Genomic DNA, 57,671 nt, shown 5'->3' on the forward strand with positions numbered 1-57,671 from the left:
AAACTCAATTTTAAAGGTTCTTTTTCTTTTTGTCCTTTTTCTGAAATCAAAAAGCGATCGCTCTTTTGAGCTACCGCCAATTATTTTACACTTATATTTATATGAATACTTTCGAAAATTTTTCCTTTATTCTCACTTTCTACTTTCCGTACACTTATTAAGTTTCACTGAAACAAAAAATCTCATAACTGAGACTTATTAAAATTTATATAACTTAATGACATAGACCTCTAAGCTTTTCCCGTTGAACCAAGTATTACTAACTTCTTTTTCACAAGCTCTTTTACAGCCTGTTTAGCCTTACCATTGTATTTTTTCGGATCAATAACTCCTGGGTCTTCATCAATATACGCTTTTATAGCTTTTGTAAAAACCTGACGTAGCTCTGTTGCATAATTCACTTTTGCAATTCCCATTGAGACTGCTCTTGAAACATCTTCATCTGGAATACCAGATGTACCGTGCAATACTAAAGGTACATCCCCAGTTTTTTCTTTTACTGCTTGAAGTATATCAAATCGTAGCTTTGGATCCGCCTTATAGACACCATGAACATTACCTATTCCAATTGCTAAAAAATCAACACCTGTTTGCTTGACAAAATTTTCTGCCTCATAAGGATCTGTAAAAGCTTCTTTTTCTGCAACATTTCCATCCTCCTTACCACCAACAATGCCCAATTCTGCTTCGACCGGAACACCAACTGCTTTAGCCATACGAATTACATCATTTGTGATTTTAACATTTTCATAAAAATCCTTCTTAGAGGCATCAATCATAATGGAGGTATATCCCGCCCGTAGACATTGAGCTACCCGTTCAAATGAATCACCATGATCTAGATGCATGACAACTGGAACTTTCACTTTATCAGCAACAGATTTTACCATTGCGCAAAATCGCTCAGGTGGTGTTATGTTTAAGGTGCCTGAAGTAGTTTGCACAATAATTGGAGAATTAGATTCTTCAGCAGCCTCAATAATCGCTTCAACCATTTCCATATTCTCTGCGTTGAATGCCCCAATAGCATAGCCAGATTGAACTGCTTTTTGAATGATTTCCTTACTTTTTACTAAAACCATTTGAATATCTCCCCACACACCTATATAACGGATGAATCTTAACTCCTTTAACAACTCGGTTAACAGTTCCACTCACCGATGGAGTGTCTGGTGTATTACCAACATTAAGTGAAGCCGTTAAGGCAATAACATGCGCAAACGCAATAGCTGGAAATACTTGATACGCCGGGTGAATATTTTCAGATGGAAGATAATTAAACCCCTCAACGTTTTGACCTATTAAAACTACTTTTGCTGCAATCTCATCCCCTAATACCTCTTTATAGAGATCCACATCATAATTGCGAGTATAATCGTTATTTGAAGCAAAGATAAATACTGATGTTTTATCATTAATAAATGATTTTGGACCGTGTCTTAACCCCATAGAAGAGTCAAAAATTGTAGAAATTTGTCCAGCGGTTAATTCCAAAATTTTTAATTGTGCTTCACGGGTTAAGCCGGCTAATGGACCTGATCCCACGTAAACTACTCGCTTAACATCTAAAGGCAGGTAGTTTGAAATCTCATCCTCTCGACTAAAAATGTCTTCAGCTAATCGGGCAGCAATTTCAACCTGTCTCGATTTATCTTCATCAAGTTCTAATGAAAATATTAAAGTAGCAAGAAGAGTCATTGTTGAGAATGAACTCGTCATCGCAAAACCTTGGTCCAAAGTTTCTGATGGTAAAACATAATTGTATGCATTTGGAACCATATCTAATTTTTTAGATAGGTCCCCATCAATTGCACATGTAATAGAAAGTTGGTAGGAATCCCTCACATACTGTTCAACTATTTCAACTGCTGCAACAGATTCAGGAGAATTTCCAGACCGAGCAAATGATACAAGAAGGGTCGGAATGTTTTCTTCAAGTACCGATTGCGGAGCTGACACTATATCAGTCGACCCAATACTTTCAAAATGATAGTGCTTCGTATCGCCTAATTCATTTAAACTTTTTACGACTGTATCACCTATATATTGTGAGCTTCCAGCTCCAGTAAAAATAACTCTTACATAAGAGTGTTTTGAAAGTATTACTTTAAGAAAGTCTTCAATCTTTGATTTGTTTTCTAAGTATTCAACAAATGCTTTACGCCAAATCATTGGCTGACCAAGAGTTTCCCTAACAGTAATATTAGCCCCTTTTGACTTGAGTTCTTCTTCAGATAATTCAAACATTTTTTCCTCCTTTTTTAAAAGTTTAACACTAAGCAGTTGGAAAGCCTTTCAAATCAACCAATGCTGGGTTGGAAATTTTTCCAAAAAATTTTAATTTCTACTCGTTCACACTAAATTTTTTCAACATAAAAGCACTGAAATTCCAGTGCTCATTTTTTGTGATTTAAAATATTTATTTTGCCTCCATAATCAACCTTAGAACTTCCTCGGTTAAACGCACATGGCCCAATCAATTGAAAATATACTTTACTGTGACCTCATGGAGTTCACCTGAGAAATCGGTCATGACATCTGGTACTGTAAATGGCATTAAACCCCGTTGAAAGGTTTCACATGCTGTTGCAATACCAGTATTGATGTCACGGTAGCATAATGTAGATACCATAAAAAGCTCCACCAGTTGTGTTTTACTACTTGAATAACACTCTGTGCTTTAGAACTGTTAACCACACTTATCACTAAATCACTATAATCCCTGTTAAGCTTGATTTTTTAAGTGGCAAACCAATTAATGTTGCCAGAGCTCCGGGACCATAGTTCTTAAAGTGGACAGACACGATAAGAGCATCTGTGTTTGCTAATGAAGCTGCAAGTTTTCGTTTTTCCTAAAACCTCAGTTACAGAAAAGGGAAAAAAGTCCTTACAGTTTTATAGTTACTTTCTCTAAATCAGTTATGACAAGGGCAGTTCTCCTTAAATCTAATATGTCAATCATTTGAGTTCTTTTTTCTTTTTGATTTAAACATTTTAAAACAAGAAATAAAAAGTCTAGCAATATGAAATTGTCAGACTTTTTATCATCAAATCTTTTAGCCTTACTTCTGAGTTCCAGACTCGTCAGCAACACGCTCAGTCTCGACTTTCACATGCTTTGTCTTTTTCCAAAGTTGATAAGCAGATAAGGCTGTATACCCCGTTACAAAAAGAATGCAAAAATAAAAGATGAGATTATATACCGAAAACAGCTCGCCGGCCTTACTTGCTTTCATAAGGGATTGGACAAACCAAATTCCGCAGACAATTGCTGTGATACCGTACAAGCGCGATTTTTGAGTATCATTTAATTCTTTATTCATCTTAAATTCCTTCTTTCGGGTTGGACACACCAAGTTGAATGCAAGTAGACTAGGTTGATTAAAGTCTAGTCTCATTTATAATTAATGTTTACGTTTTGAGTAGATATCAATAGCGACGGCCAAGAGAAGAACAAGACCTTTGATAGTTTGAATCAAAGCTGAGTCAACACCCATGATAGACAAGCCTTGGTTGATAACACCAATCACAACAGCGCCGATCACAACTCCAGGGACAGTCCCAATACCACCAGTTACGGCAGTACCACCAACGAAACATGAGGCTATGGCATCCATTTCAAATGAAGTACCTGTTGAAGCTGATGCTGATGACAAACGCGAAAGCATTGCGATTGCCGCAATTGATGACAAGAGACCCATATGAATATACAAAGAAAAGTCCACACGTTTGGTATTAATGCCAGAAAGCATTGCTGCACGACGATTACCCCCGACCGCATAGACGTGTCGGCCAAAAACAGTCTTCGTCAAGATAAAATGATAAATCAAGACAAGTACACCAACAATCACAAGCATAATTGGAATACCACCTTGAGTTGAATTTCCTGATGAGGCAAATTCATAAGTCAGAGCGAGAATAACAATTGCTGCAACTGCAATCTTAATATACGATGTTGAAAGTGGTTCTACTTCAAGCCCAACCTTATCAGCTTTTTTACGATTACGCATTGTTGACCATGCAAAGGCAGCAATAATGAGAAGACCAACGACGATTGTTAGACCATCGAAATGACCCCAGAAACCAAAGATATTTGGTAAATAGTTTGCTGCAATGGCATTAAATGAGCTGTTGTTAACAGGAATAGAAGCATTGATCATAGTCGTTGCAAGGCCGCGGAAAACCAACATACCTGCAAGTGTAGTAATAAAACCAGGAATTCCTACAAAAGCAACCCAGAAGCCTTGCCAGGCACCAATAAGTAAGCCAACGACTATGCCGGCTAAAATTGATAAGAACCAGTTCAAGTGCATGTTTTGCATAAATAAAGCGATACATCCACCAATAAAACCAACAAGAGAGCCAACTGACAAGTCGATATGTGTCGCGATGATAACCATTACCATACCTATGGCAAGGATAATTACGTAAGCATTTTGTTGGATCAATTGCACTACAGTATTAGGCTGGAGCAAAAGTCCGCCTGTCAATATTTCAAAAACGATGATGATGACAATTAAGGCACCAACAATACCATATTGGCGGATATTTGATGCAAAGGATGCAAGCAAGCCCCCTTTTGTTTCTTTAGTTTCCATTATTCTCCCACAGCTTTCTTATCTAAAGTTTTTTCTTTTGTCATCCCCTTCATGAGGTATTCCTGTGAAAACTTCTCACGCGGTACTTCATCAGTAATTACTCCCTGGCTTACAGTGTAAATTCGGTCACAAATTCCAATTAGCTCTGGAAGTTCAGAAGAAATTACAATTACAGCTTTTCCTTCATCAACCAACTGATCAATGATTTCATAAATTTCATATTTTGCACCAACATCAATACCACGTGTTGGCTCGTCAAGAATCAGAATATCTGGGTCTGAGACCACCCATTTTGCAAGAACAACCTTTTGTTGATTACCACCCGATAGGTTGGAAACACGCTCTTCAATAGTTGGTGTCTTTATATGGAAATCTTTTCGATATTTCTCACTAACAATACGTTCAATATTATCATCCATAACACCACGCTTTGAGTGTTTCAAAAGTGCTGCTAGCGAGATATTTTCACGAATATTCTGAAAAAGGTTAAGGCCATAAACTTTACGATCTTCTGTTGCATATGCTAGGCCTACATCAATGGCTTTTTGAGTACTAGAGGTATCTGCCTCTTTTCCATGAACGAAAACTTTACCAGAGATACCTGAACCATATGAACGGCCGAATACACTCATGGCCATTTCGGTACGTCCTGCCCCCATCAATCCAGCTATTCCAACAATTTCGCCTGAATGAACATTTAAATTCATCTGATCAACAACAACACGTTGTTGATCAAGTGGGTGGTGAACTGTCCAATCTTCAATACGCATGATCTCTTCACCAATCTTAGGATCGTGCTCAGGATAAAGATTCGTCAACTCTCGTCCTACCATGGCTGAAATCAGTTTATCTTGATTGAGTGGTTCTTCTTTGGTATTTTTCATCCATCCAACAGTTGAACCATCCCGAATGATTGTGACATTATCAGTAATTGCCTTAATTTCATTTAACTTATGTGAAATAATGACAGATGTCACCCCTTGGTTATCTCTCAAATCACGAAGAATATTTAATAAGTGCGCTGAATCTTCATCATTCAAAGCAGCCGTTGGTTCATCAAGGACCAAGAGCTTAACATTTTTTGACAGTGCTTTGGCAATTTCAACCAGTTGTTGTTTACCCACACCAATATCCATTATTTTTGTCTCGGGGCTTTCCATCAAACCGACACGTCCGAGAATCTTAATTGCATCTGACCGGGTTCTATTCCAGTCAATGATTCCATTTTTTTGCTTTTCATTCCCAATGAAAATATTCTCAGCGATAGATAGAAATGGACTAAGAGCCAATTCTTGTTGGATAACTACAATACCAAGTTCTTCTGAATCTGATATCTTTCTAAAATTACATTCTTTACCTTCAAACAAGATGCTTCCTGAGTAAGTACCATGAGGATACACACCCGAGAGTACATTCATTAGTGTTGACTTTCCCGCTCCGTTTTCCCCACAAATTCCATGGATTTCTCCACGGGTGATGTCCAAATTAACATCTGTCAGAGCTTTTACGGGACCGAAAGTTTTCGTGATGTTTTGCATCTGTAAAATTAAATTCGAATCTGACATTTTACACTCCACTTTTATGCTATCCTCTACCAAGTTGAAACACTTCTTGAGGAATCGCTAGATTTATAAACTACTAAGAAATTTTATGGCGACTGATAATTTCTTACCAATCGCCATAAAAGCTTCAAATTATTTGATGATTGGGGCAGCAATATCTTTTTGATATTGAGCGTCTGTAATAAATCCAGTTTTAGGAATATATGATGGATCTTGTTGATCACCAGTAGGTTTCAAAACAATATCTGTTGATTTCAATAACCAAGTTGGAACTTGCTTTTTACCATTATTCATTGGAGCATCTACCGATTTTGGCTTGTCACCTTTTGTGAGATCAGTCAAAATTGATGTTGTTTGCTTAGCAAGGAGTGAAACGTCTTTGAATACAGTTTCGTCTTGGGCACCGAAGTGAATGTTTGTAATCGCAATGTCCATACCATCTTGTCCTGTGATGATTGGCCAAGCTGATTTATTTTGTGGGTTTTTAGAATCAAACGGAGTTGCAGTCGTCATATCTGGTCGTGCATTTTGAATTGACTTCATTACACCCAATGAAATGGCATCATAGGGCGAGAGAACAGCTGCCAATGGTTTATCACCAAGTTTTGTCATGAAGGCATCCATTTGTTTTTGGGCTTGTGATTGATCCCAAGCATGTACTGAAATCTTCTTCCAGTCAGCATCCGTTGTATCCTTTGTCACAAGGCCAGAAGGATCTACCAATTGTCCAGATTCAAAGTAAGGTTTCAACAAATCCCAAGCACCTTTAAAGAAGTATGGCGCATTGTTATCGTCGTCTGATCCAGCGAAGAGTGCAATGTTGTAAGGTACAGCTTTTCCGCCACCATTTTTAAGATCTAGCTTGTTGATAATATCAGTTGCTTCAAGAATGCCTGTACGTTCAAGGTCGAATGTTACATAATAGTTAACCGCATCTGTATTCATAATAAGACGGTCATAGGCTATTACTGTCGAGCCACCGGACTCAGCCTGTTTGACAGCAGGGCCAACAGCAGTACCATCTACTGATGCAACAACAATAGCTTTAGCACCTGCGGAAACAAGATTGTTGATATCTGTAGATTGTTGAGATGTTGAGTTATTCGCATAGGCAAGTTTTGTCTTAAAGCCCGCAGCTTTAAGATCCTTAACTAAGTTAGCACCATCGACGTTCCAACGTTGATCGGCCTTTGTTGGCATTGAGACGCCAATTAAATCTCCTTTTTTCAAGGTAGTTGAATCTGTTGAGCCACCACGGTTAGTTGATGAGCTTGAGCATGCTGCCAAGCTAGCTAGTGCTAAAAACGTTGTAGTTGCAAGAGCTACCTTTGTAATCTTCTTCATTTTGAAGTTTACTCCTTTTTTTTATTAACTTTTCCTAATTATTAAGTTTATTAAGTACTCGGGTTTTATTCCCTAAAAATTTAATTATTTTTTCGAGCCTGTTTCATTCCTTGTTTATCCCAAATTTACATAGGTCAAACCAAACAAATCGCTCAAATCTTGTAATTGTTCAGAATCAATCGCAAATGAAAGAACTGTATGGTGCCCACCTCCAGTGGTCATCCACAATTCAGCACCTTTTTTAAGGCCCATCTTTGGAGTCCAAAGCTGCTTAGCGACTGGTAAGAATGGTGTTTCCTCCTCGGGCTTATTTCCTGTTATGTCATATGAAATAAGCTTAAACTCATCACCATAATCAGCCATCGTAATATCCACACCATCTGCAACCATACCTGTGAAGACTAAACGAGCAGGGTCCTCTTTTCCTCCAATGTCAAGAGGATGAACCTCAACACGAGGACGGTCTGATGCAATTGATGGATCAACTTCAAGCATATGTGAGCCTAGTATTGCTTCATGACCTTTACGAAGGTCCAGAGTATAATCTTCCATGAAAACAGTATGAGTATTGTGAGACATGATTTTAAGAAGTCTTACCAATGCTGCAGTTTTCCAATCACCTTCACCAGCAAAACCATAACCTTCAGACATTAATAGCTGAGCTGCAAGACCAGGCAATTGTTCAAGACCTACAAGATCCTCAAAGTTTGTCGTGAAAGCATGATAGCCTTTTTCATCCATAAATTGCTTGATTGCTAAATATTCACGAAGTTGGTATTTCACATTGTGTTCAAACTTTTCAGGACTATTCTGTCCTTGAACATAATCAAATTTTTCTTGAAGTTCAATATAAAGCTGATCAACTTTAACAGGATCAATTGCATTAACGTATTTTACAAGATCTCCAACTCCCCAATAGTCGACCGTCCACCCAAATTTAATTTGAGCTTCTACCTTATCTCCGTCTGTAACTGCAACATTCCGCATCTTATCTGCAAAGGTAACAACTTTGATCTTGAAAGACTCAGTATATGCAACAGCTACATTCATCCATCTCGCAATTTGTGATTGAATGTCTGAATCATCCCAGTGACCGAAGATAACTTTATTGTGCTTGCGCAACCGAGCGTTAATAAAGGCGTATTCCCTATCACCATGAGCAGATTGATTTACATTCATATAATCAAAGTCAATTGTTTGATAAGGAATATAATTAAGGAATTGTGTTGCCAAGTGGAGTAGTGGCTTATTTAGAAGTTGAGTTCCACGAATCCAGTTTTTGGCTGGCGAAAAGGTATGCATCCAAGTGATGACGCCTGCCACGTTATCATTAAAACTCGCTTCTTTAAGTATACCGGTGATATTTTCGGCTGTTGTGCCAACTAATTTAAAAATAATTGGGTAAGGTAAAGACCCTGAAGCATTCATTTTCTTAACAATTACCTTAGAATCTTCTTCTACTTTGGCAAGTGCTTCAGGTCCATACAGGAATTGTGACCCCGTTACAAACCAAAATTCTTTTTCATGCATGATTAATAATTTTCTCCTATTTTTTTATTTATTTTACAAGAAATTAATCTTGTATTTTATTTTTGACCATAATATGCATCCTTGCCATGTTTCCGTAAATAATGCTTATCAAGCACACGTTGAGGCAATTCTGTCGCGTAAGAGTTAATTTGACGCGCAAGTAAATTCATTTTGCAAATTTCCTCTAAAACTACAGCATTATAAACCGCACTTTTAGCGTCTTTCCCCCATGTGAATGGGCCATGTCCGTGTAAAAGTATTGCTGGAACGTCAAGTATTCCAAGTTCTCTTTCTCTGAAAGTTTCTGCAATTACATTGCCTGTTTCGTGTTCATATCCAGAATCAATCTCTTCTTGTGTAAGATAGCGCGTGCATGGCACAGACCCATAGAATGTGTCTGCATGGGTCGTTCCCATTGGCATCACATCCACCCCTGATTCAGCCCAAGCAGTTGCCCATGTTGAATGTGTATGAACGATACCTCCAAGCTCTGGAAACTGTTTATAAAGAATGGCATGGGTGGGTGTGTCTGAAGATGGATTTAACTCGCCCTCAATAATATTGTTGTCCAAATCAACAACAACCATATCTGAAGGCTTTAAATCTTCGTAGCTCACACCACTTGGCTTTATTACGAAGTAACCAGACTCACGATCCATGGCTGAAACATTCCCCCAAGTAAACTTAACTAAACCATGTTTAGGAAGTTCAAGATTCTGTTTCCAAACTTCTTCTTTTATTGCTTCTAGCATCGATTAAACTTATCCTTTCAAATTCTTAACAGCTGTTCTCTCAATATCAAGACCAGCTTTATACCTCTCGATGAAAATATTATAGCTTTCCAAATTATCTTGGCTCGGTTCAATAGTCGTTCCCTTTAAATTAGCAAAGACTTCTTGTTGTAGATAGTTATTAAGGTCATTCTCGCCAGAACTTTCAAAAGCTGCAAGAACTGCCATCCCCCAAGCACCACCCTCACTTGCAGTTTCCATAACTGTCACAGGGGTTTGAATAGCTCCTGCGAGAATTATTTGTCCAATCTTTGGCGTCTTGAATAGACCACCGTGAGCAACTAAACCATCGATTTTAATGTTCTCTTGCTGAAGGATATCCATACCCATTCGAATTGCACCAAAGGCACTTGAAATGTGAATATTCATGAAATTAGCCAAATTAAAATGGCTATCAGGCTGTCTTACAAATAGAGGACGTCCTTCTGAGACTTGGCTAATATTCTCGCCTGAGAAATAACCATAACTCAGTAACCCTCCCTTATCCGCATCAGCTTCAAGAGCTTTGTTAAACAAAAGAGAAAAGATTTGATCACGAGAAATATTAAGTCCTAAAGCATCTGTATATTCTTCAAAAAGTTTGATCCAAGCATTAATATCCGAAGAGCAATTATTCGCATGAACCATTCCAACCAAATGACCATTAGGCGTTGTCACCAAATCAATTTCTGGATAAACTTTGGAGAGATTCTTTTCAAGCACAATCATAGCAAAGGCTGATGTGCCTACTGAAATATTTCCTTTACGTGGTTCTACACTATTGGTTGCCACCATTCCAGTTCCAGCATCACCTTCTGGAGGGCAAAAAGGAATTCCTGCTTCAAGATTTCCAGAAAGATCAAGTAACCTCGCTCCTTCCCCACTCAAACATCCAGCATTCTCACCAGCTTGCAGAACTTTGGGAAGAATTTTATTAATCGGAACACCAGTTGCGAGCCCCTCAAAAAGTTTAATCAACTTCGGATCATAATTCTTTGTTAATGGGTCAATAGGGAACATACCTGAGGCATCGCCAATTCCAAGTACTTTTTCACCTGTTAATTGCCAATGAATATAACCAGCTAAAGTTGTAAGATAATCAATCTGAGAAATATGCTCTTCGTGATTAAGAATCGCTTGATAGAGATGGGCAATACTCCAACGCTCTGGAATGTTAAATTGGAAAAGTTCGGTCAATTTTTCTGCTGCTTCAGTCGTAGTTGAATTTCGCCAAGTCCTAAATGGTACTAGAAGCTCATTTGATTGATTAAATGCCATATAGCCATGCATCATTGCGCTAAATCCAATTGAAGCAACCCTCTTTAAAGTGAAGTTATATTTTATTCTTACTTCAGCAGCAAGCTCTTTATAACTTTCTCTCAAACCATTCCAGATTTCTTCTATGGAATAGGTCCAATAACCACTTTCAAGTTGGCTTTCCCACTCATAACTCCCTGAGGCGATTGTTTCAAATTTTGAGTCTATCAAGACCGCTTTAATCCTAGTTGATCCAAATTCAATTCCTAAATTTGTACGGACATTTTTTAAATCCGATACAATGCCATTAAAATCTTTTTTCATTTTGATCATATATCCTTATTTTCAATTTATAATAGCGCTTACAAAATAAATGATAGCACTTACGTACGTACATGTCAACACTTTTATTAGTTTTTTAACAATTTCACTAATTTTGTACGTACATTTCTAACAAGAACTTTGTAACCCATCACTCTATAAGTATTTTTAGCTATTTTAATCAATTCGCTTTTTTATAGTTTCAAAATTTGTATGTGTTATAATGTACTTAAAACGAAAGACAAGGGTAGGTATGAAAACTAAATATCAAAGTATTGCAGATGAAATAAGAAACCAAATCCTTTCGAATTTTTTTCAAATAGGACAAACAATTCCAGCAGAGCATCAGTTACAACATGACTATCAAGTGAGCCGTGACACAATACGTAAAGCAGTTTCCGTACTGGTTAACGAGGGATTCCTACGCCGTGAGAAGGGTTCAGGTACCTATGTGAATGAGATTCACTACCAGAAAACTTCAACAGAAAATAAAAGCCCAAAAACAATTGGTCTGATTACTACATACATCTCTGATTATATTTTTCCAACAATTATTCGTGGGATTGAGCAAGAACTTAATGAAAAAGGCTACTCTCTTTTGTTATCAAGTACTAATAACAACTATGCGCAAGAAAAAAAATGCTTAGAAAAAATGATTGACTTTGGAGTGGATGGCTTAATTGTTGAGCCAACTAAAAGCAACCAATACAACCCAAATCTTGCGACCTATGTAAATTTACGCGAGCATAACATTCCAATTGTAATGATTAACGCTGTCTATGAAGAGCTTAGTACTCCTTTTATCTGTGTTGATGATGTTCAAGTTGGTTATATAGCCACAAAAGAATTAGTTGATAATAATCATAAAAACTTATTACTTATTACCAAGCTTGACGATTTGCAAGGGAAGCTTCGTATGAAAGGCTTCATCAAAGCTTGTGAGGAAGGTCACATTCAAATTTCTTCAGACTCAATTGTTACTTATACAACCGAAACAATCGAAACAGTATATGCGGAAGTTATCAACCACTTAAAAACGCAAAATATCACCGGAGTCGTCTGTTACAATGACATGGTTGCTAAGGTTCTGATTAATCGCCTCACCGAGCTTGGTTATAATATACCGGAAGATTATTCTATTGTCGGAAATGATAATTCAAATCTTAGCCAGATGGGTGGGATTAGTCTTACATCGACAGAACATCCAAAAGTGCTCATGGGAATTGATGCGGCTCGTTGGATCGTTCAAACCATTGAAGAGGGGAAGCCAGGAAAAGATATTCTCTACCAGCCAAACCTGATTCAAAGAAACTCAGTGAGAAAACTAGAAAATACATAATAAAGTCTTTAATTTGAAAGATTTTACATATTAAAGCCCGACAAATATTTGTCAGGCTTTATATTAGTCATCATATAGATCAGGGTGATTTTTATGCCAATTCCAGGCATTCTCAATAATATGTTCAAGATCATTTTGAGCATGCCAGTTTAAAATATTATTGGCTTTTGTTGAATCTGCTACCAGCTCATCTGGGTCTCCTGGGCGACGTTCTCCTAAAATGGACGGGATATTTTTCCCTGTTACTTTACGAGCAGTTTCAAGTACTTCAAGATTTGAGTACCCTTTTGAACTCCCTAAATTAAATTGATTTGATTTACCACCAGCTTTTAAGTATTCCAAGGCTTTTACATGAGCATTTATAAGATCTTCCATATCAATATAATCACGAATACAAGTCCCATCAGACGTCTTGTAGTCATTGCCATAAATTGTTATAAACTCACGTTTGCCTTGAGCAACTTGAAGTATAATTGGAATCAAATGAGTCTCATTTTTATGAGCTTCACCAATGTGACCATCACTTGAAGCACCGGCTACATTAAAGTAACGAAGCGCTACGTAAGTCATATCAGTTGCTTCAGACTGCCATTGCATCATTTTTTCCATAATTAGCTTTGACTCACCATAAGGATTGATTGGTTTTTGTGGTGTCATTTCAGTGATTGGCGAGGTTTCTGGTACTCCAAATGTCGCAGCTGTAGATGAAAATACAATATGCTTCACATCAAACTTCTGCATCGTTTCAAGTATACTAATACAGCCACCAACATTATTATCAAAGTACATTGTTGGCTTTTCCATCGATTCACCTACGAGTGAATAAGCACAGAAATGCATAAGTCCTTCAATATTTTTTTCTTTTGCAAAAACATTATTCAAAAAATCATGGTCACGAACATCACCTTCGTAAAAACGAACATCTAATGGTAATGCTGCTCTATGTCCCGTCACAAGATTGTCAACAACTGCAACATCGTAACCTTTTTTCAACAACATCTCAACTGCATGTGAACCAACATAGCCCGCACCGCCCAAAACTATTACTGTCATCTCTTAACTCCTTATTTTGTCCACTAAATTATATCAAATAAATAAACACACATCTCAATCTTTAAAATATTTCCATATAATTATAATAAGTTAAAGTATTTATAATTTTAGTGAAATTTGATCAATCAAGAATAATTCATCTGCTGAAAACTCCAATTTATCAAGTGCCTGTAAGTTTTCCAAAATTTGCTTTGAACTACTTGCTCCAATAAGAGCCGAGCTGATTGGAGTAGACCTTGATTCTGGGCGCTTTTTCAGAACCCAAGAAATGGCCATTTGAGCAAGGCTTTGACCTCTTGAACGAGCAATATCATTGAGCTGTCTGATTTGAACCAATCTTTCTTCCGTCATGTCCTCCTCTTTTAAAGAAGAACCTGGCTTTCTAATCCGAGAATCCTCAGGTATACCATTCAAGTACTTGTCTGTAAGCATTCCTTGTGAAAGTGGTTGAAAGGCAATTGCGCCGATTTTTTCATTCTCTAACTCATCAAGAAGTTCTGCTTCAACTCCCCTGTTAAATATTGAATATCTAGTTTGATGTATCAAAAGTCTAAAACCAAGTTTATCTGCCACTGAAAGTGCCATTTTAGTTTGATTTGCATTATATTTCGTAATACCCACATACAAAGCCTTACCTGAATCTAGAGCAGTTTTCAAGGCACCCATTGTCTCTTCAATAGGTGTACTTGGATCTGGACGGTGAGAATAAAAAATATCTACATAATTAAGATTCATACGTTCTAAAGACTGATCAAGACTTGCCAATATCGACTTACGACTTCCCCAATCACCATAAGGACCCGGCCACATCAAGTGGCCTGCTTTCGTTGAGATAATTAATTCGTCTCGATAATTTTCAAAATCCTCGTGAAAGATCTTTCCAAAGTTAATCTCCGCTGACCCAGGTTCAGGACCGTAATTATTTGCCAGATCAAAGTGAGTGATCCCGTTATCAAAGGCCGTACGTAACATATCACGCGCATTTTCAAAGTCACCTAATGAACCAAAGTTATGCCAGAGTCCCAGCGAAATTTCTGGAAGCAGTAAACCTGAACTCCCTACCCTACGATAGGACATTTTGCCATAACGATTTATATTTGATATATATTTCATATGTTTAGAAAATCAATAAATCTACGAAAGCCTTCTTGCCCAGTCTTATTATCTTTAAATACCCCTGCGTTTTCGAGCACTTTTAGAAAGACTTCACCGACTGCTTTTTCAACTTTTTCGTGAACATTCTCCGTTGTAAAATTATCTTCAGCTTTTAGTTTAGTAGCCCATAGCTTGTGAATTTCAGCAATCACATTCTCTTTATTTATTAGGTACTTTTCAACTTCAATTAATTCCATCCTTAAGCGTGCTGGTAAAATAGCTAACCCCATCACTTCAATAAGCCCAATATTCTCCTTTTTGATATGTTGATACTCCTTATGAGGATGAAAGATACCATCAGGAAATTCCTCACTTACATTATTATCGCGAAGTACTAAATCAATCTCATAATGACCATCGCGTTTGCGAGCGATTGGCGTTATCGTATGATGCAACACACCATCTGGGGTCTTAGCAAGAATATTCAACGACTCATCGTTATATTCTTTCCATGATCCTAGAATATAATCTGATGCATCAACAAGTTCTATTTTGTTATGGCTTCTTAAACGTAAAACAGACATTGGCCAGTTCACAATTCCTACTGAGACACTAGGATATTTTACTAAATGGACCAGTTCTCGATATTCTGCCTCGGACATAGGAAAAATATTATTTCCGGCTTGGTAATGGTCATGTGTCAAAATAGAACCACCTACAATTGGTAAATCTGCATTAGATCCAATCATGTAGTGAGGAAATAAATCTAAAAAACTAAACAAATTACTAAATGCTCTGCGATCAATGGCCATGGCCTGATGTTCTTCATAGAGCACGATAGCATGTTCGTTAAAATAAGCATACGGAGAGTACTGAAGTCCCCACTTTTGCCCATTCAGTTCCAGCCTTACAATACGATGGTTCGATCTGGCAGGCATTACTCCGGTCCCATAAAAACCTTCATTTTCTATACAAAGCTGGCATGCTGGATATGTACTTAGTCTTGTAAATTTCTCCGCAGCAATCACTTTAGGATCCTTTTCGGGCTTAGATAAATTTATAGTAATTTGCATATTACCATACTTACTTGCGTAAGTAAATTCGATATTCTTAGCAATATCACGTGTTTTAACTTGATTGACCTGTTTGGCTAACTGATAAAAATAATTTGTGGCCACCTCAGATCCTCTATGATAATGATCCCAAAAAGCTTTATTTAGCTTGCTTGGAGTAGGAGTGATAAAATTCATTAGTTCTGACTCGAAAAACTCAGCATCTTCCACATTAAATAAAAAGTGTTCCTCCGAATAAGCAAGTAACTCATCCATTACATCGAGCGATTCACGCAAATTTTCATTTCTTTTAACTTCTTGCCAGTTTTGAATCCCTAAAAATCGAAGTAACTGATTGCGAAGATAAATTTCATCGATAGCTTCAATCGTGCCATTTTCTAAGGCAATATTTACAAAGTCTTGAATTGTCTGATAAATTGACATCTCAATTTCATCCTCTAAAGTTTTTTAGAACCATCACCAATTTGTGCAACATAAAATTCTGCAGGATAACCAACGACTTTTAAATATTTATCCCCTACAGCTTTTTCAAACGTGGCAATTTTTTCTGTTTTTACTAAAGCAATTGCGCAACCGCCGAAACCTGCACCAGTCATACGAGCACCAAGTACCCCTTTTTGTTTTTGAGCAGTTTCAGCCAAAGTGTCAAGTTCAATACCTGTTACTTCATAGTCATTCTTGAGTGATTCGTGTGAAGCATTAAGCAGTTTTCCAAATTCTTTAAGGTCACCTGCCACAAAAACTTTTTTAGCAATCTTACAACGTGTATTCTCATAAACTGCATGACGCGCTCGCTTGATCAAAATTTCATCTCCAATCAAGTTCGTATTTGCATCAAATTCCTCATTTGTGAGCTCAGCCAAAGATTGAATATCTAACTTTGTTTGAAGGCGCTCCAAAGCAATACGTGTTTCTGCAAACCGTTCATTATATTTAGATTCGGTCAAAGCACGAGATTTTTTTGTGTTCATAATTACAATAGAATAGTCTCCAAGTCTGACGGGGACCATTTCATACTTCAAGGTATTACAATCCAACAAAATAGCCTCATCTTTTTTCCCAAAACCAATCGCGAATTGGTCGAGAATACCTGAATTAACTCCAATAAATTCATTTTCAGTCTTTTGACCTAATTGAACTAATTCAAGACGAGGAACATTTAAATGGAAAAGTTCATCCAAAATAACCCCAATTAGTAATTCAAGAGAAGCCGATGATGAAAGACCAGATGCAGTTGGAATCTCACCATAAACAAGTAGATCAAATCCCTTGTCAATTTTATAGCCAGCTCCTTGAAGCATTACAATCATTCCCTTGACGAAATTTTCCCAGCTCCCTTCAACTTTATCATTAACTTCTGACAAGTCAAACTCAATTAAGCCAATTTCTGAAAAATTTTCAGAAAATAGGCGAATCCTTTTTCCTTCACGAAGCTGAGCCAGACCAGTTGTTCCAATCGTAATAGCTGCTGGAAAAACATATCCACCGTTATAATCAGTATGCTCACCAATTAAATTAATACGACCTGGAGAGAAAAATTCTTCTATAGCTGATGCCTCCCCGAATACTTTAAAAAATTTTTCTTTTAATTCTTTTATTTTTTCTGTTGACATTATTTTTCTCCTTTATTTACTCACTTGTAATAAGACATTATTTTTTCTCGTTAATTATTTTATAAATAGTTGTTGACTGATAGTTTTGCCCTGCTTTTAGGCTAATATCACCCAGTTCTGGAATTTGTTGTGATCCTGGTGGCACTTGTGTCTCGAAGGTAATTGCACCATGATGTACCTCTGATTTTCCACGGAAAACTACACCTTTATCCCCAAAATTAGCCGTAAATATTACAATACTTGGGCGATCTGTAAACACAGCAATCGATATATCATCTAAAGTTAATCGAGCTTGCTCTACACTTATATCACCTGGTTCATCCAGCAAAAAAGGATGATCAATTCCCGCTACTAAGCGGACCTGCTCATTTGTACTCTCAAATACTTGATATAATTTTTTCCCATTTCGAAAATCAAGAATAGTCCCTCTTACTGATTTTATGTTTCCTTTGACAATTTCAGACTTGTCTTTTAAAGGTACAAACCATGAACTTGCCAAAAATAATTCATGATCATCAATTGCTTGACTAGCATCACCTGTCAAATTAAAGTAAACGTGCCCTGTTGGATTGAACACAGTGTCCTTATTAGATGTTGCTTGATAATCAATTTTCCATTGCCCCTTTTCATCAAAGCTATGTGTCACATGTACTTTTAATTCTCCAGGATAACCATTATCGCCATCTGGAGAAATTAAATAAAAATGAACTCCTGCAACCTCTCCATCATCAAAAATTTCAAAATTCCAAAGACGACTGTCAAAACTACCGAGCCCACCGTGAAGTGTCTGAGGAAATTCATTTTGATTAAGCTGAATATCTTTACCAGAAATATTGATGAGTCCATCTTTGATGCGCCCCGCCGTTCGGCCAATAGTCGCACCCGGATAAGAATCCTTTTCAAGATATTCATCGGCTGAATCAAAACCTAAAACTATATTTCTTCCATTAACAATTAAGTCTACAATTCTAGCACCAAGATTTGTAAAAGAAATCTTTACTTGATTATTATTTTCTATAGTAATAAGTTTTGCGCTTCTTCCAAAATTTCTAGTTGTTACTTTCATTTTTGGTTATTCCTCCTTTATAATTTCTATTGTCTCGTATTTGCTTTTCAAATAACCTTTATACTTGATGGTAACATTTCATTTTTTGAAAATGTTTCCTAAAGATAAAACCTAATTGAAAAAAAAAACAATTTAACTATAGACCAAGAAAAGCTACTTTTAAAAAGTAGCTCTACCAGTTCTTTCATTAAATTTTGTAAAGATGATATATACAATAAATAATGTGTATCTGTTCTCACCTTGCTATATCTATCACTCAACATTCAAAACATGAAAGCTATCATTAATTTCTCTAATTTTAGACAAATCACACTTTGGTTGACGGCCATAAGTCAATAATCCATTAATTTCCTGCTCCACATCGGTAATTTGAGTGTAACAGAATCCCCAAAAATCTTTTGAGGCACATACAGCTTCCATAATTCTCTGGCAATCTTCTACAAATTCTTCTTCATTAGAGACCAATGTATATCTCCACCCAGGATCACCTGAGACATCAAATCTGATCTCCCCAAAATTCTGTTAATAAAATAGGCTGGTTTTTGTAGGTAAAACCTTTCACAATATTGGCCAAGGGCTTCCTGGGCAATTGAGTAAATTTTCCAGAACGTTTATGTTTCTTTGAAATATTTATATTTTTGAATTTTACTCTTTTGACCAAGAATAATAAAAAGGCAACTTAATGTAAAGTTGCCTCAATCTGATGAACTGGAATTTTTCTATCCAGCTCATTTTTATATATTGAGTAAGAGTCAAACAAAACCCGAACCAGAATATGTAAAGGAATCCGACTATGCACTGCCAATTCAAAGAAGGTAACTTCAAGTCTACTTTTGTATCCAACCAGAGATATATCAGTAAGTGAGTTAGCCGTACTATCCTCTACCGCAGTTAATGTTAAAACCTTAGCTCCATGGCTTTTGGCAATCTCAATTGTTTTATTAATTTCAGGGGTTTCTCCAAAAAGCGTGATTGCAATAATCAAATCTGAAGAATTTAGAAACTGAGCATAATATTCCATTGAACTCGCTTCATTTTGGAAAGAGACATGTTTATGATAAAGTTGCAGCTTCTGCAGCATTTCTCTGGCAGGGTTTCCGGAAAGGCCGCAGGCAATGATAATTATTTCATTGGCCTTATCAATAGCCTTGACTGCGGCTTCTATGGAATTTGCTGAGATACCATTAATAGTTTTCAGTAACTCTTCTTCATTCTTTTGAATAGCATTTAAAACTTCCTGAGAAAATTTATTCGCTTTGAGATCTGTCGTTGTTTTTTCCTTTACAGAATAACGAAAGTCTGAGTATCCCGCGTAGCCTTTTTTCCTAACGGTCCTATTCACGGTCGAGATAGAAACATAAGCCATCTCTGCCATCTCAGAAATTGAGATTCTTGGAATTTCTTGGTAATGATTCTGGATGACTTGCCAAGTATGACGCTCCGAGTTTGAAAGTTCTTGCGACATTTTCCCTCCTTTCTTGTAAACGCTATCTATAATTATAACAAAAAGAAATCACTTAAGAAGGGTCTTTTATGAAGGTTTCAATATTGTGTGTGTTTATCCCCATGTTTATTATATTTTCTCTTCATTAGGAGAAAGTAGATTTATTATAAAAGCAAAAATGCACAAAATTGTTGCCAAAAGAAAAACTTGATGAATGGCTCCTAAAATAATTTGATTTAAACTAGGACGGATAGCTTCTGAAATCTCTGAAGAGCTTGTAGAACTTATAAATTTATTCACGCTTTCAAAGCTAACCCTAGGAAAATGATGAAGTTCCGCATTAATTCCGAGAGTAAAAACAAGTCCAAAGATCCCTGTCATCATTGCTTGCCCTAAAGTTCGAGCAAGAACGACCATAGAACTTGCTTGCCCCACCATCTCTTCAGTAACTGATTTTTGAATCAACAAGGTAACGACGGTCAAAATAATACCCATAACCACGCCGATAATGCCTGAAATCACATAAAACGCATAAATAGGGAAATGATTATTTGCTATAACTAGCGGGAATACAAATAAGAACATCAGCACAATGAGTCCTGCATAAAGTTGTTTTGCCTTAAATTTATCCATTAAAAATCCGACAAAGAAACCAACGACCATCCACATAATCGAACTTGGTGTCAGAGCAAGCCCAGCAATGGTTGCAGGAACACGATAGATTGACTGGAGCCAAATTGGAAAATAAATATTAAAAGAGATGAGAATTCCCGAGAGAAGCATGGTTAGTAAGATCTGAACCATAAAAAATCGAGATCCAAACAACTTAAAATCAATAATTGGATCTTTTGACTTTTTTTCAATTCTGAAAAATAGGGCTGATGAAATAATAAAAATTAAAAGATAAACGACTTCAATTACCCAAGAAATCTCGTTCGCACTTAGCTCTTGAAAAATAAGTAAAAGAGAAATCAAGGATAATGAGAGTGTGATAATTCCACTATAGTCTAACTTTTTGAATCCCTCTCCCTGATACACATCCTTGTAACCAAAGGCGGTTAATAAAATTGTCAATATCCCAAGGGGGACATTTATGAAGAAAACCCAATGCCAACCTAAAGTGTCAACAATCCAACCTCCTAATAAAGGACCAAGTAGTGCTGAAATTGCCCAGGCAGTATTAGTCATCGCCAAAATCTTTGCACGTTGCTCATGATCCCAAAGATCCGCAATTATTGTGAATGTCAAGGGCATTACAGACCCTGCACCAATTCCTTGAATCACTCGAAAAGTAATCAAAAGAACCATATTTGGCGCGAACCCACAAAGAAAAGAACCAATCAGAAAAAGTAAGAGTCCAAACATAAATAGAGATTTACGACCAATATTATCTGATAACTTCCCATAAAAAGGCGTTGTAATTGCTGTTGCCAATAAATATATTGCAAAAACCCAAGATTGGAGCTCTAAACCATGCAACTCTGAAATAATAGTTGGCATTGCTGTTGAAACAATTGTTACCTCAACTGAAGTCATAAAAGTTGCAATGAAAATCGCGACTAAAATATACAATTTACCTTTTCTTAAATTACCCATATTCTTATTCTACCATAGAAAATTTAGCTTCCAAGATATTTAGTACAGCCTGTCTATTTTAAAATAATTATGGATGATTTTTTATACAAAGACGTGAAAACAGACTAAAGATAATTGTACAAAAAATTCTCATTAAGTATGCAATAGTTCTTTATCAATAATTAGAATCGTCAATCCCTTCAACATTTGTGATCAAGCTTACGCTGAGATTCCTGGAGAATCGAATCTATTAAGGATTTGATATGCACGCATCCTAAACTCATTATTCTCCGTACTTTATCTAAAGCTTTCGATCTTGCTGGTTTACGTATTGGGTTTGCCTTAACCAACAAAGACTTGATAAAATATTGCAGGCTGCACAAGGTCCTTTCATAGTAAGTGCAGTCAATCCTAAAATTGCTACTCTAGTTATAGAAAATCATGTGAAAGAGGTTCAATAACAAATTCAACTAATAAAAACAGATCACGATGATTTTTATAGGTTTTTGAAAAATTTTCAAGAGCTAATAATTTTTGAAAGTCAGGCAAATTTTATTTATTTCAATCACCCAAACGCATCAAACATTCGTGCGAAGCTATTAGCTTACAATATTGATGTTTCTGGTCTTGAGGCCAATAGTGTGCTCAACTAACTATTGGCAAGCCGTGACAAATGTAACTTATAAAGAATTAGGCTTGAATGTGAAGGATAAGCTGTGTTTCCCGCTTACATTGAAGTATGACACTTCCAAATGTTCGGAAAGTTTTAACCTAATCTCTGATTGAATACAAATTGTTAAATTGAGAATTATCGAACGTAATTTCATAATCTTCAATTCCTAATTGAAAATCCTGAACTGCCTCCCTTTTTAGTTCAAATGAATATTTTTATGCTATAAACGACCTTCTTTTTAGAAAATTATATATTCTTTGGTGATTGTCGATTGTACTTTAGCTTTTCCAATTTTGATCAATACTCTCACATCATTAGAACGTGCTAAAATTGTATCAATAGCTGATAATTTCTTAGCAATAAGTTTGTTTCTTTTATTGTACCAAGACAGTATGAGTAGATAATTAAAAAGTGTGAAGGACAAATTTTATGATTGTGGAAATATTAGCAAATATGGCTATTTTGCTTATTGGAAATTATTTGTATTTAATCAAACACTCCTCAAGAGTTATATCAACATTAATGAGCTTTTGGAAAAACATGTTGCAAGACTCACTGTTACTGAGTATTCAAGGTGTTTTATTAATAAATTATGCAGTTGTATTTTCAGGTGGAAGATATGATTTTAGATTCTTGTTACTGGTTATGATAGTTGAATATTATGATTTTCGAGTTGGTTTAATAGGAACCCTTTTATTTAGTATAATTAGGTTTGCTTGGGGAGGAACTGCTCATGCTTGGTTTATATTATTTTATTGCCTGGTTACTCTATTTCTTCTTTACTTTGTGAAAAAAAATATTAAAAATAGGCTTACAAAATTAATTGAAATATTACTTTTAGATTTTATTTCATTTGCGCTTTTTGTGGCTTTAAGTGTCCTGGCATTTGGAATGCCGAAACCACTTCTTTCAATTTACATGTCCCTTTTTTTTGCCAATCTAATTATGATTCTTGTTTTATTTAAATTTGTTCAAGATGTACGGCAAGCACAAGAAGTGGCCAATATAGATTTTTTAACACACTTATATAATCGAAGAACACTTTACTCAAATGCCAATCAATTATTTACTGAGAAGGTTAATTATTGGTTTACTATGATGGACATAGATTTTTTTAAAACTTACAATGATAGGTTTGGGCATGAAATAGGAGATCAGATTCTAGAAGAAGTGGCAAGGACGCTAACATCATATGAATCGAGCAAAATTTATTTTTATCGCTTGGGTGGTGATGAGTTTGCTGGAATTATTGTAAGTGATGAATTTAATTATGCTTACAATAAATTGGAAGAAGTCCGTGTAGCTGTTTCTAAAGTACCAGTAGACGGAAAACTCAATTCTGAATGTATAGAACATGTGACTGCTTCTTTGGGAATGGTATTTGTTGATAAATCTTTAAACTTCAAAGAGGCACTTATGCTAGCTGACAAAGCACTGTATGAAGCAAAAGAATTAGGAAGAAATCACATTTTCGTTAAGGAATCCAAAACAAAAATTTAAGAGGAATAAACATTTTCTAAAGCAATATAGAAAATGTTGCTTGGAATTATACAACGTAAAGTTTAAAGGCATTACGAACTTGTTATTGTTTCTCTACCGAAGGCAAAGGTGGAAGACACCACTTACTTAAACTTATGGAAAGAAAGACTCGTTTATAATTGATTTAATTAAGCTAAAATATTTCGACCTAATCCGTCAACACAATTTTGGGGATATTTCAGGGAAGATATTCGATTCAAATTCATTTCTACGGATAAATGGCTTGAATTTGTACACTTTCACATCATAGTGATTTGTCATATTTATTACTGTTGTGCCTGTATGAATTTGAAAGCGGGAACAATGCGAATTATAATCCTATGAGCTATTTCTTGTTACATATTCAATAAGAACAACAATAAAATTTTTAGCAACCTTTACTGAAACATAGACAATTCCTGTTCCAAAATAATATTTAATTTGAAGAGTAGTTTAAAACCTTGCTAACCATTATTACCATTCAAAATTATTTTATTAAATCAACTAACATTCTAAATGAATATTATTTTTTATCAAAATCAAGCCTATTTTTATTAAGTCTATTATGATTTTTTTAATTTTTTACTGTTTTACTGTTTCTCGATTTTTCAATGTTTATTCATATAGCTGAATCAAATTTTTTATTCCAATAATTCTTTTATTTAAAAATATTTTCAAGCCTTTCTTTATCTAGAATATTAATCATTTTTACATCTCGCTCAATTAGTTGAGCATCTTCTAATTACTTTAACTTACGACTGACAGTTTCAGGGACTTTACTAATGAAGGACGCAAAATCTTTAAATTTCCTTGAAAATTCAACATAGAGACTTCCAGATAATTTAGATAGATCGAGTAGATGATTAGAAATGCGCATTTCAATATCTTCCATCGAAAAAACCTTCGTTTGATGGAAGATTCATTTTGTTTTTTAACATTTATTTCTAACAGCAAATTGTAAAATTAAGTTAGCCACCTGAAACTTTTATACTTGAATTTGGAAAAACAAAGTAGAAAAGGATTCAGATGCAAGATCATCCTAACACAAGAGATAAACATTTAACATTGATTGAAAGATGGAAGGTGCAATAGAGAAGACCGAAGTGGGAACGGGATTGCACGATTTTTAGGGAAGGTAACACAAATGATTCATTATGACTTCAAGCAAACATGGGTTCAATTGAAGATAAAGATAAATATTCTGCTGAGGTAGCTCAAGCTTGAAGGCACTGTGGATGTCTTTTAAAGCTCACAAAGGTTTTAAATGATCTGATTTCAAAGGGGCATCTGAGAAAAATTATCACTTGAAATTCTCTTTCTCATAAGTTTTCTCATCCTGTCTGTTTACGTACGCTCTACCACTGCACTGGATTGGAGTAGGTCGTCTGGATGTAAAGAATGTAAACTATCATGATTTACTTTATTTCCACTACAAAAAGGTGAAAAATTTGGACATTACAGATTGATACCGTCCTTATGACGAAAGCGAAGGGAATACTTACAAAAAGGACACGTTCAGAGTTGTTTCGTTTGATTTCAGGTAAGTTTGCTCACTCCCTCAACACGGCACTTTTAACACTTCAAAGAAAAGTTAAGTTCAAATCCATCACTTCAGAAAATGGTCGTGAATTTGCACGCCTTCATGAAATGGTGAGGTGTCCAGTTTACTATTGTCATGCTTGTACAAGCTTTGAGTGTGGAAGCAATGAAAACCATAATCAGATGATCCGACGGTTATTGCCTAAATAGACACGAACAACCAAAAAAGAATTTGTGAGTTTTGTTGAAGGTTGAATTAATTCTTACTCAAGAAAAATGTTTAATTATAAAAATTCGAACCAGATATTAAAACTGGCTAACTTATAATTGCAATTTGCAAAATTGACCATATTATTTTACTTACTTTTTAATACATCAAAAGTAGCTGTTTTTATAGAACTCTTTGATATAATAAATTAAAAACTATGGAGGAGAGAGTCCATATTGTCAAATGAAACTGACCCAAACATTTATCTCAAGAAGTCTATAATGAACACTAATGAAGAAAATCTAAAACAGATATCTAACAATGGGCTTGCAGGGCGAATTAGACAAATTCGTGAAGAATTACAATTGACCCTTGAAGAGTTCGGGCGTTGTGTATCTCCTCCTGCTACAAAGAGTATCATCTGGAACTGGGAAAATAAATTTGTTACTCCAAATAAAAAGAGGCTTGAAAGCATTGCCATGCTAGGTTGCACTTCTGTTCAGTATCTCTTAACAGGAAAAAATGATTTATCTAAGGAAATATGGTTTCTCCAAGAAACTGATTCTCTTGCCGGTAAGGCAATGGTCCTTTATAAAGAGGCTTATGACGAATTTAATAAAAGTTTTATAAATACTTTAGAAGTAATTGGACTAATATCAGAACGTTCAAAAGATGAATCCGAAATTAGTGACCATGAAATTTATACACTCCAGGATAATCTTACTTTATACAAGCAAATAAATCATAATATTTTTCAAATAATCTGCCCTAGAAAAGAGCACAATAGAAGTGTTCTCCTTGCATATGCTGAGGAACTCCGGAATAATATTGAAGAACTCATCAAAGCTAATGATAGTCCAGTTCTATAATATTTATATACGAGTATGAGTTAGTATAATGAGTTATAAACTATTATTTTACCTCTGCTGAGAAACTCTTATTAAATATAAAAATTTTTTACAGTATCAAAAAATATGAATCAGTAGCATGAAAATCTTAGGTTTTAAGTATTTACGTTTTATTTCTGACAAGGTTTTACATTTCGCAGTACAAAGTAAAACTAACTCTCAATAATCCCATGAAGATATTTAATTACCAAAGGAAGGTCCTCACAAGAGCTTACATAGTTTTTAGAATATTGAACAACTTCATTTTTTGTTAGACATTATCTCGAAAAAGCATAATTCTGATTTACAACAACTTGTTATCTTTCAGTTTTTATCGTTTATTGTATGCGAAAATCGTAAGTATGGAAAAATCTTATCCTACTCACAATGGAGTTCAATATTAACAATTCTTTGACAATTGATGAAAAATAAAGCTCCTAAAACAAAAATTTATTGAAGAGTTCTTTTATCTGATTTTGGAACATTTTAAATTTTCAGGAACTGACAACCAGCACAAATAAAGCCAATAATTATTATTTACCATAAAATAACACTCCTCTGATTTAGAAACATTCATGTCATTTTACCTTTTGAAAGTGGTTATTACATCAAAGATGTTCAAGAGGATTTGGGCACAATGATATTTCAAGAATGGCAAATGCAAGCGCTAATCTTATTTTTAAAATTTAAAGAGATCACAAATCCTTTAATAACAAGGATTTACAAGATATAGAAAGATATACTATGACATTAACACAAGAATTCGATACCATAGCGGCAATTTCAACACCGCTTGGTGAAGGGGCAATTTCAATTGTACGCTTATCTGGCAGCGACGCTGTTAAGATTGCAAATCAAATTTTCCGTGGAAAAAATTTAGAAAATGTGGTTTCACACACAATTAATTATGGACATATCGTCGATAATGGTGAACTTGTTGATGAAGTAATGCTTACTCTCATGAGAGCACCAAAAACTTTCACTCGTGAAGACGTAGTCGAAATTAATACGCATGGCGGTATTGCCGTGACTCAAGAAATACTACAAACTTTACTTCGCTCTGGAGCCCGCTTAGCCGAACCAGGCGAGTTCACGAAGCGTGCTTTTTTAAATGGACGTATTGACCTTGCGCAAGCCGAATCGGTAATGGATATCATCCGTGCTAAAACAGATAAAGCTGCCTCTATTGCAGTAAAGCAACTTGAAGGTAGTCTTTCAAATCTAATAAAAGATATCCGTCAAGAAATTCTTGTATCTTTGGCAGAGGTAGAAGTCAATATTGACTATCCTGAATACGATGATGCAGAAGATATAACAAGCTCTGTCCTTTTAGACAAAGTCAAGCATTTCCAGGTTTTACTTAGTGGGCTTTTATCCACCGCCAAACGAGGAAAGATCTTGCGTGAAGGTTTAAAGACAGCTATTATCGGTCGACCAAACGTTGGCAAATCTTCCTTGTTAAACCAACTTATACGTGAAGAAAAAGCTATTGTCACTGATATTGCTGGAACTACCCGTGATATAATTACTGAGTTTGTTAATATTGGCGGTGTTCCGCTTGAGCTAATAGATACAGCAGGAATTCGTGAAACAGATAACTTAGTTGAATCAATCGGTGTTGAACGTTCTATGAAAGCCATGGCGGAAGCAGATTTGGTCCTTCTGGTTTTAAATGCCTCTGAAGAGCTAACTGATCAAGATAAACAACTAATTGAAATATCCTCTTCAAGTACGCGCATCATTTTATTAAATAAAACAGATCTTCCCCAAAAATTGGATGAGCATGATCTACCTGGAGATTTCATCAAGATTTCAGCCCTTAGAAATGAAAACCTTGATTCTGTTGAAGGAGCAATTAACAAAATCTTCTTCTCAGGAGAAATTGTGGCACAAGATGCGACAACACTTTCTAACTCTCGACATATTGCTCTCGTTGAGCAAGCCCTTCAGAATCTTAGTGAAGCAGAGGATGCACTCGTCATGTCTATGCCAGTTGATCTTGCTCAAGTTAATGTCCGTGAGGCTTGGGAAAATCTTGGAGAAATCATTGGTGACAATGCCCCAGATGAATTAATTACTCAACTTTTTACTCAGTTTTGCCTTGGTAAATAAGAAAAAGCCGTTCAAAAGTGAATGGCTTTTTTTTACCTAATCAAAATCTGAATCTGAAAAATTAAAACTTGACAGATAGTTCTCAAAATTCCCATCTGAATCTGCAAAAATCTTTATGGCTTCTTCACGTGCAACTTCTAAAATATTATAATCATTGACCAAATCAGCCACTGTAAATTCTGGAATTCCTGACTGTCTAATGCCAAAGACTTCACCCGAGCCTCTCATTTTTAGGTCTTCTTCTGCGATTTTAAATCCGTCTGTCGTATCCACCATGATTTGCATTCGTTGTTTTCCAGACTCGGACTTAGGGTTAGCCACTAGAATACAGTAGGATTTCTTCTGTCCCCGGCCTACCCGCCCACGGAGCTGGTGCAGTTGAGAAAGTCCAAAGCGATCGGCATCCATAATTATCATAATGGTTGCGTTTTGAACATCTACTCCCACTTCAATTACCGTTGTAGATACCAACAAGTCAAGCTTTCCAGCTTTAAACATTGCCATGCGTTCTTCTTTTTCATCAGCTTTCATTTGCCCATGTAGAAGACCAATCCGAGCATCCGCTTTAAAATAGTCAGAAAGTTCCTCATACAGATCTTGAGCATTCTTCAAATCTAAGGCTTCAGATTCTTCAATTAAAGGAGAAATGACGTAAATTTGTGCTTTCTCTTTTAATATTTCTGTCCTTACCCACTTCAAAACTTCATCAATTTGCTGATGTTTTACCCATCGCGTTGTGATTGGCTTACGACCGGCTGGTAACTCATCGATAACTGATACGTCCATATCACCAAAAGCAGTAATTGCCAGGGTCCTTGGAATAGGAGTCGCCGTCATCATCAACACATCTGGATTTTGACCCTTTTCACGCAAAATTTTTCGTTGGTTGACACCAAAGCGATGTTGCTCGTCAGTAATCACTAAGCCAAGATTGTCAAATTCAACACCATCTTGGATCAAGGCATGAGTTCCTACAACCATGTTTGTATGTCCAGTTGCTAAATCTTCTAAAATTTCTCGTCTTTCAGAGGCCTTTATTGCACTCACCAATAAAGAAACCTGAAGTTCTGGGAATAACAATGTCAAATTTGCAAAATGCTGTCTAGCTAAAATTTCTGTTGGGACCATCAAGGCAGATTGGAATCCTGCTGTATATGCTGCATACATTGATAGTTCCGCAACTACTGTTTTTCCAGACCCGACATCGCCTTGCAGTAAACGATTCATGTGTGTCTTACTTATCATATCAGCCAAAATTTCTTGTAGAGCAAATTTTTGGGCAGAGGTCAGTTCAAACGGAAGCTCACTTTCCTTAGCCACCACTTTTTCCTTATCATAAGTAACCAATAAGCCTTCTCGACCAGATTTTTCTTGATCCTTCAAAGCTTGCAGCCGAAGCTGAAAAATAAAAAGTTCTTCAAATTTTTCTCGCCTTAGTGCTTGCTTGTGCTCGTTTAAATCTACCGGAAAATGCATTGCCTTCACGGCTTGTTGACGGCTTATAAGACGATATTTTCGTAAAAGTTCTTGCGGGAGATTTTCTTGTAAAAGTTCTAAGGCACCACCTTCAAAAGCTGTTTGAATCAACCTAACTAAGCTAGACTGCTTAACTCCTTGCATGACATGATAAATTGGCTGAAAATCTGCATCCGTCGCAATAACCCCATGCTCGCCTTCAACCGAGGAGAGAACTTTCAAACCAAGTAATTGCTGTTTCTTGCTGTCCCATTTTCCATAAAGCCCAACTTTTGAACCTACCTCCAACTTATCCTTAAGATAAGGCTGATTAAAGAAAGATACACCAAAAACTGAATTATCCTGCTTAGCTTTAAAAGTCAATCGGGAACGTCGGGCTCCAAAATAGCTAAGATTTGCTGGAGTCACAATTTCAGCAACAATCGTTGCCTTTTCGCCATCCAATAAATCTACCACATTGCGCCCAGCTATGTCTTCATAGCGGAATGGAAAATAAAGTAGTAAATCCTCTACTGTAAAAATCCCAAGCTTTTTATAATTCTCAAAGGACTTTGGACCAACACCTTTTAGGTATTGTATGGAGTCTGTTAAATTCATTAATCAAATTATAGCAGAACTTATAAATGTCATATGCATTTTATGAGTTTTTCATTTATGAACTCATCTTTCCAATTAATCATAATTAAACATAGTAACTTTTTAAAAAATCAATTTTTTTCAGCTATTGCTGGATCATTGATCATCTCAACAATTTCATGAATCAAGTACATCCGATCATCTAGAATGTGAATCTGCTCTGCGCAATTCTGTAATTCATCCGACAAGTGTTGAGGCATGTCGCCCCCATACTTATAACGCACCTTATGTTCAAGCTGGGCCCAAAAATCCATAGCTGCTGTTCGAAGTTGAATCTCAACAAGGCAAACCTCATCGCCAAAAAGCCCACCCAACTTCACTTCCATAATCATGTGATAAGAACGATAACCACTTTGCTTTGGCTCTGTCAAATAATCCTTTTCGCTGACTACATTGAAGTCATCCTGTGCCCGCAAGACCTCGGCAAGTTCATAAATATTCTTCGCATAAGAACAGATGATCCTCACTCCAGCAATATCCTTTAATTTCTTTTGAGCCTCTTCAGCTGTCAAAGGTAAATCCTTTTTAAGCAATTTTGCGGCAATTGATTCAGGCGACTTAATTCGTTGCATAAGATGATCAATCGGCGAAATCCCACCGTCTCTATGGTAATATGCATCCAGATTATTCAATTTTGTCATAACTATGGCAAGAGCGCAGTTATATTTGACTAGAGCCAATTTTAATTTATCAAATTCATCCTGAGGGAAACGAGGTAGCATAATTTCTTTATCCATAGTTTAATTATAGCGCATACAATAAAAATGGCAATCCGACTTTTGACCTATCTGACTATTCAAAATTATATATTCTCTTGATTTATGGCTAACCAAATCAATTTTGAAAAATCACTTGTACCTGCTTATAACTTCCTCTTATTCACTATAGTTTTATCTCTTTCTTTTAAAAAAGTACCAAACCAAAATTCATCTTATCACAGGTTATAACCCTCAATAAATTCACAGTATATTCAAGATTATAATACCCAGTACTCAAGCTTCCAAAAATAAAAAAACAAGTTATAACTTGTTTTTTTATAACCCAAAAGACTTTCTTTTGATAAAAAATAATTACTTCTCCCAAAGTTCAGCAACTTTTTTCTGGACCTCAGTATTTGCTAAGAAATCATCATAGTTTTCATTCACACGATCAATACATCCCTCTTTACCTAGTACAATAATATGATTGGCAATTGTTGAAATAAACTCGTGATCGTGCGTGCTAAAAAGAATTGAACCTTTAAAGTTCGTTAAACCATCATTAAGTGAAGAGATTGATTCCAAATCCAGATGGTTCGTTGGATCGTCAAGAACCAAAGCATTGGCACGGAGCAGCATCATCTTAGATAGCATCACACGAACTTTTTCACCACCTGAAAGAACTTTGACAGATTTCAAAGATTCCTCACCACGGAAAAGCATACGTCCTAGAAACCCACGAAGATATGTGTTATCGTCTTCTTCTCTTGTCTTGACAAATTGACGAAGCCAATCAAGGATGGAATCTTCACTATCAAAGTCTTTTGAATTATCCTTCGGAAGATAACTTTGTGATGTTGTAACACCCCATTTAATTTCGCCAGTCACTACCATATTTTCTGAAATATCACCAACTACCGCACGAAGTAGAGCCGTTTGTTGAATATCGTTTTGTCCAATCACAACAGTTTTATCACCAGGATTCAGAATGAAAGAAACATTATCAATAATTGTTTCCCCTTCAATCTTGACTGACAATTTATCCACACGGAGTAGATCGTTCCCGACTTCGCGGTCTTGCTCAAAGTTAATAAATGGATACTTACGTGATGATGGCACAAAGGCTTCAACTTCAATTTTATCCAACATCTTCTTACGTGAGGTTGCTTGCTTTGATTTAGAAGCATTTGCCGAGAATCGGGCAATGAATTCTTTTAAATCATTGATCTTCTCCTCTGCCTTGCGATTCTGATCCGCTTGCAGGCGAAGTGCCAATTCTGAAGACTGCTTCCAGAAGTCATAATTACCAGGGTAAAGTTTTATTTTTCCATAGTCTAGATCAGCCATATAAGTACACACATTATTCAGGAAATAACGGTCATGGGAAACTACGATAACGGTATTCTCAAAGTTAATTAGGAACTCTTGGAGCCATTCAATCGCACGAATGTCCAAACCATTGGTTGGTTCATCGAGCAACAATACATCTGGTTTCCCAAAAAGCGCACGCGCTAAGAGAACCTTAACATGGTCTCCTGAGGTCAAAGACGACATTAAATCATAGTGGACAGTGTCAGGAATACCTAAAGATTGAAGTAACTGAGCTGCTTCAGTTTCAGCTTCCCAACCACCCATTTCTGCAAATTCAGTCTCTAGTTCGGCCGCTTGTTCCCCATCTTTTTCTGTGAATTCAGCCTTAGCGTAAAGATCATCCTTAGCATCCCGAATCTCTGCCAAGCGAGAATTTCCTCCCATTACTACATCAAGCGGTGTCTGATCTTCATAGTCGAACTGATTCTGACGGAGAACTGACATTCGTTCATGTGGTCCCATTGATACATGACCTGTTGAAGGAGAAATTTCTCCATCCAAAATTTTTAAGAAAGTTGATTTTCCTGCGCCGTTTGCGCCGATAAGGCCATAACAATTTCCTTGTGTAAACTTAATATTCACTTCGTCAAAAAGCTTCCGGTCACTGAAAATCAATGAAATATCCGATACTGTAAGCATTATTTAAATCTCCAATTTTATTATAGTCAGTTGAGCCCAATTATGTTGATATAATTACTCAAGCTAAAATTTCCTATTTGTCTAATTTTATCATAATTTTTAACTATTTTCGTCTGACTCCTAGTGCATCCCTGCTTCATTTTTGGCTATTTGCACATAAAAACTATCATGTTGTTTATCCATGATAGTTTTTATGTGTTATTTTCTCTCAGTTTTTTTCCAGCTCTCTTGTGCACGAAAATGTCGGATGGCTGATTGTGGATAAATCTGAGATAAAACAGCCATAAACTTACATAAGTAATAGGTGTCCGTAATCACATTCAAAATTTTTATGCCCCCCTCTCTCTTTCGATTATAGAGAATCGCCCAAACTAAGTTTGTGAGAAGAATATAAATTGCCATAATCACAAAAATGATAATAAATGACCTGAATGAAGAAGTTACCCCACCTATAATAAAGAGATCAACCAATAAAACATAGGTAAAGAATACAATGAAATACTCTATTCCCATGATCCAAGGCTTTAGCAGAGTAAAAAGAAGCTCAATTTTTTGTATTAATTCTAATTTGTTTGATTTAAGAATTGGCAAAATGTATTTGGACGATTGAATATTTCCCTGACTCCATCGGACACGCTGCCTAACTAAGGCCTTGTTATCATTTAAAATTCCTGTTTGCTCAATAAAAATATCATCGTATTGTGTATTTTTTACATTCACGTCTTCCAGAAAAAGCCGCGTTGACAAGTCAAAATCTTCAACTAATGATTTTGTCCAAGGCTTTTCATTGAGGCCTTGCATTGTACTAAGTTTGCAAAATTGACCATTTCCTCCAAAAGCAACTGTATTTGTTAAAGTTCTTAAAGCTTGTGACGCGTTAATAATTTCCGAAAATTCCAAGTCTTGAGCAGTATCTCTGTTTTTTGTAATGACTCTGACTTTTGATTGAAGTCCAGTAAGAGCTTCATCTGCATTAAATGCAAGGTTTACCTTTTCAAAATAATTTTCTTCAACCTGTGTATCCGCATCAATAATCGCGATCAAGACATCATCAGCTGGAATTCCTTTTTTCTTTATTTCATCAGAAATCTGATAAAATGCCCAATTTAAAGCTTCTCCTTTTCCTTGTTGAGCTTCAGGCTTGATTCGTTTTAATACACTTAAACGATCATCCTGAACAGCTGATACCTGCTCTAGAGTTTTATCTTCACTAGCATCATCAATAATAGTCACTCGTAGATTGCGATATTTATTTCTTAATAGACTCTTTACTGTATTTTGAATAACTAATTCTTCATTCATACAGGGAATTAGAACGTACATGTAATAAGACTTCATTAAATCAACATCTTTTAAATCACTCGTTCGCTTTTTTCTACCATAGGCATACCATAAGGAAAAAGTTTCTGTGGTATAGAACAAAAAGACAAAGGCAGAAAAAACAACGAGGAGAATATTAAATATCTGCACAATATCCGATCCTAAGATGTTATTTCGATTAACTATATATTTGATATGTAGAAGATAAAGAATTGGAAAGGTCGAGAAAATATAAATTAGGAGTTTACTCCCCTGCCTATAATATTTTTTTAATCCTATAAAAAATACCAGTCCCATGATGAGAAAGATTTCTGCAATCTGTAGTATAAAATATGAACCAAAAAGTGTAGTCGTAAAAACATAGTAATCAGATGTTGAATTGAAGAGGTAAAGAATTAAAGCACAAAAAATGAGGGCTAATAATCCATAGATCATCGGTTTTTTGAAATTCAGCTTCTCACTATTTTCAAAATCCTCACTGTAAATCAAGAATGTCGCAGAAAATAGGACAACCATAACTTGAGTGACAACTAACAGTATCACTAACCAATTGCTTAAAACAGAACCGTAATCCATTTTTAAAGTATAGATAACATTTTCTTGAAAGAAGCTAAACAAATTTAAATGGACGATTTTAACTTTTAAAGTAAGGGCAACAAAATAGGAAATAAAACTTCCCAAAATGAAGAGAAGTGACATCACTAAGATTCTTTGACCAATTTTTTTGCGATTAGCTTCATCTGATTTATAAAAACCAAGATAGACAATTGACATTACTGGAGAGATTAAAAATTGAGGATTCATCATATCAATCACAGTAATAGTAAATGTCTTGTAATGAATAATTAAAATAATAGCCAAGGTTAATAAAGTTATAACCCAAATGGCTGCTAGAGCAATTGCTAAATTTTGTAATAACTGTCTTTTTCTTGAAAGAAAATAGGCAAAACCAACCAAAACGAGAATAAGAGCAAGGAGAAAGGGCTTATATAAAGAGAGGTTCATCCCCATCACTTCCCCCCCACTCGAATAAACAATTGATATGATTGAGCTATTGAGAGTATAAAGGGCAAAAGACGATAGTGCTATTAGACTAAAGATTCGAATCCATTTTGGAACCTTTTCCTTGTCACGAACGATCGTTGTTGCTCCAACAATTAATGGGATAATAAAGAACAACACAGCATAGGAATTATCTGCAAACGAAAGACCCGTAATTCTAAATAAAAGTTCTAAGTTAAATAAGAATAAGAAGATAAGACTAAATACAGCAATGGCATTATAATTTTTTTTGATGTTCATTTATAATATTCATAATTTGCACAGAAGTTGTTCCATCCCCATATGGATTTTTACTTTCTGTCATCCTTTCATATGCTTTTTGGTCTGTCAGCAATTTTCTGGTTTCTTTAACAATGTTCTCTTTTTTAGTGCCAACAAGTTTCAAAGTACCTGCCTCAACTCCCTCCGGCCTCTCGGTTGTGTCTCTCATAACCAATACAGGTATACCCAGTTGAGCTGCTTCTTCTTGTATTCCTCCGGAATCCGTCAAAATTAATTTTGTATGTTGCATAACATTATGAAAATTAACCGTATCTAATGGTTCAATTATTTTTATGTTAGGGTGGCTTAAAAGTTTCTGTGCTTTTTCACGAATCGCTGGATTGAGATGAATTGGATAAATGATCTTATGAGTTTCACTAAACTCATCTGCAATTTCAGCAATTCCTTCAAAGATTTCTTCCATTTCACTAAGGTTTTCTCTTCGATGTGCTGTAATCAAGATCATTTCTTTATCAGCTTGCCAGGATAAAACCTCGTGGCTATAGTCGTCTTTCAAGGTATACTGAAACATATCAATTGCACTATTTCCGACAACAAAAATAATTTCTTCTTTTTTCCCCTCTTTTAATAGATTTTGTCTTGTCAACTCTGTCGGCGCAAAGTGAAAATCGGCCAATACTCCAACCATTTGCCGGTTCATCTCTTCCGGAAAAGGTGAGTACTTGTTATAAGTTCTCAAGCCAGCTTCTATATGAGCAAGTTGAATTTGATTAAAATATGCAACAAGTCCACCTGCCAAGGTTGCTGCCGTATCCCCGTGAACTAAAATTAGGTCTGGCTTTTCTTGCTTTACAATTGGATCTAGTCCAATGATTGAAGAGGCTACAATATTTGCTAATCCAGAATTATGATCCATGATTTTAAGATCATAATCAATCTCAACCTTAAAATAATCCAGTAGGTCATTTAACATTTCCTTATGTTGACCCGTATTCACAATAACAAGAGGGTTACCTCGTCTTTTTGCTTCTTGAATCACCGGAAAAACTTTAATAAACTCGGGCCTAGTTCCAAAAATAAACATTAGCTTTTTTAAATTATTATCACTCATACTCAACTCTTCCATTTTCAAATTTTTATTTAATTATATTTTTTTATACATTTAAATCATGTTGTACAAAACTTTCTTTGAAATTTAGTCATTTTTCAAAATTTGTTCAACCGAATATACCATAAAAACACAACCTATTCAATACTATTTCAGTTATCTTTATGAAATATTTACCTCTTGTGTGAAATATGTAAAATATTGACATTTTCAAGATAGTTCAGAAATATAACATAATAAGAAAGCCAAACCCTATCTTATAATTACTTTCCCTTTAGTTTAAAAGTTGTCAAATTTAATTTTAGATTTTTGTTCAGACTATTAATCATATCAGCATATCTTATCTAAAACTTAAACCTTTTTATCTAAGACTTAGGTCTTAGTATAACTATCATGAAATCTACTATACTTGTTCTTGTAGGTGATTCCGACACCTACAACTCCTAAATAACTTTTCATAAATTACTCCTAAAAAGACTTGGCTTATGCCAAGTCTTTTAATTTAATGGAGTAAAATTTAAAATCAGTCAGTCTTCATATTGATGTATATAAACACAATCTTATAACATTGGATAATAATTAATTATACGGATAAAGACTTTTTAATAAATAAAAATATTGAAATTCAAAAAGTTGCACTTGAAAATTTTCACAAACTAAAAATACACCTCCCGATTAGGAAAGTTGTATTTTTAATGTCATCACAGAAAGATTTAATGGTTGTAAACTTGTTGTAAACCTTATTTACACATTTTAAATGTGTTTCAAAACAAAATCAAGTCCTTTACGCCAAAGTTTCGGATGTGCCTTCGCAACGCGTACCATCATTCGATCGCCTATTGAATGATAGTAGCGAAGTTCAGGTTTTGAAGCCGTTGCAGCCTTGTAAAAGTCTTGAGCCAGCTCTGCAGAAGTTGGGCCTCCCTTATAAACGCGTTCAAATCCTTTTTTCACCGTTGCAACAAGTGGTGCATAGGGCGAATCCGCTTGAAGATTTTTCTCAGCATTTTCTAAAGCGATGCTATTCCAATCTGACTTCGTGCTACCAGGATTCACACAGACTGAATGAATGCCAAATTGTGCAACCTCTGTGTCAAGCACATCTGACCACTGTTGAATTGCAGCTTTTGTAGCGTGATAATAAGCGCCTAAAGGCGTGTAAACATAGCCACCAACACTAGAAATGTTGACAATTCGACCAAAGCCCTTTGAACGCATAGTTGGTAAAATTAGTTGTGTCAATTCAACAGCACCAAAGAAATTCGTTTCAAATTGCTTACGAATATTAGCCATTGGAATTTCTTCAGCTGGCCCATACTCACCATAGCCCGCATTATTAATTAAAACATCAATTTGCCCCTGCTCTGCTAGAATTCGATCAACAAAGGCCCGATTGCTTGCAGAATTCGTTACATCTAGAGCTAAAGGAATAATTCCCTCATCCGTTGGAATCTTATCAACCCGTCGTGCTCCAGCATAAACAATCCAATCTTTGCTCGCAAACAATTTTGTTGCTTCTAAGCCCATCCCATTTGATGCTCCAGTAATAGCAACCACTCTCGAATTATCCTTCATACTAAGCCTCTTTTTCTTTTTATAAAAATATTTTTGTTAGTTAATAAAAGTTCAGAAAATGTAAACTAAGATTATCAAAACTTTTTCAATAGCCTTTATACTAGTTCATTTTAGCATAACTTTTCTTACTTGAATCTTAAAATATTTTATCTAGGACTTAGGTCCTATAATGAATAAATTTAAAAAAGTTATACTGATCTTGTAAGTGATTCCGACACTTACAACTCCTAAAAATTTTTCATAAATTACTCCTAAAACGAAAAAAGCTTGGCAACATCAAGCTTTTTTCGTTTTTTTATTCAAATTTAAGCTAGTATTATAAATAAGTAACTCCTTTTAAAAATATTTTAGATAAGCCAAAAGATGACTTTCGGGATGCACATCATTTAGGACACCCCTTTTTCGTAATATTGATGAGCTATTCAATTATCAATTTTTTTTGCATTAGCTCTTTGATAAATCCAGTCGTGTATCAGTGCAACGCTAATTTCAAGTTTTGATATATCAGGTGACATTTTGGAATGATGTAATGGATATTTTCCATCTACTCCAAGCCAAAACATCATACCAGGGAACTTTTGGAGGAGATATCCAAAATCTTCACCTGTCATCAGCGCATCAATCTCTTGGAAATTTCCACGAGCATTACAAAAATTAATAAATTTTTCAGTCAGGGCATGATCATTAACAACCGGTAGCCAAGCTCCCTGAATAAAATTAACTTCAACTTTACAGTTAAAAGATTTCTCAATTCCCTCTGCTACATCCTGTAATCTGTCTTTTACCTTTTTTAATGTCTCTGGTATAAAAGCGCGAATTGTACCATCAAGCTTGGCATCCCCAGCGATAACATTGGCAGTTTGTCCCGCTTCTAAATGTCCAAAGGTTAGAACTGCACTGTCTACCGGATTAACATTTCTCGAGATAATGGTTTGTGATATTTGAACAAAGCTAGTTGAGGCAATCAACATATCATTCGCATCTTGCGGAAAGGCTGCATGACCACTTTCGCCAGTAAATCTTACATGAACTTCACAGGTCCCTGCAAAAAGCGTTGAGGGGCGTGTTGCAATAACTCCACTTTTTAAATTTGGATTAACATGCAGTGCATAAAACTCATCGACTGACCATTTTTCTTCAAAGCAGCCTGCTTCATACATGAGCTTTGCCCCCCCATGATTTTCCTCTGCAGGTTGAAAAAGGAAGAGTCGATGATTCTCAGCAGGATGTTCTAAAGCGAGTTTGAGCAATCCAAGCGCTACCGTCATGTGAACATCATGCCCACATGCGTGCATTCGCCCTTCATGTTGTGATGAACAACTTAAACCGGTTTCTTCATCAACTGGTAATCCATCCATGTCCGTTCGCCATGCAATAGTTCTCCGCCCCACAGTTCCAGAAATTTTAATCAAAATTCCAGTTTTCCAAGTTTTAATCTGCACATCTTCGCGATCCTTAGTCCATACTCTGACCCACTTTAAAATAAGGCTTTGTGTTTCAAATTCCTCAAGGCCTATTTCAGGGATTTGATGCAGGGCATAACGGATTTCTTCAAGTTCTTTTTGATTGAGCATACATTTCCTATTATAATGATTTACTTACGAGTTCGTCATAAATAACTCGAATCGCTTCCTGATAAAATTGATCCTGAACTCCTAATATAATGTTTAGAGATCTTGGAGATTGAGCAATCATTTCAATCTCAATATTTTTTCTAGCCAAAGCAGAGAAAATTCTTTCAGTGAGATGACTATCTTTAATCAAAACTTCACCGACTATTGACAGTAAAGAGATCTGTTCTCTAACTGTTAGCTCCTCTGGTTTTAATTCTTCTTGAAGACTTTCTAAAAGCGACAACAACTTATTTTCAACTTCTTTGGCTTCTAGGATAATTCCAACTTGGTTGATCCCAGTTGGAATGTGCTCAATATTTATTGAATAGTCTTGGAATATTTTTAGTGTTTTTTGTAAAAATCCCTTTTCCGAAGACATCTGACCTTTGATAATATTAATTGAAAGATAATTTTTCTTACCTGAAATACCTGCAATTAAGTCTGGCGTCTTTTTATGTCGGCGTAAAATTACTGAACCCTCATCATTTGGTGCATTGGTATTCTTGATAAATAATGGTATATCCAAGGCTCGAATTGGATAGATGGTCTCTTCATGCAGTACGCTAGCTCCCATGTAAGATAATTCACTTAATTCATCATAGGTTAATTCTGCAGTACTCATGGGGTTTTCCACAATTGAAGGATCTGCTTTTAAAACACCAGATACATCAGTCCAATTTTCATATTTGTTTGCCTGAAGGCAACTTGACAAAATTGCTCCTGTAATATCTGAGCCCCCGCGACTCATCAGTCTTATTGTGCCATTTTCAAAGGCACCATAAAAACCTGGAATTACATATTTTTTTGTTGGATCAAGTCGCTCTAACAAGTGATGACCTGAAGCCTCAAGATCAATTTCTCCCTGAGAGTTAAAAATAATCACTTCTGCCGCGTCAACAAATTCAAAAGATAAATAATCTGCCATTAAATTGGCAGTAAAATTCTCTCCTCGACTCACTAAATAGTCTTCAGGAAGATTTTCACTCTCAATTTCTGCTCTCAATTCTTGGAGAGCTAATTCTATGTCATAAGTCAATCCTAACTCTGATTTCAAATCACGAAAACGTTGTGAAAAATTTTCCCATAATTCTTCATACGAAACTCTATGTTCTATGTGAGCTGAAATCAGATAAAGTAAGTCTGTCACTTTATCATCTGACTTTTCTTTTCTTCCAATTGCTGAAACTACAACCACGCGACGATTGAGGTCACTATTTATAATAGTTTTGACCTTTTCAAATTGTTGACGACTGGAAAGACTTGAGCCACCAAATTTTGCAACTGTTAACATTGGATTTTCCTCTAAATTTAATGATCGTTATCTATGTTTATTTCTTAAGTAGCTTCTCTGCAATCTGAACTGCATTAAGAGCCGCACCTTTTCGAATATTGTCTCCTGTACAATAAAAGAGCAAACTATTTTCTCTAGATAAATCTTTTCTAAGACGTCCTACGAAAACATCATCCACACCGTTAGATAATTCAGAAGTTGGATAAAGATGATGTGGACCATCATCTACAAAAACCAGACCCTCCTGATTCTGAAAGGCTTCGCGAACTCCTTCAAGTGTGAAGTCCTTTTCTAGTGTCACTTGGATACTCACACCATGAGAATTTTCCACAGGTACCCGAACACAAGTAGCAGAAATAGCTAAGTCCTCTTGATGAAGAATTTTTCGGGTCTCATTAACCATTTTCATTTCCTCTTTTGTATAGCCATTTTCAAGAAAAACATCGATCTCTGGAATTGCCGTTTTTGAAATGTTATGAGGAAAATATTGAGGCGCTTCTCCATTTTTAGTTCGTCTCAAATCATCCACACCTCTTTGTCCAGCACCTGAAACTGCCTGAAAAGTTGTGTAAGTAATTTGTTTAAGACCGTATTTTTTCTGCAATGCATAGAGTGGTAAAACAGATTGAATGGTGGAACAATTAGGGTTAGCAATAATCTTATTCATACTTGCGTCACCCTGATTAATTTCAGGTATAACCAAACCAATGGTTGGATCTTCTCTCCAAGCACTGGAATTATCAACAACTGTCGCACCATGTTCACGAGCAATCGGTGCAAACTTCTTGGAAATCTCCCCCCCAGCACTAAATAGAGCAAGATCAACATCATCAAAAGAGTGTTCATTCAACTCTTCTATCATATATTCAATATCATTAACTGTTACTTTTTTTCCAGCCGAACGAGATGAAGCAAGTAACTTCAAATCTTCATATGGAAAATTTCGTTCTTCAATAATCTTAATAAAGGTTCTGCCCACCAAACCTGTGGCGCCTACAATTGCTAAATTCATTCTTCTTCCCACTACTTCTAATAACTTAAATCTTCATTCATATTTTCTATTTAACTTTTTACAAATTACGCAAAGCATCTTCCAAGGCGGTTTTTTGCAAGGTCTGCTTATCAATCTTTTTAATAACTCTGGCTGGAACTCCTGCTACGACGACATTTTCTGGAACATCTTTGGTTACAATTGCGCCAGCCGCTACAACTGATCCATCACCAACTTGAACCCCTTCAATTATTACGGCATTTGCACCGACCAAAACATTATCGCCAATTCTGACGGGCTCTGCGCTGGCTGGTTCGATTACCCCAGCGAGGACTGCACCTGCTCCAATATGCGCGTGCTTGCCAACAGTCGCGCGACCTCCAAGCACTGCACCCATATCAATCATTGTATCCTGACCAATTTCTGCACCAATATTGATAATTGCACCCATCATAATTACGGCTCCATCACCTATTTTGACCTGATCTCGGATAATTGCGCCAGGTTCAATTCGTGCGTTAATATTACGGCTATCCAGTAAAGGTACAGCAGAATTACGTCCCTGAAATTCTACAAAATAGTCCCCACCTTCTTTAAGGTTATTCTCTATTAAAAATCCTTCAAGATGCTTCCAGTCGCCTGTCAATAAACTATTTTCCTGCCAAATTTCAATTCCTTCTGGAATTGTTTTAGTAAATCTGTTTCGCAAATAAACTTTGGTGAAAGTCTTCTTTTCTGAATTTCCAATAAATTGAATAATTTCTTGAGCTGAGAGTTTTCCTGCTTCCATCTTATTCCTATTGTTCCTTTCAATCTTTCTTTCCAAAAATAACATCATCCATTGTGTAGATACCTTTTGCTTGTTTACCTAACCAGATCAAAGCCCGAACTGCTCCATTCACAAAAATCATTTTTGAATGTGCTTCATGCTTCATTGAGAGAATTTCGTCTTGACCTGCAAATATGACCTCATGTTCTCCTACGATACTCCCCCCACGAACAGAATGAATTCCAATTTCATTAGTATGCCTAGGGGATACTCCCTCTCGCCCGTAAACTAAATGATCTACATCTTGATTGAGTAAAGTCTCGGCTAACATTTTAGCAGTTCCAGAAGGAGCATCTAATTTTTTATTGTGATGTTTTTCAATAATTTCTATATCAAACTCTTTACCCAACAGAGTTTGCATTTCTTTGATTAGACGTTTCATTACAATTATACCTACTGAATAATTTCCAGAATATATTACAGATACTTGGTTAGAGAGCTGATGAATTTCTTCAACCTGTTCAACGGTATAACCTGTAGTCGCAATCACAATCGGGCTGGGAAAATGACTAAGATGTGAAATAATTCCCCTTAAGTTATCTGGATGAGAGAAGTCTACTAAACCATCATATTGCTCTTTTGGAATCTCTTTTGAATAACTCACAGAATCCACCTGATGCCCTTTGTTCATTAATTCTTGCTTAATGAGTTGGCCCATAGATCCTTCACCAATGATAAGATATTTCATAATAATCCAACCTCTTTCAATGATTGCTTGATTAACTTCTTGTTTTCCTCACTTGGTTCATCTAAAGGTAAACGATAAATTCCATTATCTTTGGCTAAACTTTTCAAAGCAAATTTAACTGGAATTGGATTTGTTTCAATGGATAGGGTGTGAATTAAATTTAAATATTTCTGCTGAATTTTCAAAGATAGTTCCGAATTATTGGCAAAATTATCCACCAAAGCTTTCACTTCAACTGGACAAATATTAGCCCATACACTGATAACACCAACAGCACCAATCGACATCATTGGAACCACAATATCATCATTTCCACAGAACATAATGAAATTTTCAGACAGTACCGAGGAGAGAGACATGGCATAAGATATATTACCTGAAGCTTCTTTGATCCCTACTATATTTGGATGATGTGACAATTTTTCAATCACAGATATTGGAAGCTGATAGCCTGTCCGTGATGGCACATGATAAATGAATATCGGAATATGTACTTGGTCTGCGATCATTTCAAAATGTTTGATGGCACCGGAGTCGTTGGTTTTATTGTAGTAAGGAGTGATAACCAATAAACTGTCTGCCCCAAGGGCTTCAAAAGCTTCACACTTAATGATTGAAGTTCGCGTATCGTTTGAGCCCGCGCCTACCATTACATGAATTCGCCCCTTTACCTGCTTAACAACAAAAGTCAAGATGGACTTCTGCTCTTCAAATGTAATAGTTGGTGACTCACCTGTTGTGCCTAGTATAACAAGACCGTCTGTGCCTGATTCAATATGCCATTCAATCAACTTTTTGAGACGAGGATAATCAATCTCTTCATCTTTGGTAAAAGGTGTGATTAATGCAACAAAACTTCCTTTCAACATGTTTAACTCCTCGATTCTATCCACACAGTCATGTGGATGATTGTAAATAAAAAGACGTCCAAAGGCGCCTAGAATGATTTTATAATTTATTCATATCATCTAGCGCCAAGCCGAAGCTCGAGTGATACAGATATTTTCCGCATCCCCACGACTGACAAATGCCTTTGTCCTCGTTCGGCAATGGTTACCTTTCAGCTGAATCTTCGAATGCCTCCTCATCAACTTACTCATTTACATTGCTACCTCTATGCGCTGAGTATAACATTTTCTATTTCTTCTGTCTAGTTAAAATATTTTAAAAAGTGTATAATTGTTAGAAAATAATTGTCTGATAAAGAGAAGTCATTCAGAGGAGTACACGTGGATTTAAAGAACCGCCTTAATAAGAACTTAAATAAAATTACTGTCTCTGCAATTCGTTTATTTGACCAAGAAGTGTCAACAATTCCAGGAATCCAAAAACTTACATTGGGAGAGCCTAACTTCTTTACGCCGGATCATGTGAAGCAAGCAGCAATCAAGTCTATTCAAGATAATCAAAATCACTATACCCATAATGCCGGCTTAATCGAGTTGCGACAAGCCATCGCTGACTTTTATCAAGAGAAATATGCCCTTAAATTCAGAGCAGAAGATGAAATCTTAACAACCGTCGGTGTCACAGAAGCTATTTCCACTGTTATATATTCAATTATTGAAGCAAATGATCAAATCCTCATCCCTGCACCTGCTTACCCAGGATATGGTGCCCCAATTCTACTAAACGGTGGGGAAATTGTTGAAATTGATACACGTTCGGAAGGATTTCTGTTAACCCCATATCTGCTCGACAACACTTTGAAAAATTCACCCCGTGCTAAAGCTCTAATTTTAAATTATCCTTCAAATCCAACTGGAGCAAGTTACAGCAGAGAACAATTAGCACAATTGGCTAAAGTCATCTCTCAATACAACATTTTTGTGATCGCCGATGAAGTTTATTCTGAGCTCAGTTATTCTTTGGAAGGCCACCATTCAATCGCAGAATTTATCCCTGAACAAACAATTATCTTAAATGGGTTGTCAAAATCTCATGCTATGACGGGTTGGCGTATCGGATATATTCTTGCACAGAGAGAATTAATTTCAGAATTTACCAAGACACATCAATATCTAGTGACAGCAGCCTCAACTACTTCTCAATATGCGGCTTTAGAAGCACTAAGAAATGGCAAAGATGATCCTAATGTTATGAAAAAGGCTTATATTGAGCGCCGAGACTTCCTTGTCAAATCCTTAAAAACTTTAAATTTTCAAGTTATCAACCCAGCTGGGGCATTTTATATTTTTGCTAAAATTCCAGAGTTTGTTTCTCTTAATTCTCATGACTTCTTACTGGATTTTGCTAAAAAGAAATCTTTCGCTTTTATACCCGGCTCTGCGTTCGGGAAATTTGGTGAGGGCTATGTCAGAATCAGTTATGCTTCTTCAATGGAGGTCATCAAAAGTGCTATGAGCGCACTAGATGACTATCTAAAAGAATATTTAAATTAAAATATCAGGATTAAAAAAACCTTTACCTTCTCGCATAGAAAGTAAAGGTTTTTTTAATCCGATTTCATTTAGTCCCAGTTAAGCCCTTTAAATGTTGCAAAGTAATCATCTTCAGTCTCTGCACGGCGAATCAGCTTGTAGCTACCATCCTCTTTAAGCAAAACTTCAGCTGAACGCAACTTTCCATTGTATTGATTCCCCATAGAGTATCCATGAGCTCCAGTGTCATGGATGACCAGTAAATCACCTACTTCAATTTCTGGAAGTTGACGTTCAACCGCAAACTTATCATTATTTTCACAGAGTGATCCTGTCACATCATAAATGTGTGTCTCTTCCAAATTCTCTTTTCCAGCAATCGTTATATGATGATATGCCCCATAAATAGAAGGTCGCATCAAGTCAACAGAAGAGGCATCCACTCCAACATAATCCCTATAGGTATGCTTCAAATGCCTGACTCTTGTTACAAGATTTCCATATGGACCTAGCATAAATCTACCAAGTTCAGTAAAGATTTTCACATTTGAAACAGAATTCTCTGTTAAAATCTCATGGTAAGCCCGCTCAACTTTTTTGCCAATCTCATAAATATCCGCAATTTCATCTGTCGGTTTATAATTTACACCAATTCCACCTGACAAATTAACAAAACTTAAAGTCACTCCAGTTTCTTGTTTGATTTCCAAAAGAAAACTAAAAAGCTGACGAGCAAGCTCAGGATAATAATTATTTCCTTCAGTGTTAGAAGCCCAAAAAGCGTGAATCCCGAATTCTTTAACTCCAAAATCTTTTAGCCTTATAATTCCTGCAAGAATTTGCTCTTTAGTCATCCCAAATTTTGATTCTTCTGGCTGGCTCATAATGTCAGTACCAAGATGAAATTCACCGCCTGGATTATAACGCAAACAAATTGTTTTCGGAAAATCAAAATTTGCGTTTTTAAGAAAATCAATATGCTCAAATGCATCAAGATTAATATAAGCACCTAAATCTCTTGCCTTTTGATAGTCCTCAAGCGGAGTCACATTAGAAGAAAACATAACTTCTCCTGGTTGAAAACTTAGTCTTTTTGCCATGGTTAACTCCACATTACTGGCACAGTCCAAACCACAATTTTCCTCCTGCAATATCTTCAAAATTGTTGGATTCGGTGTAGCTTTCACAGCAAAATATTCCTTAAAGCCTTTATTCCAAGAAAAAGCTTGGTTTAGGGCTTGAGCCTTCTCTCGAATACCTTTCTCATCGTATAGGTGGAAAGGTGTTGGAATATCATGAGCGATCTCTTCTAGTTTTTTCTGATTTGTTAGAGCAAGCTTTTTTACCATAGCTCACTATAGCATATCTATCTTAATTTTTCTATATAAGTTTCTTTATTTTTATTCAAATTTACTTTGCATAATATCAGGTCATCTCACCTCTAAAAAACTCGGAAACACCTTCAAAATCTCGGTCGTAGTTTTTACAAAAACGAGCATCTATAACATACATTTCTGACAAATCTTTGTGAGCTTCAGGTGTCACTTGACCAGTCCAATAATGAGATTGCCTATCTCTATAGATTTCAATAGCTTGACATGCTAGTTCTTTGTCCTTAATTGGAAAATCTTTATTAAGTAAATCGACAACCTTTTCATGTTCTGCTTCTAATTTTTGAAAGTCTTCTTTCGACATTTTAAGGTATTTCCCATTTGACGCGGCTATTTTTTCCTTGCCATGCTTTTCAAGAATCTCTTTACCAAATTTGACTTCTTTTTCTGAAAGGCTCAAAATCAATTTAGGCAAAAATAACACCTTTTTTAAGTCGGATTAAGTGCTGTGATAAGCCTAATTTCTAAGAGAGGTAAATCAAGTTCACGCAAACTCGTGATAAAAAAATTCGACTTATATCTGCTTGACTGTAACTACGATATGAATTTTCATCCCTTTCAGGACAAAGAATCCCTGCTTCCTCACATACTATGAGTGTTCCAGAACTTAAGCCAATCTTTTTTATATTCATTTTCACCTCATATACATATTTTACATCTTGACATGAAGGCAATGTCAACAACTTAAGTAGATTTTCGTAAAAAAAACGTTCCTGAAGGAACGCTTTCTAATTGTTTATCCCATGTAAACTTCTTGCTTCAAAACACCAACATATGGCAAATTACGATATTTTTCATCATAATCAAGTCCAAATCCAACTACAAATTCATTCGGAATTGGGAAGCCTGTGTAATCAGCTTCAATTTCAACTTTGCGACCTTCTTTTTTGTCAAGCATAGTAACGATTGTTACCTTTGCTCCACGATGCTCAAGTAATTCTTTCAGATACTTAAGTGTCAAGCCAGTATCAATGATGTCTTCAACAATAATAATGTCACGTCCATTAACGGGGGTGTCTAGATCCATGATCATCTTCACTTCACCAGAAGTCTTAGTTCCACCATGATAAGAAGAAACAGCCATAAAATCCATTTCAACATGTATATCAATTCGCTTTACAAGCTCTGCTAAGAAAGGAATAGAACCACGGAGAATACCTAAGATTAAAGGAGTCTTTCCTTCAAAATCTTTAGTCAGTTGAGCACCAATTTCTTTCGAACGTATGGTGATTTCTTCCTCGGTAATTAAAACCTTTTCAATATCTTTTTCAAGCATTTAGCTTCTCCTCTTATCTTGAGCGGACCCTTGTCCAGATTGTTCTCTTAATTTTAGCACTTTGCAAGTCTAAGCTCAAATCTGAAGTCGTCGAAATTGAGGGAATTGCATAAATCTCTGGCCCTACTGCAATAACTGGAAAATCACGATTTTCCAAATCTATCTTATTATCAATAAAAAACTTTTTCAGTGTCTTTCTTTTACCGTGAAACTGGATTGAATCCCCACTCTCACGGATTCTTATCTCATAATCCATATCAACTGGAAAATTAACCTCTAAATAACTTGAATTGTTCGGATTTTTCTCTAAAACTTCAAGCTCTTTTTCACTCTTACTTGAATCAATATAAAAATCAGTTGAATCTTTGACAAAATAATAGACTTTTGAAATTAATCCGTGATATTGTTGCGGGCGCCTAACAATTTTTAGTAGGTCATTAAAGGTTCTTTTATTAAGTTTCAATTCCTGAAATTGAACCAAGTATTTTTGAAAAATAAAATACTGCAATCCTTCACTTTGGCTCAAAAACATCGATAAATTTACTCGCTTCCCAACTAGATCAAGACCATTAATTTGCTCATCAATAATTGCCAATGCAAGCCTACTTTCATCAGCTAAATCAATTAGTACTTCCTGAATTTTAGGATTTTCCACTTTCAATTCAGGCAAATAAATATTCCTAACTCGATTTCGTAAATGTTCATTTTCGGAATTTGTTTTATCTTCAAAGAAAAAATCAGCATTTAGTTCTGACTTCTCAAATGTTAAAAAAGGACGAATTAACTCCCCTCCAGCAAAATATTGTCTTTCCAATATGCCATTTAAGTGACGTAAACGTCTTCCAGTCAACAATCGCATAAAAACAGTTTCAGCTTGGTCTCCTTTATGATGTGCCGTCACTAAAACTGTAAAAGCATTTTCTTTCATAACCTTTTCAAAATAATCATATCTAAATTTTCGAGCTGCTTCCTCACTAAAAGTTCCTGAAAACTCAGCAAAGTAAAAAGGAACTCCTAACTCAGCCATTTTGTTTCTGAGGTAAGCTTCTTCATAATCAGATGCCTGTCTAACTTTATGATTAATATGGGCGACAGCCAATTTAATTCCAAAAGATTCTCTTAAATTGTAGAGCCAATTAAAAAGAGTCATTGAATCTTGACCGCCAGATAAGGCAATTAGAACTCGCTTATTTTTCTCAAAGAATTTCTTTTTTAGACAGAGCTTATAGAATTTGTACTCATTTGGACTCATTTTAGGGTTCGTCATTTCATCACCTCATAAACTGTTTTGGAGATCTCAGTAATGACGCTGTCCGGCTGGTTTCCTGTTGTCATTACCACCAAAATATATGGTTGACTGGTAAAAACAACTGCTGCATCATGATTTTCTTCATCTGTAATTCCTATTTTGTGGGCAACAGAAACTTCATCCGGAATTGCGGCTTCAATACGGCTACCATCATAGGATGTATCAAATAAAGAGTTGAATGCTGCACCTCCTTCATCATAGAGACCATTCAGAACATTTGCTACCATATTAGTATTTGCTTTTCTCGTGTCAAATGACCAAGTCTTTCCAGCTAATTTATTGATTGTCGTTTGGAAAGATAGTGAAAACTTTCCTGTTTCATAATATGACAGCATATTTGATGCCACGTTATCAGATTCCTTTGCAGTCAAGTTAATGAGATCCTGCAAACTATACATTTGATCGTCTGCCGTCTTACTCATTGACCCTGTTCCAGATGGAACAAAGGCTCGCCATGCGGTATCATCAACTTCTGGAACATATTTAAGTTGGTCTGACAGACTTGCTTTGCCATCAAGGATTTGTTTTTGCGTCCAATAAAGAATTGCAAGCTTCCAGAGACTTGCTGAATAAATCATACGATCGGAGTTGACAGATGCTGTAAACTTGCTGTCAAGTAACTTTGCTGTAATTGAAACATTTGGATTGTTCCCATATTTTGAAATTAAAGTCTTCTGAAGAACTGTGAGTTTTGGATCTTCTAAACTCACAGATTTTGCATCCAGCCAGGCCGTTCGGCCACCATCAAATGATACTTCGTAATAAGTTCCCCAGTGAGTAGTTGCTATGGCTAAAGTTTTTAAAGCCTGATTTCCATCAATTGTAAGATATTGCTTATTATCATAACTTGTAAAGGGACTGTAAAGGGAGTTGACAGTGTTTGTCGTGTAAACAGTTGTTGAGATTTTTTTATTAGACAAAATAACATCCGAACCAACGTTTTTAGCATTTGCAGAGATAAAACTGCCATCTGAAAGTTTGTAAACAGGAGGATATCCAGATTGATCTATTAAGTCAGCAATAGAAAGTCTAGTGTTTGATTTAATTGTATTTTTGACAGAGTTTAAAGTTTGGTCAGTATAACTTTGAATCTCTTTTAAAGAGATTGCCCTGTCAGGAATTACTGAAAGATACTTGGCAATTGGAGGTCTTTTGACAACCTCTACTTTATCTTTTTTAGGAAGTAAAAAAAATGCTGGTAACAAAAAAATTATCAGCGCTAAAAGTGGAAGCCATCTCTGTTTGATGGCTTCAATTGTTTTTTTACTATTTTGCTTTAGACTTTGCAGCATCCCCTAAAATCCTATTAATCATATCATTTCCAGCAGATAAATCTTCATTTTGCCAGTGTTGAATCTTGATGAACATTGGATTACCACCATGTAGTAATTCATAGGTACGTTGACGTTGACCAAATGATTCATTTGCTACATCCCACGCTAAATTCAAAAGTAATGCACGTTCTTCAGCTAACATCAAAGGACTTGTTAAACTTGATTTTAAAATATCTGCAATCTCAGGGATTTCAAACTGTTTAAAGTCAGGAACTCCAACGGCTGAACCACTTGAAAACTCTGCAATCACTGACAAAACTTCATCATAGTATTTAGTCAATGTTGAACGCACTGCCAATAAGATTTGCATATTAGGTGTGTAAACATCACCTTCCATGTGACCAGTTGATTCACTAGCTACAACAGATGCGCGTATCATTTCCAAGTTGATAGTCAAGTTACCTAGAATTTCTTGAACACGCGTAAAGCCAGTTAATCCTAACTTCTCAGCCAATTTTACCGCGAGGGCAGTTGCAAATTCAAGTTTGACCGAGCCACGAACCTCATCTTGGTGCGCTGTATGAACAAAGATACCACTTCCTGCAAAGAAGGCATTTGATAAGTCAACATTACCGCAAACAAAGAGATTTTCATTAGGAATAAAGACATCATCGAAGATGATGAAGGCATCCAACTCATCAAAGGCATTAGCCAAGGGATGATCACGTAAGTCATCACCTCGAAAGGTTGGCTTACGACATACGGTCTTGACTCCCTTAGCATTTAGTGGCAACCAAAAAGCCAATGCAAATTTTGAATCTTCTGGATGAAGACCTGGTAAATTAAAAACTAATAGTTGATCCGCAAATGGGGCAAGTGTATTAACTTGCTTAGCCCCCCGAACTACTACTCCATCTTCTCTTTGCTCTTTAATCCAGACACCAGCAAATTCTTCACCTTGATCTAATAATTGCTGTAGACCTTTACTACGATCAAGTTGTGGATTTTGAATAGCATGAGAAACGAATAAATCATCATGACGAATTGTTTTTGCCCAATTTAAGGCATTCTCAAAATAATTCGCTTTCTTATCTGATCCAAGAACAGAGGCATATTCTGGCAAGATTGCTACACCTGTGTCAATAAAGTCTGGTGTACGGCCTAACATACCGCACGATTCACGTGCAATCTTCTCGTAAACCTTACGTTTTTCAATCAAGTCTTCAGTTGAACGCGGGGTAATGAAAAGCTTGGATATGGACTCTCCATTTTCATCCTCAAAACTCATGGAAGGATCCGTTTCACGCAATTTGTAGTATCTCTGAATTACCTTTAGCGTTTTTGAAAAAATTACTTCAGTGGTCAAATCCTCAATTTTTTTTCCATTAAAAAAGACTTCACGACCGTCATTCAAATTTCCGTTTTTGGTTGTCATTTAATTTCCTTCATTTTGTGTCGCAACACTGCTTGACGAGCTAGGTGTTGTAAATATTTTCTCGCCCGGCTTCACAAATTGATAGCGTGCTCTTGCATACTTTTGTAAATAAACGGAGTTTTGCATGTTCTTAATAAGCTCTGCCTGACTAGATGCCATGTATTTTATATCTTTGCTTTGGGAAATGGTCCTTGTTTCTGTTGTCCGGGCACTTTGGAGGGACTGAAAAGATTTAACTAGACCATAGGTAGGAATTGCTAATACAATAACAACAGTAATCAAAATTAAACCCAAAAACTTTCTTTTTGGTCCACTAGATGTTTGCCTGTGTTTTGCCATTTGTTGATTGGTATATTCATTATTTAAACGCACGACGCGTGGTTTATTATTCGTCTGTTGGTCCATCTGAACCTCCATTAATACGAGTTTCCTTCACGATTTCATACATTTTTTCAGCGTCATCTTTGCGAACATTTTCAGTAAGTAAAAGTACACGTGCCTCAAGAATTTTATTCCCAAAGCGAATGTTAATGAGGTCACCAATTTTTAAACTCGTTCCTGCTTTCGCAAGTTTTCCATTGACTTGAACACGGCCCTTATCTGTGACTTCTTTGGCAACTGGACGGCGTTTAATAATACGCGAAACTTTTAAGAATTTGTCTAGTCTCATAGGTAAAATTATAGCATTTTAAGCCCCTATTTCAAAGCTACTTGTAAAATTATAACTAATCAGTAAAAAATAAAGAAACTGCTCACTTTTCAAAATATGAGACGAGCAGCTTCTTTTAATAATGTTTCACGTGAAACATTTTTTATTTCGAATATCTGACAAGGCTTCAGTAAACTTAATAATTTCCTGAAGCCAAAAAATATCTGTTTTTTCAGGTACAAGCTTTATAAGAATTTGCCCTTGTTCCTCAGTTATTGTAGCTTCAAGCACAGTTTCTGCCAAGGCTTCAAAGTACTCTTGACCATCATAAATTGCTTTTGAAGAAGAATCAAGCTTCACGATTATTTCATGAGATCTCTTCTCTATTTTATCGACTAATGCATTATCCGAAAAATACTTCAAAAGACCAATTTCCAAAAGCCACGCAACTTCATCTGGATAAGCTCCAAAGCGATCCAACAACTCTTCACCCAAATCTTCATAATTTTTTCGACTATCAATCTGACGAATACGTTTATAAATTTCAATTTTCTGTCGTTCGTCAGAGATATAGTCTGAAGGGAGAAAGGCGTCAAGACCAAGTTGAATCTCCGCATTAGTTTTGCGTTTCTGTTTGTTTTCTCCCATCCCTTTTTGAACCGCTTCTTCCAGTAGTTGAGAGTATAACTCATAACCAACAGAGTCAATAAAGCCTGATTGCTCAGCTCCCAACAAATTCCCTGCTCCCCTAATTGAAAGATCACGCATTGCTATCTTAAAACCTGAACCTAGCTCTGTAAATCCTTTAATCGCTTCAAGTCGTTTTTCTGAAACTTCAGAAAGAATTTTCTCCGGCTGATACATCATATAAGCGTATGCCACTCGATTCGTACGGCCGACCCGTCCCCTTAGTTGATAAAGTTGAGACAGCCCAAATTTATCAGCATTCTCTATGAAAAGTGTATTAGCATTCGGAATATCCACTCCCGTTTCAATAATTGTAGTTGAAATGAGCATGTCATACTCGCCATGAATAAATGCAAGGAGCGTATTCTCCAGCTGAATCTCAGACATCTGACCATGGATAGAGGCAATTCTAGCTTCCGGAATCAAATCTTCTAACTGGGCAACCTTTTGTTCAATTCCCTCAACTCGATTGAAAATATAAAATGATTGTCCACCACGTCCCATTTCACGAAGGACTGCATCACGAATTACTCCGTAATTTTGTTCCATTACATAAGTCTGAACAGGGAAACGATTGGTTGGTGGAGTTTCAATAACAGATAAATCACGAATTCCAAGCATTGACATGTGCAATGTTCGGGGAATTGGGGTGGCTGTTAAGGTTAAGACATCAACTTGACTCTTCAATGCTTTAAGTCTTTCTTTATGCTTAACTCCAAAACGTTGCTCTTCATCAATCACTAATAGTCCAAGGTCAAAAAATTCAATATCTTTTGACAAGAGACGATGAGTTCCAACAATTAAATCAATGCGCCCCTTCTTAAGTTTAGCAATAATTTCCGCTTGCTGTGATTTTGTTTGAAAACGCGATAAAACTGCTACATTAACTCCAAAATCAACAAAACGTTCTGACATATTTTGATAATGCTGTTCTGCCAAAACTGTAGTAGGGACAAGAACCGCAACCTGTTTATGGTCGTTGATTGCTTTGAAAGCTGCTCGCATAGCGACTTCGGTCTTACCGAATCCGACATCTCCAACAACTAAGCGATCCATAGGACGTGACATTTCCATGTCTTTTTTAACCTCAGCAATTGAACGCAATTGATCCGCAGTTTCTGGGTAAGGGAAACCCTCATCAAATTCGCTAACATTATCATCGTCTACTGAAAAAGCAAATCCTTTTTGGGCTTGACGAGCTGCATAAAGCTTGAGTAGATCTTCAGAAATATCCTCAACCTGTTTTTGAACAGACTTATAAGCATTTTTCCAACGGCCATCATTGAGGCGATTGATTTTTGGAGCTTTACTTTCTCCAGCTGTATACTTACTGAGTGCATCCAGTTGATCAACTGGAATTGAAAGTGTATCACCCTTCTGATACTCAATTGTTAGATAATCGCGATGAATACCAGAAATTTCTATGGTTGAAATTCCTCGATATTTACCAATACCATGAGTCCGATGAACAACATAATCTCCAACGGACAACTCATTATAATTCTTAAGGCGCTCTGCATTCGTAATATTCAAACGCTGAATACGTTTTTTTCTTTCTCGTCCAAAAACCTCAGACTCCGTAATTAAAACAAGTTTCTCGTCCACATAGACAAAGCCGTTTGAAAGTGAAAAGCCTAAAACATTTACTTTTCCTTCAATAATTTCACCATTTACAGATTTAGTAAACTCAATATCAGTATTTTTTAAAGCATTCGCTATCTTCTCAGCATTTCCAGTAATAATCACTGTAAACTTTTGCTTTACAAATCTGTCAATTTCAGTGTAAAGCAATTCCATTTGACCAAAAAATTGTTGCATTGAATGCTGGTTAAAGTTATATAAAGCATCAAATTTCAAATTTCCTAAACCTTTTTGGAAATTTGAAATATAGGTAACAGCATTACGAGATCTAAGTTCATGAAGAGAATCAGCAAGATATTCCTGTCCATCAAAAGCCCTTTCCATTGTCTTCTCGGACAATTGAAAATCTGCTAATTCGAGAGAGATTTTATGATCCATTTCAGTTATCTTTTGAAAATCATCTACAAAAATTTGTGTATTATTAGGAATATAGTCGATTAAAGTATATTTTTTTTCAAAAAAATACTCAGCAAACTTACGTAAATCCTTATGAGAATAATGATTTTTTATTGCAGAGAGAATTTCTTGAAAGTAACTATTATCCGAAACATTGTTTTTTTCCTCAATTAGTTTGGCTCCCCTATCAAACTCTTTGCTAGTTAGAACAAAGTCCGTTGCTGGTGCAATCTCCACAATGTCAAGATCTTGTAAACTTCGTTGACTATCAGCATCAAATTCACGAATTGTATCAATTTCATCTCCAAAGAATTCAATTCGAATTGGATTTTCAGCTTCTAGCGTATAGACATCAAGAATGTCTCCTCGTAGTGAAAACTCCCCCGGTCCCATGACACGCTGAACTCGCTCATAACCGGAAACAGATAGCAAATGAACCAACTGTATAAGTGGGTACTCGTCGCCCTGCTCAAAAATAACAAAATTTTCTTGAAAATTATCTGGACTCGGTAATAGTGTTCGTAAAGATAGTAAAGGTATGATTAAAAAACCCGCAGTAGATGGGTCTAACAAGAAATTTAGTGCGGATAAACGGTAGGCCGTTCGATCTTTACTCGCCATAGCAAATTCAGCAAAGACATTGTCATCAGAAAAATACTGAAAGACATTTTCAGTACCTATTAATGTTGATAACTCGTCTACCATTTCATTTGAATGAAATTGATTATCAGTGATTACAACATATTTCTCTGGTTGATTTGAGAAAGCATTTGCCATTGCTAGAGCTTTACTTGTTCCAGAAAGTCCTGTTAATAGGCTACGTTGTGCCTTTGCAAAACCCATTTCCCATTTTTGTAAATCGCGGTTTTTATTTAATAATTCGATTAAATCGGACATTTTTCTTTCTTTCAGCTTAAATTTTAACCATTATATTTACTCATGGTATTTTCAAAACTATTACCTTCAAGATAATATTCAATAGCATCAACCGCCTTACGTATACCAATATTAGCCTCTTCAGTTTCATTCTCATCAAAACGTGAAAGGACATGATTGACAACTGTCCAACCAGTTTTGGGACGACCAATCCCTATCTTGATTCTTTTCCAATCTTCCCCACCTAAATGGGTAATCAA

At 36.0% G+C, this 57,671-nt stretch carries 46 protein-coding genes, 1 pseudogene and 1 riboswitch (1 of these 48 running past the window's edge); of the genes and pseudogenes, 7 read left to right on the plus strand and 40 right to left on the minus strand.

Annotated features, from left to right (window positions below; genetic code table 11):
- Window positions 1-230 precede the first annotated feature (230 nt).
- From HNQ37_RS00765 to HNQ37_RS00810, 10 genes are all read right to left on the minus strand, one after another.
- Complete coding sequence (locus HNQ37_RS00765) at window positions 231-1,082, minus strand: class II fructose-bisphosphate aldolase (RefSeq protein WP_183538337.1); 852 nt, start codon at window positions 1,080-1,082, stop codon at window positions 231-233.
- On the minus strand, window positions 1,063-2,247 hold the full coding sequence (locus HNQ37_RS00770) for an AgaS family sugar isomerase (protein ID WP_183538339.1): 1,185 nt from the start codon (window positions 2,245-2,247) through the stop codon (window positions 1,063-1,065). Before HNQ37_RS00770 ends, HNQ37_RS00765 begins: the two co-directional genes overlap by 20 nt.
- Before the next feature lie 229 nt (window positions 2,248-2,476).
- Window positions 2,477-2,632: a cysteine hydrolase family protein gene (locus tag HNQ37_RS00775; protein ID WP_183538341.1), complete on the minus strand. Its 156-nt coding sequence runs from the start codon at window positions 2,630-2,632 to the stop codon at window positions 2,477-2,479.
- Between the two features lie 430 nt (window positions 2,633-3,062).
- Entirely contained in the window at window positions 3,063-3,398 is a 336-nt protein-coding gene (locus tag HNQ37_RS00780; protein ID WP_183538343.1) for a hypothetical protein, read from the minus strand.
- Between the two features lie 6 nt (window positions 3,399-3,404).
- Window positions 3,405-4,598: a multiple monosaccharide ABC transporter permease gene (mmsB, locus tag HNQ37_RS00785; RefSeq protein ID WP_183538345.1), complete on the minus strand. Its 1,194-nt coding sequence runs from the start codon at window positions 4,596-4,598 to the stop codon at window positions 3,405-3,407.
- A complete protein-coding gene (locus HNQ37_RS00790) occupies window positions 4,598-6,163 on the minus strand; it encodes a sugar ABC transporter ATP-binding protein (protein ID WP_183538347.1) in 1,566 nt (521 codons plus the stop codon). The genes mmsB and HNQ37_RS00790 overlap by 1 nt, the downstream gene beginning before the upstream one ends.
- 129 nt (window positions 6,164-6,292) lie before the next feature.
- The gene (locus HNQ37_RS00795; protein WP_183538349.1) at window positions 6,293-7,504 is read right to left on the minus strand and encodes a substrate-binding domain-containing protein; all 1,212 of its coding nucleotides are present in this window, start codon (window positions 7,502-7,504) and stop codon (window positions 6,293-6,295) included.
- A gap of 114 nt (window positions 7,505-7,618) precedes the next feature.
- The gene (gene araA, locus HNQ37_RS00800; protein ID WP_183538351.1) at window positions 7,619-9,034 is read right to left on the minus strand and encodes an L-arabinose isomerase; all 1,416 of its coding nucleotides are present in this window, start codon (window positions 9,032-9,034) and stop codon (window positions 7,619-7,621) included.
- Between the two features lie 56 nt (window positions 9,035-9,090).
- Window positions 9,091-9,786 (minus strand): L-ribulose-5-phosphate 4-epimerase, encoded by a 696-nt coding sequence (locus tag HNQ37_RS00805; RefSeq protein WP_183538353.1) that lies wholly within the window; start codon window positions 9,784-9,786, stop codon window positions 9,091-9,093.
- Window positions 9,787-9,795: 9 nt separating this feature from the next.
- Window positions 9,796-11,385, minus strand: coding sequence for a xylulokinase (locus tag HNQ37_RS00810; protein ID WP_425486317.1), 1,590 nt, complete (start codon window positions 11,383-11,385; stop codon window positions 9,796-9,798).
- Between the two features lie 250 nt (window positions 11,386-11,635).
- Between HNQ37_RS00810 and HNQ37_RS00815 the strand changes: the two genes are divergently transcribed.
- A complete protein-coding gene (locus tag HNQ37_RS00815; protein ID WP_183538357.1) occupies window positions 11,636-12,721 on the plus strand; it encodes a GntR family transcriptional regulator in 1,086 nt (361 codons plus the stop codon).
- A gap of 63 nt (window positions 12,722-12,784) precedes the next feature.
- On the opposite strand, the gene galE is transcribed toward HNQ37_RS00815, so the two are convergent.
- The 8 genes from galE to HNQ37_RS00855 all read right to left on the minus strand — a co-directional run bounded on the left by galE (window position 12,785) and on the right by HNQ37_RS00855 (window position 21,661).
- Entirely contained in the window at window positions 12,785-13,774 is a 990-nt protein-coding gene (gene galE / locus HNQ37_RS00820; RefSeq protein WP_183538359.1) for a UDP-glucose 4-epimerase GalE, read from the minus strand.
- 99 nt (window positions 13,775-13,873) lie between these two features.
- On the minus strand, window positions 13,874-14,887 hold the full coding sequence (locus tag HNQ37_RS00825) for an aldo/keto reductase (protein ID WP_183538361.1): 1,014 nt from the start codon (window positions 14,885-14,887) through the stop codon (window positions 13,874-13,876).
- Window positions 14,884-16,365, minus strand: coding sequence for a UDP-glucose--hexose-1-phosphate uridylyltransferase (gene galT / locus HNQ37_RS00830; protein ID WP_183538364.1), 1,482 nt, complete (start codon window positions 16,363-16,365; stop codon window positions 14,884-14,886). The genes HNQ37_RS00825 and galT overlap by 4 nt, the downstream gene beginning before the upstream one ends.
- 14 nt (window positions 16,366-16,379) lie before the next feature.
- A complete protein-coding gene (locus HNQ37_RS00835; RefSeq protein ID WP_183538366.1) occupies window positions 16,380-17,555 on the minus strand; it encodes a galactokinase in 1,176 nt (391 codons plus the stop codon).
- A gap of 37 nt (window positions 17,556-17,592) precedes the next feature.
- Window positions 17,593-18,621: an aldose epimerase family protein gene (locus HNQ37_RS00840; RefSeq protein ID WP_183538368.1), complete on the minus strand. Its 1,029-nt coding sequence runs from the start codon at window positions 18,619-18,621 to the stop codon at window positions 17,593-17,595.
- Between the two features lie 252 nt (window positions 18,622-18,873).
- Window positions 18,874-19,086: a hypothetical protein gene (locus HNQ37_RS08640; RefSeq protein WP_183538370.1), complete on the minus strand. Its 213-nt coding sequence runs from the start codon at window positions 19,084-19,086 to the stop codon at window positions 18,874-18,876.
- 214 nt (window positions 19,087-19,300) lie between these two features.
- Window positions 19,301-20,086: a MurR/RpiR family transcriptional regulator gene (locus HNQ37_RS00850; RefSeq protein ID WP_183538372.1), complete on the minus strand. Its 786-nt coding sequence runs from the start codon at window positions 20,084-20,086 to the stop codon at window positions 19,301-19,303.
- A 108-nt stretch (window positions 20,087-20,194) separates the two neighbouring features.
- The gene (locus HNQ37_RS00855; RefSeq protein ID WP_183538374.1) at window positions 20,195-21,661 is read right to left on the minus strand and encodes an MFS transporter; all 1,467 of its coding nucleotides are present in this window, start codon (window positions 21,659-21,661) and stop codon (window positions 20,195-20,197) included.
- Window positions 21,662-21,898: 237 nt separating this feature from the next.
- On the opposite strand from HNQ37_RS00855, the gene HNQ37_RS08645 reads away from it, so the two are divergent.
- From HNQ37_RS08645 to mnmE, 5 genes are all read left to right on the plus strand, one after another.
- Window positions 21,899-22,036 (plus strand): aminotransferase class I/II-fold pyridoxal phosphate-dependent enzyme, encoded by a 138-nt coding sequence (locus tag HNQ37_RS08645; RefSeq protein WP_221288970.1) that lies wholly within the window; start codon window positions 21,899-21,901, stop codon window positions 22,034-22,036.
- 706 nt (window positions 22,037-22,742) lie between these two features.
- Window positions 22,743-23,813: a GGDEF domain-containing protein gene (locus HNQ37_RS00865; protein WP_183538376.1), complete on the plus strand. Its 1,071-nt coding sequence runs from the start codon at window positions 22,743-22,745 to the stop codon at window positions 23,811-23,813.
- Between the two features lie 1,539 nt (window positions 23,814-25,352).
- Window positions 25,353-25,580 carry a hypothetical protein gene (locus tag HNQ37_RS00870; protein ID WP_183538378.1) on the plus strand — a complete coding sequence of 76 codons (228 nt, stop codon included), beginning with the start codon at window positions 25,353-25,355 and terminating at the stop codon, window positions 25,578-25,580.
- 279 nt (window positions 25,581-25,859) lie between these two features.
- Window positions 25,860-26,447, plus strand: coding sequence for a helix-turn-helix domain-containing protein (locus tag HNQ37_RS00875; RefSeq protein ID WP_183538380.1), 588 nt, complete (start codon window positions 25,860-25,862; stop codon window positions 26,445-26,447).
- Between the two features lie 762 nt (window positions 26,448-27,209).
- On the plus strand, window positions 27,210-28,577 hold the full coding sequence (gene mnmE / locus HNQ37_RS00880; RefSeq protein WP_183538382.1) for a tRNA uridine-5-carboxymethylaminomethyl(34) synthesis GTPase MnmE: 1,368 nt from the start codon (window positions 27,210-27,212) through the stop codon (window positions 28,575-28,577).
- Window positions 28,578-28,670: 93 nt separating this feature from the next.
- On the opposite strand, the pseudogene recG reads toward mnmE, so the two are convergent.
- From recG to dapA, 12 genes and pseudogenes are all read right to left on the minus strand, one after another.
- A pseudogene (recG, locus tag HNQ37_RS00885) lies at window positions 28,671-30,650 on the minus strand (ATP-dependent DNA helicase RecG); the annotation flags it as partial.
- A 110-nt stretch (window positions 30,651-30,760) separates the two neighbouring features.
- Window positions 30,761-31,426: a GTP pyrophosphokinase gene (locus HNQ37_RS00890; RefSeq protein ID WP_183538386.1), complete on the minus strand. Its 666-nt coding sequence runs from the start codon at window positions 31,424-31,426 to the stop codon at window positions 30,761-30,763.
- Between the two features lie 333 nt (window positions 31,427-31,759).
- Window positions 31,760-33,397 (minus strand): ABC-F family ATP-binding cassette domain-containing protein, encoded by a 1,638-nt coding sequence (locus HNQ37_RS00895; RefSeq protein ID WP_183538388.1) that lies wholly within the window; start codon window positions 33,395-33,397, stop codon window positions 31,760-31,762.
- A gap of 198 nt (window positions 33,398-33,595) precedes the next feature.
- On the minus strand, window positions 33,596-36,019 hold the full coding sequence (locus tag HNQ37_RS00900; protein ID WP_246415544.1) for a glycosyltransferase family 2 protein: 2,424 nt from the start codon (window positions 36,017-36,019) through the stop codon (window positions 33,596-33,598).
- A complete protein-coding gene (wecB, locus tag HNQ37_RS00905; protein ID WP_183538390.1) occupies window positions 35,997-37,112 on the minus strand; it encodes a non-hydrolyzing UDP-N-acetylglucosamine 2-epimerase in 1,116 nt (371 codons plus the stop codon). Before wecB ends, HNQ37_RS00900 begins: the two co-directional genes overlap by 23 nt.
- Before the next feature lie 750 nt (window positions 37,113-37,862).
- Window positions 37,863-38,684, minus strand: a complete 822-nt coding sequence (locus tag HNQ37_RS00910; RefSeq protein WP_183538392.1) for an SDR family NAD(P)-dependent oxidoreductase — start codon at window positions 38,682-38,684, stop codon at window positions 37,863-37,865.
- A 422-nt stretch (window positions 38,685-39,106) separates the two neighbouring features.
- Entirely contained in the window at window positions 39,107-40,258 is a 1,152-nt protein-coding gene (locus tag HNQ37_RS00915) for an N-acetyldiaminopimelate deacetylase (RefSeq protein ID WP_183538394.1), read from the minus strand.
- 10 nt (window positions 40,259-40,268) lie between these two features.
- Window positions 40,269-41,588: an aspartate kinase gene (locus HNQ37_RS00920; protein WP_183538396.1), complete on the minus strand. Its 1,320-nt coding sequence runs from the start codon at window positions 41,586-41,588 to the stop codon at window positions 40,269-40,271.
- Between the two features lie 37 nt (window positions 41,589-41,625).
- Entirely contained in the window at window positions 41,626-42,600 is a 975-nt protein-coding gene (locus HNQ37_RS00925) for an aspartate-semialdehyde dehydrogenase (protein WP_183538398.1), read from the minus strand.
- Between the two features lie 58 nt (window positions 42,601-42,658).
- Window positions 42,659-43,369 carry a 2,3,4,5-tetrahydropyridine-2,6-dicarboxylate N-acetyltransferase gene (gene dapD / locus HNQ37_RS00930; protein WP_183538400.1) on the minus strand — a complete coding sequence of 237 codons (711 nt, stop codon included), beginning with the start codon at window positions 43,367-43,369 and terminating at the stop codon, window positions 42,659-42,661.
- A gap of 19 nt (window positions 43,370-43,388) precedes the next feature.
- Window positions 43,389-44,096 carry a 4-hydroxy-tetrahydrodipicolinate reductase gene (gene dapB / locus HNQ37_RS00935; RefSeq protein ID WP_183538402.1) on the minus strand — a complete coding sequence of 236 codons (708 nt, stop codon included), beginning with the start codon at window positions 44,094-44,096 and terminating at the stop codon, window positions 43,389-43,391.
- The gene (dapA, locus tag HNQ37_RS00940; RefSeq protein WP_183538404.1) at window positions 44,093-44,965 is read right to left on the minus strand and encodes a 4-hydroxy-tetrahydrodipicolinate synthase; all 873 of its coding nucleotides are present in this window, start codon (window positions 44,963-44,965) and stop codon (window positions 44,093-44,095) included. The genes dapB and dapA overlap by 4 nt, the downstream gene beginning before the upstream one ends.
- 92 nt (window positions 44,966-45,057) lie before the next feature.
- Window positions 45,058-45,221: riboswitch (Lysine riboswitch) on the minus strand.
- Between the two features lie 104 nt (window positions 45,222-45,325).
- Here dapA and HNQ37_RS00945 point away from each other — a divergent pair.
- Window positions 45,326-46,498 (plus strand): pyridoxal phosphate-dependent aminotransferase, encoded by a 1,173-nt coding sequence (locus HNQ37_RS00945; protein ID WP_183538406.1) that lies wholly within the window; start codon window positions 45,326-45,328, stop codon window positions 46,496-46,498.
- A 68-nt stretch (window positions 46,499-46,566) separates the two neighbouring features.
- Here the strand turns inward: HNQ37_RS00945 and HNQ37_RS00950 are convergent, their stop codons facing one another.
- The 10 genes from HNQ37_RS00950 to pth form a co-directional block, all read right to left on the minus strand.
- On the minus strand, window positions 46,567-47,826 hold the full coding sequence (locus HNQ37_RS00950; RefSeq protein WP_183538408.1) for a diaminopimelate decarboxylase family protein: 1,260 nt from the start codon (window positions 47,824-47,826) through the stop codon (window positions 46,567-46,569).
- A gap of 76 nt (window positions 47,827-47,902) precedes the next feature.
- Window positions 47,903-48,283: a TipAS antibiotic-recognition domain-containing protein gene (locus HNQ37_RS00955; RefSeq protein WP_183538410.1), complete on the minus strand. Its 381-nt coding sequence runs from the start codon at window positions 48,281-48,283 to the stop codon at window positions 47,903-47,905.
- 321 nt (window positions 48,284-48,604) lie between these two features.
- Window positions 48,605-49,144 carry a hypoxanthine phosphoribosyltransferase gene (hpt, locus tag HNQ37_RS00960; protein WP_183538412.1) on the minus strand — a complete coding sequence of 180 codons (540 nt, stop codon included), beginning with the start codon at window positions 49,142-49,144 and terminating at the stop codon, window positions 48,605-48,607.
- Between the two features lie 13 nt (window positions 49,145-49,157).
- Window positions 49,158-50,411 carry a tRNA lysidine(34) synthetase TilS gene (gene tilS, locus HNQ37_RS00965; RefSeq protein ID WP_246415545.1) on the minus strand — a complete coding sequence of 418 codons (1,254 nt, stop codon included), beginning with the start codon at window positions 50,409-50,411 and terminating at the stop codon, window positions 49,158-49,160.
- Window positions 50,408-51,745, minus strand: coding sequence for a serine hydrolase (locus tag HNQ37_RS00970; protein WP_183538414.1), 1,338 nt, complete (start codon window positions 51,743-51,745; stop codon window positions 50,408-50,410). The genes tilS and HNQ37_RS00970 overlap by 4 nt, the downstream gene beginning before the upstream one ends.
- Window positions 51,720-53,162 carry a 4-hydroxyphenylacetate 3-hydroxylase N-terminal domain-containing protein gene (locus tag HNQ37_RS00975; protein WP_183538416.1) on the minus strand — a complete coding sequence of 481 codons (1,443 nt, stop codon included), beginning with the start codon at window positions 53,160-53,162 and terminating at the stop codon, window positions 51,720-51,722. The genes HNQ37_RS00970 and HNQ37_RS00975 overlap by 26 nt, the downstream gene beginning before the upstream one ends.
- Window positions 53,163-53,567 (minus strand): FtsB family cell division protein, encoded by a 405-nt coding sequence (locus HNQ37_RS00980; protein ID WP_183538418.1) that lies wholly within the window; start codon window positions 53,565-53,567, stop codon window positions 53,163-53,165.
- On the minus strand, window positions 53,548-53,832 hold the full coding sequence (locus tag HNQ37_RS00985) for an RNA-binding S4 domain-containing protein (protein ID WP_183538421.1): 285 nt from the start codon (window positions 53,830-53,832) through the stop codon (window positions 53,548-53,550). The genes HNQ37_RS00980 and HNQ37_RS00985 overlap by 20 nt, the downstream gene beginning before the upstream one ends.
- 126 nt (window positions 53,833-53,958) lie before the next feature.
- Window positions 53,959-57,432 (minus strand): transcription-repair coupling factor, encoded by a 3,474-nt coding sequence (gene mfd / locus HNQ37_RS00990; protein ID WP_183538423.1) that lies wholly within the window; start codon window positions 57,430-57,432, stop codon window positions 53,959-53,961.
- 23 nt (window positions 57,433-57,455) lie between these two features.
- On the minus strand, window positions 57,456-57,671 hold the final stretch of the coding sequence (pth, locus tag HNQ37_RS00995; RefSeq protein WP_183538424.1) for an aminoacyl-tRNA hydrolase. The gene runs 354 nt beyond the window's last position; 216 of the gene's 570 nt are visible here — the last part of the coding sequence; its start codon lies off the right edge, out of view; the stop codon is at window positions 57,456-57,458.

The organism is Lactovum miscens, from assembly GCF_014202895.1.
Taxonomy (GTDB): Bacteria; Bacillota; Bacilli; order Lactobacillales; family Streptococcaceae; genus Lactovum; species Lactovum miscens.

Coding starts and splice junctions, on each gene's coding strand:
- HNQ37_RS00865 (WP_183538376.1), top strand. CDS start 22,743: ATGATTGTGGAAATATTAGCAAATATGGCTATTTTGCTTATTGGAAAT.
- HNQ37_RS00810 (WP_425486317.1), bottom strand. CDS start 11,385: ATGAAAAAAGATTTTAATGGCATTGTATCGGATTTAAAAAATGTCCGT.
- HNQ37_RS00875 (WP_183538380.1), top strand. CDS start 25,860: ATGAACACTAATGAAGAAAATCTAAAACAGATATCTAACAATGGGCTT.
- HNQ37_RS00815 (WP_183538357.1), top strand. CDS start 11,636: ATGAAAACTAAATATCAAAGTATTGCAGATGAAATAAGAAACCAAATC.
- HNQ37_RS00795 (WP_183538349.1), bottom strand. CDS start 7,504: ATGAAGAAGATTACAAAGGTAGCTCTTGCAACTACAACGTTTTTAGCA.
- HNQ37_RS00770 (WP_183538339.1), bottom strand. CDS start 2,247: ATGTTTGAATTATCTGAAGAAGAACTCAAGTCAAAAGGGGCTAATATT.
- HNQ37_RS00920 (WP_183538396.1), bottom strand. CDS start 41,588: ATGTTAACAGTTGCAAAATTTGGTGGCTCAAGTCTTTCCAGTCGTCAA.
- HNQ37_RS00855 (WP_183538374.1), bottom strand. CDS start 21,661: ATGGGTAATTTAAGAAAAGGTAAATTGTATATTTTAGTCGCGATTTTC.
- mmsB (WP_183538345.1), bottom strand. CDS start 4,598: ATGGAAACTAAAGAAACAAAAGGGGGCTTGCTTGCATCCTTTGCATCA.
- tilS (WP_246415545.1), bottom strand. CDS start 50,411: ATGACGAACCCTAAAATGAGTCCAAATGAGTACAAATTCTATAAGCTC.
- araA (WP_183538351.1), bottom strand. CDS start 9,034: ATGCATGAAAAAGAATTTTGGTTTGTAACGGGGTCACAATTCCTGTAT.
- HNQ37_RS00780 (WP_183538343.1), bottom strand. CDS start 3,398: ATGAGACTAGACTTTAATCAACCTAGTCTACTTGCATTCAACTTGGTG.
- HNQ37_RS00840 (WP_183538368.1), bottom strand. CDS start 18,621: ATGAAAGTAACAACTAGAAATTTTGGAAGAAGCGCAAAACTTATTACT.
- HNQ37_RS00765 (WP_183538337.1), bottom strand. CDS start 1,082: ATGGTTTTAGTAAAAAGTAAGGAAATCATTCAAAAAGCAGTTCAATCT.
- HNQ37_RS00980 (WP_183538418.1), bottom strand. CDS start 53,567: ATGGACCAACAGACGAATAATAAACCACGCGTCGTGCGTTTAAATAAT.
- HNQ37_RS00895 (WP_183538388.1), bottom strand. CDS start 33,397: ATGCTTACAGTATCGGATATTTCATTGATTTTCAGTGACCGGAAGCTT.
- HNQ37_RS00790 (WP_183538347.1), bottom strand. CDS start 6,163: ATGTCAGATTCGAATTTAATTTTACAGATGCAAAACATCACGAAAACT.
- HNQ37_RS00900 (WP_246415544.1), bottom strand. CDS start 36,019: ATGAACATCAAAAAAAATTATAATGCCATTGCTGTATTTAGTCTTATC.
- dapA (WP_183538404.1), bottom strand. CDS start 44,965: ATGTTGAAAGGAAGTTTTGTTGCATTAATCACACCTTTTACCAAAGAT.
- HNQ37_RS00910 (WP_183538392.1), bottom strand. CDS start 38,684: ATGAAGGATAATTCGAGAGTGGTTGCTATTACTGGAGCATCAAATGGG.
- wecB (WP_183538390.1), bottom strand. CDS start 37,112: ATGAGTGATAATAATTTAAAAAAGCTAATGTTTATTTTTGGAACTAGG.
- galE (WP_183538359.1), bottom strand. CDS start 13,774: ATGACAGTAATAGTTTTGGGCGGTGCGGGCTATGTTGGTTCACATGCA.
- mnmE (WP_183538382.1), top strand. CDS start 27,210: ATGACATTAACACAAGAATTCGATACCATAGCGGCAATTTCAACACCG.
- dapB (WP_183538402.1), bottom strand. CDS start 44,096: ATGAAATATCTTATCATTGGTGAAGGATCTATGGGCCAACTCATTAAG.
- mfd (WP_183538423.1), bottom strand. CDS start 57,432: ATGTCCGATTTAATCGAATTATTAAATAAAAACCGCGATTTACAAAAA.
- HNQ37_RS00950 (WP_183538408.1), bottom strand. CDS start 47,826: ATGGTAAAAAAGCTTGCTCTAACAAATCAGAAAAAACTAGAAGAGATC.
- hpt (WP_183538412.1), bottom strand. CDS start 49,144: ATGCTTGAAAAAGATATTGAAAAGGTTTTAATTACCGAGGAAGAAATC.
- HNQ37_RS00985 (WP_183538421.1), bottom strand. CDS start 53,832: ATGAGACTAGACAAATTCTTAAAAGTTTCGCGTATTATTAAACGCCGT.
- HNQ37_RS00915 (WP_183538394.1), bottom strand. CDS start 40,258: ATGCTCAATCAAAAAGAACTTGAAGAAATCCGTTATGCCCTGCATCAA.
- HNQ37_RS00970 (WP_183538414.1), bottom strand. CDS start 51,745: ATGCTGCAAAGTCTAAAGCAAAATAGTAAAAAAACAATTGAAGCCATC.
- dapD (WP_183538400.1), bottom strand. CDS start 43,369: ATGGAAGCAGGAAAACTCTCAGCTCAAGAAATTATTCAATTTATTGGA.
- HNQ37_RS00975 (WP_183538416.1), bottom strand. CDS start 53,162: ATGACAACCAAAAACGGAAATTTGAATGACGGTCGTGAAGTCTTTTTT.
- HNQ37_RS00825 (WP_183538361.1), bottom strand. CDS start 14,887: ATGAAATATATATCAAATATAAATCGTTATGGCAAAATGTCCTATCGT.
- galT (WP_183538364.1), bottom strand. CDS start 16,365: ATGTCAATTTATCAGACAATTCAAGACTTTGTAAATATTGCCTTAGAA.
- HNQ37_RS00890 (WP_183538386.1), bottom strand. CDS start 31,426: ATGGATAAAGAAATTATGCTACCTCGTTTCCCTCAGGATGAATTTGAT.
- HNQ37_RS00835 (WP_183538366.1), bottom strand. CDS start 17,555: ATGTCAACAGAAAAAATAAAAGAATTAAAAGAAAAATTTTTTAAAGTA.
- HNQ37_RS00850 (WP_183538372.1), bottom strand. CDS start 20,086: ATGTCGCAAGAACTTTCAAACTCGGAGCGTCATACTTGGCAAGTCATC.
- HNQ37_RS00925 (WP_183538398.1), bottom strand. CDS start 42,600: ATGAATTTAGCAATTGTAGGCGCCACAGGTTTGGTGGGCAGAACCTTT.
- HNQ37_RS00775 (WP_183538341.1), bottom strand. CDS start 2,632: ATGGTATCTACATTATGCTACCGTGACATCAATACTGGTATTGCAACA.
- HNQ37_RS00805 (WP_183538353.1), bottom strand. CDS start 9,786: ATGCTAGAAGCAATAAAAGAAGAAGTTTGGAAACAGAATCTTGAACTT.